Raw genomic sequence first — 57,671 nt, 5'->3', positions numbered from 1 at the left:
ATCGAATCGAAATTGGGCGAAACCCGTGAGCCCTCGACCACCCCGCTATCCACACGCACGCCAGGTCCGGAGGGCGGCTGGAAGCGGGTGATGGCGCCGGGTGTTGGCAAAAAGCCGTTGCCGGCATCTTCGGCGTTGATGCGAAACTCAAAGCTGTGGCCGCGCGGAACTGGCGTATCGCTGAACGACAGCGCCAGCCCTTGGGCAACGCGTAGCTGCTCGATGACCAGGTCGATACCACTGGTTTCTTCGCTGACCGGGTGCTCCACCTGCAAACGCGTGTTGACCTCCAGGAACGACAGCGTGCCATCGCCGCTGAGCAGGAATTCCACCGTACCGGCGCCGACATAACCGGCCTCGGCGCAGATGTCGCGCGCCGAGGCATGGATGCGCTGGCGCAGCTCATCTGTCAGATACGGCGCAGGCGCCTCTTCGATCAGTTTCTGGTTACGTCGCTGCAGCGAGCAGTCCCGGGTGCCGACCACCACCACCCGGCCGTGGCGATCGGCGATGATCTGCGCCTCGATGTGCCGAGGGCGATCGAGGAAGCGCTCGACGAAGCACTCGCCACGACCGAAGGCGGCAACCGCTTCGCGCACCGCCGACTCATACAGCTCGCTGACTTCTTCGAGCTTCCACGCCACCTTGAGGCCACGCCCACCACCGCCGAACGCGGCCTTGATGGCAATCGGCAGGCCGTGCTGCTGGGCGAACGCGACAACTTCGCTGGCATCCTTGACCGGGTCTTCAGTGCCGGCCACCAGGGGCGCGCCGACTTTCAGGGCAATGCGCCGAGCCTGCACCTTGTCGCCCAGTGCATCGATGGTGCTGGGGTCTGGGCCGATCCAGGTCAGGCCTGCGGCGATCACCGCACGGGCGAAGTCGGCGCGTTCAGAGAGAAACCCATAACCGGGATGCACGGCGTCGGCGCCGGCACGTGCCGCCACCGCCAGCAGCTTGTCGATGTTCAGGTAGCTGTCGGCGGGCCGTTGGCCCTCCAGCGCATAAGCCTCGTCGGCCTGACGGACATGCAGCGCATCGATATCGGCATCGGCGTACACCGCCACCGATGCCACCCCATAGTCGCGGCAAGCGCGGGCGATACGGACGGCGATTTCGCCGCGGTTGGCAATCAGAACCTTTTTCATCGCTGTTGGATCTCGTCAGAAAGGGCAGGGCACACGGGCTCGAACGCGCCCAGCGGGTTGAAGCGAATACGTGCGTTGACTGGAATTTGCCCGGCCAGGTCCAGGTGATAGGGCGCAACCACGCCGATTACCGGGTAGCCGCCGGTCAACGGATGGTCAGCCAAGAACAGCACCGGCTGGCCACTGGGCGGCACCTGGATGGCGCCGACGCTGGTGCCTTCGCTGGGCAGTTCGCCATCGATGGCACGCGCCAAGGGCTGCGCGCCGGCCAGGCGGATACCGATCCGGTTCGATTGCGGCGTGACCTGCCACAGCTGTTCGGCCAGCAGCGTCTGCGCGTGGGGCGTGAACCAATCGCTGCGCGGACCCATCAGTACATCCAGGGTGATGACCTGGTCGGCGCGCGGCATCGCGAACGGCGCTTGCTCGCTGAGCGACACGGCGGCGCCGCCACTGCGCTGCCGGAAGCCCAGGCGAGTTCCCGCCGCCAGTGGCGCGGGGCCAACCTGGGCGAGGGTGTCGGTAGACAGGCTGCCTAGCACTGGCGGGTGATCGAAACCGCCGCGAATGGCCAGGTAATTGCGCAGGCCAGCCGTAGGCGCGTCGATGCTCAGTTGATCGCCATCGTGCAAGGCAAAGGGCATGTACAGCTGCGGTTGCAGCAGTTGGCCGTCAGCTGTGCGCACTTGCAGCGCCGCTGTAGCGCCGGTAACGGCGACCACTGCCTGGCCATGGCAAATGAGCTTCAGGCCGCCCATGAGGATTTCCAGGCAGGCGCTTGCCGCAGCGTTGCCCACGGCCTGGTTGGCGGCGCGCAAGGCGCCCCTGTCCATCGCCCCCGAAGCCGATACGCCTTGTCCGGCGAGGCCTGGGCGGCCAAGGTCTTGCAACAGCGTTTGCAGCCCAGGCGAGACAATCTCCAAGGCCTGGCCAACGGCGGGCGCTGTCACTTGAGGGGTGGCTACGGCAACCGAGACCCGCGCCGCTGGCCGCGGTCCGGCATCGTGAAAGCGCACGCGATAGCCCGGCTGGAGCAAAGCCGGCTGCTCGCGCTGCAAATCCCACATCTTCTGCTCGGTGATGCCGATGATCTGCCAGCCACCGGGGCTGGCTTGCGGATAAACACCACTGAAACCGCCGGCCAGGGCTACGGCTCCGGCAGGAATGCGGGTACGTGGGGTGCTGCGCCGCGGCACGACGAATTCGGCGCCGCCGCTGAGGTAGGCAAAGCCTGGGGCGAAGCCGCAGAAGGCGACGTTGTAATCGCTGCCGGTATGGCGGCGGATCACCTCCTCGACACTGATATCCAGCGCCCGCGCCACCTCTTCGAGGTCTTCGCCATTGTAGTGCACGGCAATCTCAACCAGCTTGCCGGCCGCGCGCGTTTGGCCGTGCAGCTGGCGCGAGGCAATTCGTGCGGCCAGCGCCTCGCGGCTGAGGCTCAAGGGGCAAAAGTGCACGAGCAGCGTGCGCGCTGCCGGAATGATCTCGCTCACGCCGACGATGGGCTCATGCTGGAGCGAGTCGAACAAGACCAGGGTCTCGTCCAGGTTCGCCAATTCAACCAAGAGCGCGTCCAGGCTGACCGGATAGAAACGCATGCTCCACTCCTATACGTGGTAGTAGCTGTCGGCAATGTCGGTAATGAACATGTGCCCGGGTGCATGGGAGATGGCAAACGGCACCTTGGAGGCCATCACCACCGCCTGCGGTGTTACCCCACACGCCCAGAACACCGGGATCTCGCCGGGTTTGAGGGTGACCGCGTCGCCAAAGTCGGGACGCGTCAGATCGTCGATGCCGAGCAGAGCCGGTTCGCCCACATGTACCGGCGCGCCATGCACGCCGGGATAGCGCGCGGTGATCCTGGCCGCATCCGCCACGCGCTCGGCAGCGATCGGACGCATCGATACCACCATTTCGCCATGCAGGCGCCCGGCGGGGCGGCACAGCTTGTTGGTGCGGTACATCGGCACGTTGCAGCCTTGGCTGATGTGGCGCACGTCGATGCCGGCGTTGATCAGGTCGGCCTCGAAGGTGAAGCTGCAACCGATCAGGAAGCTGACCAGATCGTCGTGTTGCGCCCACTGCTCGCGGACATCGCTGACTTCCTCGGCCAGTTGGCCGTCGCGCCAGACCCGGTAGGCGGGCAGGTCGGTCCGCAGGTCGGCGCCCTCGGCCAGAAACGTGCTGTAGCTGCCAGGCTCGGTGACATCGAGCACCGGACAGGCTTGCGGGTTGCGTTGGGCAAACAGTAGAAAGTCGTAGGCCCATTCGCGGGGCAGGGTAATCATGTTGGCCTGGGTCAACCCAGGCGCCTGGCCGGCGCTCGGTGCTACCAGCCCTGCGCGATAACGGGCGCGGGCGTCGACGGCGGCTTGGCGGGCCTGCTGCAATGGCGTCATGGTCAACCTCAGGAAAATGCGCGGAGTGTGACGCCTGCTTCGAGCAGGCGGGTTTTCAGGTCGCGGGCGATGTTCACGGCATCGGGGCTGTCGCCATGCACACAGATCGACTCGGCTTGCAGGCTGATCACCTGGCCGTCCTCGGCTTCGATCACACCTTCACGCACCAGGCGCAGCATGCGCTGGGCGATCAGTTCAGGGTCGTGCAGCACAGCGCCCGGTCGCGAGCGTGACACCAGCGTGCCCTGGGCGGTGTAGGCGCGGTCGGCGAAGGCCTCGGCGACACACGCAAGGCCCGCCTCGCCGGCCCAGTCCAGTAGCGGCGAGTTGGCCAGGCACACCAGTTTCAGTTGCGGATCGATCCGCAGTACGGCCTGGATCACCGCGTCTGCCTGGGTGCGGTCATGGGCGATGGTGTTGTACAGCGCACCATGCGGTTTGACATAGCTGACCCGGGTGCCGGCGCTGCGCGCCAGGCCCATGAGCGCGCCAATCTGGTAGATGACATCGGCGCGCAGTTGCTCGGCAGGGATATCCATGTTGCGCCGGCCAAAACCGACCAGGTCCGGGTAGGCCACGTGGGCGCCGATGGCTACGCCGCGCGCTGCGGCGGTCTCCAGCGTGTGCAGGATGCCCAGCGGGTCGCCGGCATGAAAGCCACAGGCGACGTTGGCGCTGCTGACCACTTCGAGGATCGCCGCATCGTCGCCCATGCTCCAGGCGCCGAAGCTCTCCCCCAAGTCGCTGTTCAGATCAATGGAACGCATGTTGAAGTCTCCGCGGTAATCAGGCTGCGTTGATAAAGGCAAAGATGGCACCTGCCGACTTGAATGCCATGAACCACGACAACAGGCAGGTCACCACGCCCAGCACCAGCAGCCAGCGAGGGTAGTGATAGCCTTCCATCAGGTCGGCGCGACGCCAGCCAACGTACATGAAAATGCTCAGGCCCAGCGGCAGGATCAAGCCATTGAAGCCGCCGGCGAACACCAGCAGCGCCGCAGGTGGCTTGCCCAGCATCATGTACAGGACCAAGGCGATCAGGATGAACGCCACCGTGCTCAGGTTGCGTACGCGTTCATCTATACGCTTGGAGAACACCGTGATGAACGACATCGAGGTGTATGAGGCGCCGATCACGCTGCTGATCCCGGCCGCCCACAGCACCAAGCCGAAGGCCATCATGCCGATGTCGCCGGCAGCGGCTTTGAACGCTTGCGCAGCCGGGTTGGCGCCTTGGCCGGAAACGTCGATGACCACGCCGCTGGCGACCACCCCAAGCACGGCCAGGAACAGTACGTAACGGGCAATGCCGGTGACCAGAATGCCGGTCAGCGCAGCCTTGGACACCACCTCGATGTTCTGCACCCCGACCACGCCGCGATCGAGCAGGCGGTGCGCACCGGCATAGGTGATGTAGCCACCGACGGTGCCACCGACGATGGTGGTGATCGAGGCGAAGTCGATGAAGTCAGGCCAGACCGCCTGGCGCAGTGCCTCGCCCAACGGCGGGTGGGTGGCGAAGGCGGCGAACACGATCAGGCCGACTTTCAGCGTGCCGAGCACCATCATGATGCGGTCCATGGCAATCCCTGCGCGGTGCGAGGAGAAGATCGCAATGGCCACCAGCGCACTGAACGCGCCACCCCATTTGGGATCGAGACCCGTCAGGGCGTTCAGGCCCAGGCCGGCGCCGGCGATGTTGCCCAGGCTGAACACCAGGCCACCGAACACCACCAGTACCGTGAGCAGATAACCGCTGCCGGGAATGGCGGTATTGGCCAGTTCCGCGGCGCGCATGCGGGTCAGGGTAACGATGCGCCAGACGTTCAGCTGCACGACGAAATCGATCAGGATCGAGGCCAGGATACCAAAGGCAAACGCAGCACCCAGGGTGGCGGTAAAGGTGGTGGTCTGGGTGAGGAAGCCTGGCCCGATGGCGGAAGTCGCCATCATGAAGATCGCGGCAATCAGCGAAGACCGTCGCGCCTTGGTGAAGTCATGAGCGAGCTGTGTCACGGCATCATTCCTACAATGAGAGGTGCTTGGGTAGAGCAATGTGCATGCCAAGCTCAAATAAAACCGCTGAAATGTAGGTGTGCCAAGACCAAATTGTTCAACAATGTCATGATGATGGCTGATCAATATGCACCGGATTGTAACAATTTCCGCTGGCGGTGTTACCTAATGGAGCAGCCGTGACGCTGCGTCTTGCCAAGCACAAGGTGCTGATGGAACATCTGCACGGTTATCTCCTTCTGGATTGCTTATGAACGACGCTGCTTGTTCCCTGCCACGCACGCTGGGCGAGTCCATCACCCAGGAAGTCCGCAGAATGCTGGTGGAAGGCGAGCTGGTGCCCGGCCAGCGCCTGTCCGAAGCAGCGCTGGCCGAGAGCCTGCAGATTTCCCGCAATACCTTGCGTGAGGCCTTCCGTGTGCTGACCCGCGAGGGCCTGCTCAAGCACGAGCCCAACCGTGGCGTAACTGTGGCCGAGCCAGACATGGCGTCGATCATCGACATCTATCGGGTGCGCCGTTTCATCGAGTGCAAGGCCATTGCCCAGGGCTTTCCCATGCACCCAGGCACCCTGCAGATGCGCGAGGCGGTCGAGGCCGGCATGCGTGCACGCGAGGCCAAGGACTGGGTAGCGGTCGGCACCGCCAACATGATGTTCCACAAGGGCATCGTCGAGCTGGCTGACAGCCCGCGGATGGTGGTGTTCTACGGGCAGATCGCGGCTGAGTTGCGCCTGGCCTTCGGCGTGCTCAACGATCCGGAGTTTCTCCACCTGCCTTATGTCGATATGAATGCGTCGATCTTGCGTTGTGTCGAGGAAGGCCGGCCCGATGAGGCCACGGCAATGCTCGATGCCTACCTGGTGCAGTCGGAACGCATCGTGCTGGCGGCTTACGAGCGCAGTCGAAATCGCTAGCCCCTGGCCCGGATAATCTGCGCCACTCGTCGGCTGTTGCCAGTGCCAGTCGACGAGTAGCAAAGGCATGCAGCACAGGCAGGGCGGGCCTTTGCCGCTGCTCGCTGGCGTTAGGTGGCCGGGCGCAGCGCTTGCCAGACACGGATATCTGTATGTATAACCAGTGTTCGTTGCCGCTGCCCGACCTCGTACCGTGATCGCTCATTCTGTCGATGACCCCCTCTATTATCTGCATAACTTCCGTCAGGTCCTGGCGTGGGTAGCTTTGCGCTATGCCGATCTGCTCGACGACCACGAGCAGGCGTTCATCAGCGCGTTCGAGCAGTTGCAGCAGCCTGCCCAGGCGCTGTTGGTGCGCATGGTCATGCGCAAGGGCGAGCTGTTTCGCAGCGACAAACTCGACTATGTCGAGATCGGTGACAGTCACTGCGCCTTGCAGCCGTTGACGGCGTTGGGCTGGGTCAGCACGCAGGCGCCCTTGTCGCTGGAGCAACTGTTCAGCGTGCTGCGCAAGGAGGAGCTGGTGCAGTGCTTCGCTGGGCAACTGAGCCGCCCGCGTGCGGCCAAGCCGGATCTGCTGGCGCAGTTGCAGGCCTTGTCATTACCCCCCAGGCCTTTCGCGCAGTGGTTTGCCGACAGCCCCGTGCAGATTATTCACTGGCGCCTGCAACCCTTGTGCGACCGCTTGCGCTTGTTGTTCTTCGGCAATCTCTACCAGGACTGGTCGGATTTCGTCCTGGCCGACCTGGGCATGCTGCGTTTTGAAAAGGTCCCGTTCAGCGATGACAGCCGAGCGCTGCGCCAACGCGCCGAGATCGACCTGGCCATGGCCTTGCACCAGTGTGCCGAGCGGTTGGAGCAGGGCGAGGCGCCCGCTCTGCTGCTGGCCACGCTTGAGGGCCTGCACAGCGACAACCCCTGGCTGGCGCGGCGCCGCTCGCGGGTGCTGTTCAGCATCGGCCAGCAGTGCGAACGCCTGGCCGAGTGGGACTTGGCGCTGAAGGTCTATGGCCAAAGCCGCCACCCTGAGGCGCGGATTCGCCAGGTGCGGGTATTGGAGCGCAGCGAACAGTGGGCGCAGGCCAAGAGACTGGCCGAGCAGATGGCCGCAGCGCCCGACAACGCCCATGAGGTGCAGGCGCTGGCGCGCATGCTGCCGCGCCTGACGCGCAAGTTGGGCGGGCCACCCGCCGCCAGGCGCCGCGCGTCCGTGGTCACGCCGATCGAGCTGCAACTACCCGTAGAGATGGCCGAACTTGGGGTCGAAGAGGCCGTGCGCGTGCATTTGGCGCAGCAAGGTGGACAGGTTCATTACGTGGAGAACACGCTGCTCAACAGCTTGTTCGGCCTGCTCTGCTGGGAGGCGATCTTCGCCCCGGTGCCGGGGGCATTCTTTCACCCGTTTCAAATGGCCCCTCAGGACCTGCACGACGAAGATTTTCAGCAGCGGCGCAGTGCCCTGTTCGAGGCCTGCCTGGCGCGCCTGGATGATGGCAGCCATGCCCAGGCCATCCTGGCCTGCTTTGCCGCCAAGCAGGGGCTGCAGTCACCGTTCGTGTTCTGGCAGATGCTCACCCCGCAGTTGCTCGAGCAGGCGCTGGCCTGTGTGCCTGCCGCGCACCTCAAGCAGTGCTTCATGCGCTTGTTGCAGGACATCCGCAGCAACCGCGCCGGCATGCCGGATCTGATTCAGTTCTGGCCTGAGCAGGGGCGTTACCTGATGGTCGAGGTCAAGGGGCCGGGGGATCGCTTGCAGGACAACCAGCTGCGCTGGCTTGAGTTCTGTCGTGAGCACGGTCTGCCGGTCGCCGTCTGCCACGTGCGTTGGCGTGAGGCGCTGGCATGAGCTACAGCGTGGCGGTGCGTGCGTTGTGCGAGTTCAGCGCCAAGGTCGGTGATCTGGACTTGCGCTTCACCCCGTCGCCCACCGCCCAGGAAGGCATCGCCGGGCATCGGCGAGTGGTGGCGCGGCGCGCTGACGATTACCAGGCGGAAGTCGCCCTCGAAGGTCACTATGAAAGCTTGCGCGTGCGCGGGCGTGCCGACGGCTATGACCCGCAGCTCAATCGCCTGGAAGAGATCAAGACCCACCGCGGTGAGCTGGCCCGGCAACCCGACAACCACCGCCAACTGCACTGGGCCCAGGCCAAGGTCTACGCCTGGCTGCTGTGTCAGGCGCGGCAACTCGCAGAGGTCGAGGTGGCGCTGGTCTACCTGGATGTCGACAGCGATCGGCAAACCGTGATCAGCGAGCAGCACACGGCGGCAGAGTTGCAGCGCTTCTTTGCGCTTCAGTGCCAACGTTTTCTGGCCTGGGCGCAGATGCAGGAACAGCGCCTCGCCGAGCGTGACCAGGGCTTGCAGGCGTTGAGCTTCCCCTATCCGCAGTTTCGCCAGGGCCAACGCCAATTGGCCGAGACCCTGTACAAGGCGGTGAGTACCGGCCGCTGCCTGATGGCCCAGGCCAGTACCGGCATCGGCAAGACCCTTGGCACGCTGTTCCCGCTCCTCAAAGCGATGGCGCCGCAGCGCCTCGACAAGCTGTATTTTCTGACGGCCAAGACGCCCGGCCGGGCGCTGGCACTCGATGCCCTGCGCCAGATCGACCAGGCCACGCCCCAGCCAGCTTTGCGTACGTTGGAACTGATCGCCCGCGACAAGGCCTGCGAGCACCCCGGCAGCGCCTGCCATGGCGAGTCCTGCCCATTGGCTAAGGGGTTCTACGACCGCCTGCCTGGCGCACGCGAGGCGGCTGGGGCGCGGCCATTGCTCGATCGCCAGGCGCTGCGTGAGGTGGCCCTGGAACATCACGTGTGCCCTTACTACCTGGGCCAGGAGATGGCGCGCTGGGCTGATGTGCTGATCGCCGACTACAACTACTACTTCGATGCTCACGCCTTGCTGTTTGGCCTGGCCCAAGCCAACCAGTGGCGGGTATCGGTGCTGGTGGACGAGGCGCATAACCTGGTCGAGCGGGGGCGAGGCATGTACAGCGCCAGCCTGGATCAAGGCCAGCTGCAGGCGTTGCGCCAGAGCAAGCCTGAAGGGTTGGTCAGCGCGCTGGATCGGCTGAACCGCCAGTGGAACGCCCTGTACAAAGACCAGCATGCGCCGTACCAGGCCAGCGAGCGGTTGCCCGATGGCTTGCTCAGCGCGTTGCAGCAGTGCATTGGCTTGATTCAAGAGCGCCTGAACCAGGCGCCTGCGCAAGTCGACCCGCTGCTGTTGCAGTTCTTCTATCAGGCCTTGCAGTTCAGCCGCGTGGCGGAGCTGTTCGATGAGCATTTCATCTTCGACATCAGCCTGCGCAATGGCCCGCGCAAGCGGCGCCTGGCCACCTTGTGCCTGCGCAATGTGGTGCCGGCACGCTTGCTTGGCCCGCGCATGAGTGCCGCGCGCAGTGTCACGTTGTTTTCCGCCACCCTCAGCCCACGGCATTTCTATGCCGACCTGCTGGGCATGCCCGGTGACACTGCTTGGCTTGAGGTCGCGGCGCCGTTCAAGGCAGAGCAACTGGATGTACGCATTGTCAGCCAAGTGTCGACCCGCTATCAGCACAGGCAGGCTTCGCTGGCGCCGATCGTCGAATTGATCGCCGAGCAGTATCGCAACCGGCCGGGTAACTACCTGGCATTTTTCAGCAGCTTTGAATACCTGCAGCAGGTCGCCGGGCTGCTGGCCGAACGTTACCCTGAGCTGCCGCGCTGGGAGCAGGCGGCGGGTATGGATGAAGCCGCGCGCGAGGCATTTCTCGCGCGTTTTGTGCCAGACGGGCAGGGCATCGGTTTTGCCGTGCTGGGCGGGGCGTTCGGCGAAGGGGTGGATTTACCGGGCACGCGCCTGATCGGCGCCTTTGTCGCTACCCTCGGCCTACCTCAGGTCAACCCGATCAATGAGCAGTTCAAACAACGCCTGGGTCGTCAGTTTGGCGCGGGGTTCGACTACGCCTACCTGTACCCGGGCGTGCGCAAGGTGATCCAGGCCGCCGGGCGGGTTATCCGCGGTGATGACGACCGTGGCGTGCTGCTGCTGATCGACGAGCGCTTCGCCGAGCCACGGGTGCAGCAGATGTTTCCCGCCTGGTGGCAGACGGCCAGTCAATAATCCCCGCTCGGCCCATCGCACGGCGTTGCAACTCCCAGTACACTGCGCGTTCAAACACCTACATTCGTTGAACTCGAGGTTCTTGCATGACGCTCAGTCCTTTGGCAGGCAAGTTGGCTCCGGCCAGCGTACTGGTTGATATTCCCCGCCTGCTGACCGCCTACTACACCGGCCGCCCTGATGCGTCCGTGGTTGCCCAGCGGGTTGCCTTCGGCACCTCCGGGCACCGGGGGACCTCCCTTGAGCTGAGCTTCAACGAGGACCACGTGCTGGCCATCACCCAGGCGATCTGCCTGTATCGCCAGGCCCAGGGCATCGATGGTCCGCTGTTCATTGGCGCCGACACCCATGCACTGTCCGCACCGGCTGCGGCCAGTGCCCTGCAAGTGCTGGCGGCCAATGGTGTGCAGGTGATGCTGTCCAAGGACGACGAGTACACCCCGACCCCGGCGGTGTCCCACGCCATTCTCTGCTACAACCGTGGCCGCCAGGCTGGCCTGGCCGACGGCATCGTCATCACCCCATCGCACAACCCACCACAAAGCGGCGGCTTCAAGTACAACCCGCCCAACGGCGGCCCTGCGGACAGCGACGTGACCAAGTGGGTCGAGGCCAAGGCCAACGAACTGCTGGCTGCAGGCCTGGCCGGGGTCAAGCGCATGGACTACGCCCAGGCCCTCAAGGCGCCGACCACCCAGCGTCATGACTATGTCGGCAACTATGTCGCGGACCTGGCCAACGTCATCGACTTCGACGTCATCCGCGCCGCCAACCTGCGCCTGGGCGTCGACCCGCTGGGTGGTGCCGGGGTGCGTTACTGGCAGGCGATCGCCGAGCACTACCAGCTGAATCTGGAAGTGGTCAACACCGAGGTCGACCCGACCTTCCGCTTCATGACCGTCGACTGGGACGGGCAGATTCGCATGGACCCATCCTCGCCTTACGCCATGCAGGGCCTGATCGGCCTGCGTGAGCGCTTCGACGTGGCCTTCGCCTGTGACCCGGACCACGACCGCCATGGCATCGTCACCGCCGATGGCTTGTTGGCGCCGAACAACTACCTGGCGGTGACCATCGACTACCTGTTCCGTAACCGCCCGCAGTGGCGCAGTGATGCGGCAGTGGGCAAGACCGTGGTCAGCAGCGGCTTGATCGACCGCGTCACCGCGCAGCTGGGGCGCACCCTGTACGAAGTGCCAGTGGGCTTCAAGTATTTCGCCCAGGGGCTGTTCGACGGCTCGCTGGGCTTCGGCGGCGAGGAGAGTGCCGGCGCGTCGTTCTTGCGTCGGGATGGCTCGGTGTGGGCTACCGACAAGGACGGGCTGATCCCTGCGTTGCTGGCGGCGGAGATGACCGCGCGCACTGGGCGTAACCCGAGCCAGGCCTACGCTGACCTGACCGAGGCACTGGGCAAGCCCTTTGCCACGCGGGTCGAGGCCAAGGCCGATGCGCGGCAGAAAGCCCTGCTGAGCAAGTTGGCGCCGGAGCAGGTCAAGTCAACCGAGCTTGCCGGTGAGCCGATCGAGCAGGTCTTGAGCCATGCGCCGGGCAATGGCCAGGCCATCGGTGGGCTGAAGGTGATGACCCGCAATGGCTGGTTTGCGGCGCGGCCATCGGGCACCGAGGACATCTACAAAATCTACGCCGAGAGTTTTGTCGACGAGGCGCACCTGCAGCGGCTGGTTGAAGAAGCTCAGGCGTTGGTGGATGCGGCCATTGCCTGATTGAGCGGTTTGTCGATTCCGGCCCTATCGCTGCGACGTGTCGCGCGATAAGGCCGGATGATTCAACCTAGAACTGGCCTGCCTCCATCCCATACAAACTCGAACTCCCCGCCCGCACACTGGCCTCCAGCGCCAACCCCCGCGGCAAGATTCGTTCGAAGAAGAACGCCGCACAGGCAAGCTTGGCCCCGCAGAACTCGGCATCTTCAGCCAATTTGGCCTGCGCTACCGCGGCCATCCGCGCCCACATGTAGGCATAGGCCGTCAGCCCAAACAGGTGCAGGTATTCCACCGCCGTGGCACTGATCAGGTTGGCGTCGCTGGCCACCCCGGCCAGCAACCAGCGGGTGGTGTTCTCCAGTCGCACCAAGGCCTCGAGCAACGCTTCGCGATGCACGGGCGCATCGACCGCGAACGCGCGAATTTCGGCGGCAAAGGCTGCTAGCCCCTGGCCGCCATCGGCCACCACCTTGCGCCCCAGCAGATCCAGCGCCTGGATACCATTGGTGCCTTCATAGATCTGGGCAATGCGCACATCGCGCACCAACTGCTCCTGACCCCACTCGCGAATGTAGCCATGGCCGCCGAACACCTGCTGGCCGAGCACGCAGCTCTCCAGGCCGTTGTCGGTGAAGAAGGCCTTGGCCACTGGCGTCAGCAGGGCGACCAGGCGCTGGGCATGCTCACGCTCACCGGCATCCTCGGCATAACGCGCCAGGTCCAGCTGCTGGCCCACGTAAGTGGCAAAGGCGCGACCGCCTTCGGTGAGGCTGCGCATGGTCAACAGCATGCGCCGCACATCGCCATGGGCGATGATCGGGTCGGCGATCCGCTGCTGGGCTTGCGCGCCGCTGGCGGCGCGGCTTTGCAGGCGCTCGTTGGCGTAGCGTGCGGCGTTCTGGTAGGACGCCTCGGCGCAGCCAATGCCCTGGATGCCAATCGACAGGCGCTCGTAGTTCATCATGGTGAACATCGCCGCCAGGCCCTTGTTCGGCTCGCCTACCAGAAAGCCGGTGGCGGCATCGAAGTTCATCACGCAGGTGGCCGAGGCCTTGATGCCCATCTTGTGCTCGATCGAGCCGCAGTGAGCGCCATTGCGTGCGCCTAGGCTGCCATCGGCCTCGGGCAAGAACTTGGGCACCAGAAACAGTGAAATACCTTTGGCGCCTGCGGGGGCGTCGGGCAATTTCGCCAGGACCAGGTGGACGATGTTTTCAGTCAGGTCCTGCTCGCCGCCGGTGATGAAGATCTTGCTGCCGCTGATCTGGTAGCTGCCATCGGCCTGCGGTTCGGCGCGGGTGCGGATCAGCCCCAGGTCGGTGCCGGCGTGGGGTTCGGTCAGGCACATGGTGCCGGCCCATTGGCCGCTGTACAGCTTTGGCAGGTAAGCGGCCTTGAGCGCTTCGCTGGCATGCGCATCGATCGCCAGGCAGCTCCCGGCACTCAAGGCCGAATACAGGCTGAAGCTGCTGTCGGCGGCGTACATCATCTCTTCGAACAGCACCCCGAGCATCTTCGGCATGCCCATGCCGTCATAGTCAGGATTACCGCCCAAGCCGACCCAGCCGCCTTCGCGGTAGGTGTGCCAACTCTCGCGAAAGCCGTCTGGGGTGCTGACCTGGCCCGCATCGAAGCGCACCCCTTGCTCATCGCCGTTGCGGCTGAGCGGGGCGATCAATTGGCCGGTGATCTTCGCCGCCTCTTCGAGGATGGCGTCGGCGGTGTCGGCATCGACCCGCTCGGCCAGGGCCGGCAGGCGCGCCCACAGGGCAGGGCCATGGAACACGTCATGAAGCACGAAGCGCATGTCGCGCAGTGGAGCGTTGTAGTCGGTCATATCGAAGCTCGTCGGTTCAGAGGGCCTTGGCCCGGTCGCGCAGCAGGTATTTCTGGATCTTGCCGGTGGAGGTCTTCGGCAGCTCGCCGAACAGCACGGTCTTGGGCACCTTGAAGGCCGCCAGGTGCTCGCGGCACCAGGCGATGATCTCTGCTTCGCGGGTGGCGCCATGGCCTTGCTTGAGGGCGACGAAGGCGCACGGGGTCTCGCCCCATTTCTCATCCGGGCGGGCGACCACTGCGGCTTCGAGCACGGCGGGGTGCTTGTACAGGGTGTCTTCGACTTCGATGGTGGAGATGTTCTCGCCACCGGAGATGATGATGTCCTTGAGGCGGTCTTTGATCTCGACGTAACCGTCGGCATGCCACACCGCCAGGTCGCCGGTGTGGAACCAGCCGCCGCGGAAGGCCTCGGCGGTGGCTTCGGGGTTTTTCAGGTAGCCCTTCATCACCGTGTTGCCGCGCATGAAGATCTCGCCCAGGGTGTTGCCGTCACGCGGTACTGGCTGCAGGGTCTGCGAGTCGGCCACCATCAAGCCTTCCAGGGTGGGGTAACGCACGCCCTGGCGCGACTTGATGCGTGCACGCTCCGCCAGCGGCTGCTGGTCCCATTCGGCGTGCCAGGCGCACACCGTGACCGGGCCATAGACCTCGGTCAGGCCGTAGACGTGGGTGACCGCGATGCCCATTTCCTCGACCGCGCCGATCACCTTGGCCGGTGGTGCCGCACCGGCCACCATCGCCTGCACCGGGTGCTCGATGGCGGCCTTGGCGGTATCCGGCATATTCACCAGCGCGTTGAGCACGATCGGCGCACCGCACAGGTGGCTGACGCGGTGTTCGCGGATCAGGGTGAGGATCTTTTGCGGATCGACCCGACGCAGGAACACATGGGTGCCGGCCAAGGCAGTGACGGTCCACGGGTAGCACCAGCCGTTGCAGTGGAACATCGGCAAGGTCCACAGGTACACCGGATGGTTGCCCATCGCCCAGGTCATCTGGTTGCCGATAGCGTTGAGGTAGGCGCCGCGGTGGTGGTAGACCACGCCTTTGGGGTTGCCGGTGGTACCGGAGGTGTAGTTCAGCGAAATGGCCTGCCATTCGTCCTCAGGCCACTGCCAGGCGAACTCAGGGTCACCCTCGGCCAGCAGCGCTTCATAGTCCAGGTCACTGACCGGTTGGCCTTCGCCGTATTCCGGATCGTCGACGTCGACCACCAGGGGGGGCTGGGCCAGCAGCGCCAGGGCGCCGTGGATCACCGCGTGAAACTCGCGGTCAGCGATCAGCACCTTGGCTTCGCCATGTTCCAGCATGAAGGCAATGGCTTCGGCGTCCAGGCGCACGTTGAGGGTGTTGAGCACCGCGCCGAGCATGGGCACGGCAAAATGCGCTTCAAGCATCGCCGGGATGTTCGGCAGCATCACCGCAACGGTGTCGCCCTGGCCGATGCCGCGCTCGGCCAGGGCACTGGCCAGGCGTCGGCAGCGCTGATAGGTCTGCTGCCAGTTGCGCCGGATAGCGCCGTGGATCACGGCCGGGTATTGGCCGTAGACCGAGGCGGTGCGCTCGATGAAGCTCAGCGGGGTGAGGGGAACATGATTGACAGCAGCGGGCATCAGGCCCTGGGAGAATATCGACATGCGGTGGTCCTGTGTGGGAGGTAGGCGCAGCCTGTGCGCTGGGCTCCCGGTGGCTGATTGTTAGCTCTGATCAGGGAAGGGGCAGCGAAAAATGGCTCGCTAGCCCTGTCGCATTTTTACGCGAACCGCTATGTTAGCTGGAAGATCGACTATAGCAATATGGTAGAAATACTATAAAAAGCGAGCCCAAGCCGTGGACCACACCTCATCACCGTTGCTGGCCAAAGACCCGCAGCCCAGCGCGCTGCTAGCGGCCAACGCTCAATTGATCAGTGCCAATCGCGCCTTGCAGGCGATGATTGCCCAAGGGCCGGCGCTGGCGCAGTGGCTGCCGGCCAATTGTGCAGCGCTGGTTCGCGCTTGCCTGCGCCAAGACCGGGCGATTGCCGAGGTCGAGGCGCAGGTTGGCCAGCGGATCTTGCTCTGGACCTTCATCCCCGATGCCCGTGGCCAGCAGGTCTTGGCGCGCTGTCGCGATGCCAGCGAGGAGCGCCACGCCGCGCGCGAAGCCAATCAATCGCGCCGGCTGTACCGCCTGATTACCGAGAACACCACCGACCTGATCTCCCGGCACAGCCCGGACGGGCGCTTTCTCGATGCCACGCCAGCGGCCTTTCGCCTGCTTGGGGTGTGGCCAGAGCAGTTGCGCGGCACTCCGGTGCGCAACCTGCTGCACCCGCACGAGCGCCGCCAGGCGCTGCGTCAGGCGGCTGCGGCGTTGGACGCGGATGGCTATCACCTCATGACCTGCCGCGTGCGTCACGCCGATGGCGGCTATCGCTGGTTCGAGATCGCCAGCCGGGCGATTCGCGAAACCTATACCGGGGCGGTGGTGGAGATCGTCAGTGTCTCTCGCGACATCAGCCTGCGCATCGAGGCCCAGCAGAACCTGGCGCACAGTGCCCGGCTGGCGACCCTGGGCGAGCTAGCCTCAGGCATTGCCCACGAAATCAATCAGCCGCTCGCCGCAGTGGTCAATTACGCCAACGCCAGCCAGCGTTACCTGCACGCGGTGGAGCATGACCTACAGGCTCGGGATCGGGTCGGCCAGGGCTTGCAACGCATCGTTGCGCAGGCGACCCACGCCGCCGAGGTGATCCGCCGCTTGCGCGCTTTTCTGCGCAAGGGGCCACGTCGCCTGCAGGCGCTGGCGATCGCCGATATCGCCGGCGAAGCGGTGCGTCTATGCGCGTGGGAGGCGGACCGCGATCAGGTCGAGATCGAGCTGCGCCTGCCCAGCACCTTGCCCCAGGTATACGCCGACCGGGTGCTGCTGGAGCAGGTACTGCTCAACCTGCTGCGCAACGCCATCGACGCCAACCGTGAGCAGCGTCGGGGCCAGCCGTCGCGTATCGTCCTGGCGGCGCGCCGCGAGGGCGACTGGCTGCAGGTCGAGGTCAGCGATCAAGGGCCGGGCGTGGCCTGCGAGCGCCTGGATGATATTTTTACCCCGTTCACCACCAGCAAGGCTGACGGTCTGGGCCTGGGCCTGAGTATGAGCCGCAGCCTTATTGAAGGCTTTGGCGGCAGCCTGCAGGCGCGCTTGGGGGAGGCGGGCGGCTTGGTGCTGTGCTGCCGCTTGGCGGCGATCAAACTTTGAAGGGCAGGGCAGTGATGCAGGCGAAGGTTTATGTGGTCGATGATGATCTGGGCATGCTCGATTCGACCGTCTGGTTGCTCGAGTCGGTGGGGTTGCAGGCGTTGCCATTCAGCAGTGGCCAGGCGTTTCTGGATGCCTGTGCAGGCGATGAGCCGGCCTGCGTCCTGCTCGATGTGCGGATGCCTGGCCCGGGCGGCCTGGCGGTCCAGCAGGCGTTGCGTGATCGCGGGGTACTGATGCCGGTGATCTTTGTCAGCGGCCATGCCGATGTACCGATCGTGGTACGGGGGTTCAAGGCTGGTGCCTGCGACTTCATCGAAAAGCCCTACAACGAGCAGCTGTTGCTCGACAGCGTCCAAGCGGCATTGAGCCACGCGCGTCAGGCGCAGCAGGGCAGTCTTGAGTTGGCCGCCATTCAGGCCCGTATCGACGGCATGACGCCACGTGAGCGCGACGTGTTCATCCCGCTGGTGCAAGGCCTGAGCAATCGGCAAGTCGCCGAGCAATTGGGGGTTAGCGTGAAAACCGTCGATCTGTATCGAGGACGGGTGATGAAGCGCATGCAGGCCAGCAGTCTGGCGCAGCTGGTGGGGATGGCGATTGCCTGTGGCCAGGTGCAGGCGCTGGGGCTGGGCGCAATTGAAGTGAACTAACTGGCAGACATGAAGGCTAATTTACATAGCCCGCTAATCAAAGCTTTGACATTCACTGCCTAGGCAGTAATATTTTCACACAATTGTCCGAGCGGCTGCCGATGTCTCATTTCAACCCGGAAAACTTCCAGACCTGCGCCATCGGCATGCTGCTGGGCCGCGCCGCGATCCTCAAGGACCGCATCCTCGACTGGCACCTGGAGAGCGAGGGGGTCACCGCCGCGCAATTCAAGGTGCTGATCATCGTCACCCAGTATCAGGTCGACACCCCAGCCGAGCTGTGTCGCTACCTGGGCCTGGATAGCGGTTCGATGACGCGCATGCTCGATCGCCTCGAACACAAAGGCCTGATCCTGCGCAACCGCTGCCCGGATGATCGGCGCCAAGTGCGCCTGGCCTTGACCGCTGATGGTCAACGGCTGGCCGACCGCCTGCCTGAGATCGGCGCGGCGGCGATGAACGAGCTGGTCGGTGTGCTGCAGCCCGAAGAGCTCAAGACCCTTGAAGGCCTACTGGCCAAGGTGCTGCTCAGCGCTGGCGACCCCCTGACGATCCGCCGCTTTGGCGATCGTTGATCCCTGTTACGCATTATCCAAGGTATTGTCATGGCCACTCCCACGGACACCTCTCCATCCACCTCGCCAGCCCAGGGCTCAGGCAAGCGCAAGGCGTGGCTGCTCGCTTTGCTGCTGTTGGTGATCCTTGCCGGTGCTGGCACCTGGGCCTGGTACAGCCTGGTCGGGCGCTGGCACGAAAGCACCGACGACGCCTATGTCAACGGCAACGTGGTGGAAATCACCCCACTGGTCACCGGCACGGTGACCAGCATCGGCGCCGATGACGGCGACCTGGTGCATGCCGGCCAGGTACTGCTGCAGTTCGACCCGGCCGACAGCGAGGTGGCCTTGCAGGCCGCTGAAGCCAAACTGGCGCGCACCGTGCGCGAGGTGCGTGGGCTGTACAGCAATGTCGATGCGCTCAAGGCCCAGTTGCAGAGCCGTACGGCCGAGCTGAAAAAGGCCCGTGACAATTACAATCGACGCAAGGTACTGGCTGACAGCGGGGCGATTGCTGCCGAAGAAATCTCCCATGCCCACGATGACCTGACCTCGGCGCAAAGCGCGCTGGACAACGCCCGTCAGCAGCTCAATACCAGCACTGCGCTGATCGACGACACGGTGGTCTCCTCGCACCCTGAGGTGATGGCGGCGGCGGCTGACCTGCGCCAGGCCTATCTGGACCACGCCCGCACCATCCTGGTGGCGCCGGTCACTGGCTACGTGGCCAAGCGCACCGTGCAATTGGGCCAGCGCCTGCAACCGGGCACGGCGACCATGGCCGTGATTCCCCTGGATCAGGTGTGGATCGATGCCAACTTCAAGGAAACCCAACTGCGCCAGATGCGCATTGGCCAGCCGGTGGAAATCAGCGCCGACTTGTACGGCAGCGAGGTCAAGTACACCGGCACCATCGACAGCCTCGGCGCCGGTACCGGCAGCGCCTTTGCCTTGTTGCCTGCGCAGAACGCCACCGGCAACTGGATCAAGATCGTCCAGCGGGTGCCAGTGCGTATTCACCTCAATCCCGAGCAGCTCAAGGAGCATCCGCTGCGCATCGGCCTGTCCACCCTGGTCGAGGTCGACCTGCACGACCAGAGCGGCCCGGCCCTGGCCCAGCAGCCACCGCAGCAGGCCAGCTACACCACCCAGGTGTACGACCGCCAGCTGGTCGAGGCCGACCACCTGATCGCCCGGCTGATCCATGACAACAGCGCCAGCGGCAAGACGGCCCAGCGATGAGCAACCCAGCGCCCGCGCAGTTCACCCCGCCGAGCCTGCTGTTGACCACCATCGGCCTGTCGCTGGCGACCTTCATGCAGGTGCTCGACACCACCATCGCCAACGTTGCCTTGCCGACCATCTCGGGCAACCTGGGGGTCAGTTACGAGCAGGGCACCTGGGTCATCACCTCGTTTGCCGTGAGCAACGCCATCGCCTTGCCGCTGACTGGCTGGCTGAGCCGGCGTTTCGGTGAAGTGAAGCTGTTCATCTGGGCCACGCTGCTGTTCGTGGTGGCGTCGTTCCTGTGTGGCATTGCCCAGTCGATGCCGGAGTTGGTGGGCTTTCGCGTGCTCCAGGGGGTGGTCGCCGGCCCCCTGTACCCGATGACCCAGACCCTGCTGATTGCGGTTTATCCGCCTGCCAAACGAGGGATGGCCTTGGCGTTATTGGCCATGGTCACGGTGGTAGCGCCGATTGCCGGGCCGATTCTCGGCGGCTGGATCACCGACAGTTATAGCTGGCCGTGGATCTTCTTCATCAACGTGCCGATCGGCCTGTTCGCCGCCGCCGTGGTGCGTCAGCAGATGCGTAGTCGGCCCGTGGTGACCAGCCGCCAGCCGATGGACTACATCGGCCTGATCACCTTGATCATCGGCGTTGGTGCATTGCAGGTTGTGCTGGACAAGGGCAACGACCTGGACTGGTTCGAGTCGTCGTTCATCATCGTCGGCAGCCTGATTTCGCTGGTCTTCCTGGCGATCTTCATCATCTGGGAGCTGACCGACCGCCATCCGGTGGTCAACCTGCGGCTGTTCGCGCACCGCAATTTCCGCATCGGCACCCTGGTGCTGGTCGGCGGTTATGCAGGCTTTTTCGGCATCAACCTCATTTTGCCGCAGTGGCTACAGACGCAGATGGGTTACACCGCCACCTGGGCTGGGCTGGCCGTGGCGCCGATTGGCTTGCTGCCGGTGGTGATGTCGCCGTTTGTCGGCAAGTACGCGCACCGCTTCGACTTGCGCGTGCTGGCTGGCCTGGCTTTCCTGGCCATCGGCACCAGCTGCTACATGCGCGCAGGCTTCACCAATGAGGTGGACTTCCAGCATATCGCCCTGGTGCAGCTGTTCATGGGTATTGGTGTGGCGCTGTTCTTCATGCCGACCTTGAGCATCCTGTTGTCGGACCTGCCGCCCCATCAAATTGCCGATGGTTCGGGCCTGGCCACCTTCCTGCGGACCTTGGGCGGCAGCTTTGCCGCGTCCTTGACCACCTGGATCTGGATTCGCCGCGCCGACCAGCACCATGCCTACTTGAGCGAGCACATCAGCCAGTACGACCCGGCCACCCGGCACGCCCTGGAACAGCTGGGCGGCGCCAGCCCGCAGAGCTATGCGCAGCTTGAGCAGATCCTCAATGGCCAGGCCTACATGATGTCGACGGTCGACTACTTCACCCTGATGACTTGGATATTTGCCGGGTTGATCCTGCTGGTGTGGTTCGCCAAACCGCCGTTCACCGCCAAGGCGGCGCCGGCTTCGGCAGGGCACTAGTTGTCAATCCAGTGAGGCAGGCGTTAGCCTTGTGCCATCAATTTCCAAGGGGGAATGGATGGACAAGGTAATCGTCATCACCGGTGCCAGCCGTGGCATCGGTGCCGCCACAGCACTGCTGGCTGCGCAACAGGGCTATCGCATCTGCATCAACTACCACGCGGACGACCAGGCTGCCGAGCGCATCCTGGCCCAGGTCCGCGAGCTGGGCGCCGAGGCGATTGCCGTGCGCGCCGATGCCAGCGTCGAGGACGAGGTGGTGCAGCTGTTCCACCGCGTCGATCAGGAGCTGGGGCCAGTCAGCGCATTGGTCAACAATGCCGGCACTATTGGTCAACAGAGCCGGGTCGAGGAAATGTCCGAGTTTCGTCTGCTCAAAGTGATGAAGACCAACGTAGTCGGGCCGATACTGTGCACCAAGCATGCGCTGCTGCGCATGGCCCGCAGGCATGGCGGTCAGGGTGGGGCGATCGTCAACGTGTCATCGATGGCCGCGCGCCTGGGCTCGCCTAACGAGTACGTTGACTACGCCGCCTCCAAGGGCGCCTTGGACAGTTTCACCATTGGCCTGGCCAAGGAAGTGGCGGGCGAGGGCGTGCGGGTCAATGGCGTGCGCCCGGGCTACATCCACACCGGCTTTCATGCCCTGAGCGGCGATCCTGAGCGGGTCAGCAAGCTCGAACCTGGGCTGCCGATGGGCCGCGGTGGCCAACCGCAAGAGGTGGCTGAGGCGATCCTTTGGCTGCTGTCGGACAAAGCTTCCTATTCCACTGGCAGCTTTATCGACCTCAGCGGCGGACGCTGAGCGCACGCTATCTCACTGCTCAAGCATCTGGCCGACCCGTTCGGCCAGGGCTTGGAGGGTGAATGGCTTGGTCAGTACGCTCATGCCTGGCTCCAGCTCGCCATTGCTCAACACGGCGGTTTCGTCGTAGCCGGTGACGAACAGCACTTTCAGCCCTGGATAGCGCGCCCGCAGTGCGTCAGCTACCTGGCGGCCGTTGAGCCCACCCGGCAGGCCAACGTCAGTGACCAACAGATCAGGGCGCGATGTGTCTTGCAGGCCACTGAGTGCAATTGGCCCATCCTCGAACATCTCAACTTGATGCCCCAGGTCTTCCAGCATTTCGGCCATGACCAGGCGCATCGCCGCTTCGTCCTCTACCACAACCACCCGGCAACCTGCGGCAGGTGGCTTTGTCGTGCACAAGACAAGCTCAGGCTGCACTGCAAGCGACCCTGCCGTCGGCACATGACGCGGTATGAACAGCTTCACCACGGTACCCTGGCCAAGCGTGGAGTCGATGTGGATTTGACCGCCTGATTGACGTACGAAGCCATACACCATCGATAAGCCCAGCCCGGTTCCGCGCCCCAGCGGCTTGGTGGTGAAAAAGGGTTCGACAGCGCGGGCCACGACCTGAGCCGACATCCCTCGGCCGCTGTCTTCCACGCTTAGGCAAAGATAAGCCCCGGCAGCTAGATCGAGTGATTTGGCCTGGGCCTCGAGCAGCTCGATATTGTTGCAGCGAATGACGATGTCGCCGCCATCGGGCATGGCATCGCGGGCATTGATACAGAGGTTGAGCAGGGCGCTTTCCAGTTGCGGTGGATCGATGCGTACCGGCCAGAGGTCAGCGGCGCAGCAGTTTTGCAGACGGATGTGCGGGCCCACGCTACGGCCAATCAGCTCGTGCATGCCGGCGACCAATTCAGCGACGCACGTCAGGCTCGGTAGCAGCGTCTGCCGTCGGGAGAAGGCAAGCAGTCGATGGACCAGGGCGGCTGCACGATGGGCCGCGCCGTGGGCGCTGTGCAATAGCTCAGGCAGGGCATCAGGGCGCTCGTCCGCCAGCCGCGCTTGGGCCAGCTCCAGTGCGCCGAGGATGCCGCCAAGCAGGTTGTTGAAGTCATGGGCGACGCCTCCGGTGAGTTGGCCGACCGCCTCCATTTTTTGTGCCTGGCGCAGGGCCTCTTCAGCTTTTATACGCTCGGCCATCGCTTGGTTGACGCGTTGCTCAAGCTGCTCGTTGAGCTTCTGCAGGGCGTTTTCGGCACGTTTACGCGCAGTCGCGTCGCGAAAGATCACTGCAACCAGCCGTTGCTCGGCGGGTTCAAGGCGCAGCGCGCTGAGGGCCAGGCAGCGATCAGTGGCGTACAGGTCATGCTCGAAGTAGACCGGCTCACCAGTACGCGCTACCTCACCGAAGTGCTTGAGCCAAACCTCGGCTTCGTCCGGGATGACCTGGCGCAAGGTTCGCCCCACCACGTCAGGCAGGCCAGCGTGACGCGAATAGGCCGGGTTGGCCATCAGGTGCACATAGTCGCTCATCGGCCCATTGGGGCCGTCGATGAACTGGATGACGCAAAAGCCTTCTTCCATGGTCTCGAACAAGAAGCGGTATCGTTCGGCTTCCTGCATGCGCTCGCGAAACAACCCAGCTTCGCGGGTGAGGCGGGCATTGTCGCGCTGCAAGGTCATCAGCTGTTGGCGCAGGTGGTTCAGTTCGCTAGACGTCTGTGTCGACATCCGTGTCTCCATCCCTATGTTGGTCGAGCTAGGCAGGTCTGAATCAGCCCTGCAACAGTTGGCTTACCCGTTCGGCTAGTGTGGCAAGCTCGAAAGGTTTGAGCAGCATTTGCGCGTCAGCTGGCGGCTTGCCGCCGGTCAATGTGCTCGGCTCATACCCTGTGATGAACAGAATCGCGGTATCCGGGAGCGTGTCCCTGCAGGCGTTCGCCACCTGGTAACCGTTGATTCCACCGGGCAGGCCTATGTCACTGATCAGCAGATCTGGGCGGATACCCTGGGCAAGTGCTTCGATAGCGGCCGCGCCTGACTCGAACACATACACCTGATGACCAAGTTCCTCAAGCACATCGCACAGCAACATGCGCATGGCGGCCTGGTCTTCGACCAGCATGATCTGCTGCGAAACCTGCGCCGGGGCAGGGCGTGTGCCAGTGCTGACGGTTGAGGGCAAGGGTGGTATCTGGGCGACATGTCGGGGCAGGAACAGGCGTACACAGGTGCCTTGTTCAGCATGCGAGTCGATCCGCAACTGGCCACCCGATTGGCGCACGAAACCGTAGACCATCGACAGCCCAAGGCCCGAACCCTGGCCCAGCGGTTTGGTGGTGAAAAACGGGTCGATGGCCCGTTGCGCTACTTCGGTTGACATCCCGTGGCCGTTGTCTTCGACTGCCAGGCACAGATAATCACCCGCATACAGATCAAGCGGGCGGGCTCGATCATGATCAAGCGCGATGTTCTCACCTCGTACAGTGATCAGCCCACCCATGGGCAGGGCGTCGCGGGCATTGATGCAGAGATTGAGCAAGGCGCTTTCCAGCTGTGGCGGATCAATGAAGGTTGGCCACAGCTCTTGACTGAAACAGCTGCGCAATTCGATGCCTGGACCGATGCTGCGGCGCAGTAATTCCTCGATGCCATCGATCAACCGGCCCACGTCGGTAGGCTGGGGTTGCAAGGTTTGCTTGCGTGAGAAGGCCAGCAAGCGATGGACCAGGGCACATGCGCGGTGGGCAGAGCCGTTGGCGGTCTCCAGCAAACGGGCCAAATCATCGTAGCTGCCCTTTTCAAGGCGTTGTTGAATCAGTTCGTGAGCGCCGAGAATGCCTCCCAGCAGATTGTTGAAGTCATGGGCAATACCGCCACTGAGTTGGCCCACAGCTTCCATCTTTTGCGCTTGGCGCAGGGCTTGCTCGGCCTGCAGCAAGCGTTGCTGGTCTTCCATGCGTTCACTGATGTCGTAGGCAAACAGATAGGCACCTTGCACAGCGCCGGCCTGATCGCGCAGGGCATGGAAATGCAGTTCGAAATGGCGTCGGTGCGCTCCCTCGCCGAAGGCCTCGATCGCAGTGAAGCGCTCACCCGCCAACGCCCGTTGCCACATCGGTAGGATCAATTGACTATCGATGGCGTGCTCGCGCATGACATCCGGCATGTAGTCGCCAACCTGCGGAACGCGGCCGTACAGCTGGAGAATCTCGAGCCTGGCTGTTCGGTTGATGGCCAGCCAGCGTAGGCCCATATCGATTACATGCACATTGGCGATACTGTGATCGACCAGCTCGGCGAATAGCCGCCGTTCAGCCAGCGCTGTGCTGGAGCGATGCTCAAGCTGTGCATTCAATGCTTGCAGCGCGTGTTCGGCGCGGTGACGCTCGGTAATATCCTTGAACAGCACGGCCACTTGGCGCTTGTGCGCAGGCTCGATACGAAACGTGGTAATCGATAGCACGCGCCCGGTGGCGATCAACTCCTGTTCGAAGTGCAGCTGTTTTCCGCTGTAGAGCACTGGCCGATAGCGTGCAATCCAGTCATCAGCCTCATCAGGCACCATTTCACGCAACTTCTGCCCGACCACGTTGGCAATCCCGGCATGTTTGGCATAGGCGGCGTTCGCCATGATGTGCACGTAGTCGCTCAATGGCCCGTGGGGGCCATCGAAGAACTCGATGATGCAAAAGCCTTCGTCCATGGTGTCGAACAAAAAGCGGTACAGGCCATCGTCGAGGTTCTGGCTGAGCGCCAGTTGTGCTTCGAGTTCGCTGTTGCGGCGTTCAAGCGCTTGTAGCTGCTGACGCAAGGCGTGCAGTTCGGCGTCGGGCATGCGGGCATCCTGCGCAAGGCATCACGGCGCAACTGTAGCCTGCTCGACCCCCTTAAGCTAGAACGACCTTACGATACGCCCCAGGGTTTCCATGGCCTGTTCCGAGCTGTCCGCCCATGGGCTGCCATAGTTCAGGCGGATGCAGTTGGCGAAGCGCCCGGTTGGCGAGAAGATCGGCCCGGGGGCGATGCTGATGCCTTGGGCCAGGGCCAGGTGGAACAGTTTCAGCGCGTCCATCTGTTCGGGCAGTTCCAGCCATAGGAAATAACCCCCTGAGGGCTGACTGACGCGCGTCTGCGCCGGAAAGTGCCGGGCGATTGCCGCCAGCATGCTGGCCTGCTGGCCTTCCAGGGCGTAGCGCAGTTTGCGCAGATGGCGATCATAGCCGCCATGTTGCAAGTAGTCGGCAATGGCCGCCTGGGCCGGCATCGAGGCGCACAGCGACGTCATCAGCTTGAGCCGTTCGATCTTCTGCGCAAAGCGCCCGGCCGCGACCCAGCCGATGCGGTAGCCCGGGGCCAGGCTTTTGGCGAACGAGCCGCAGTGCATCACCAGCCCCTCGGTATCGTAGGCCTTGGCAGGTTTTGGTGCTTGCTGCGCGTAGTACAGCTCGGCGTAGACATCGTCCTCGATCAGCGGCACCTGGTGGCGGCGCAGCAGTTCGACCAGCTCCTGTTTCTTGGCATCAGGCATGCTCGCGCCCACCGGGTTCTGGAAGTTGGTCATGCACCACACGGCCTTGACCGGGTGCTTGTCCAAGGTTTGCGCCAGCACGCCCAGGTCCATGCCTTCGCGTGGGTGTACCGGGATCTCCACCGCCTTGAGCTTGAGCCGTTCCAGCACCTGCAAGCAGGCATAGAAAGCGGGCGCCTCGATTGCGACCAGGTCGCCGGGTTCGGTCACCGCCTGCAAGCACAGGTTCAGCGCCTCCAGGGCGCCATTGGTGATCAGCAGCTCGTCCATCGGTAGCATCAGGCCGCCGACCATGTAGCGCAGGGCAATCTGTCGGCGCAGCTGCGGGTTGCCCGGCGACAGGTCGGTGACCACCATGCGTGGGTCCATGGCGCGGCTGGCACTGGCCAGCGAGCGCGCCAGGCGTTGTAGCGGAAACAGGGTGGGGCTGGGGAAAGCCGAGCCGAACGGGATGGTGTGCGGATCCTTGATCGAATCGAGAATGGAAAACACCAGGCCGCTGACGTCGACATCAGTCGATTCGCTGACCGGCTGCAACGCTTGCGGCTCGCTGAACTGGCGTGGGGCATGGGCGTTGACGAAATACCCTGAGCGCGGCCGGGCGCGGATCAGCCCGCGGCGCTCCAGCAGGTAGTAGGCCTGGAACACCGTGGAGGGGCTGACGCCGTGGGTCTGGCTGGCGTAGCGCACCGAGGGTACCCGTTGGCCGGGGCCGAGCACCCCGGAGCGGATCAGTTCGGCAATGTCATCGGCGAATCGTTCGTAACGTTTCATTATGTTTTGGCAGGCAAGGTAATGGGTCAGTGTAAGGGATCAGCGGTTCAACGGCGCGACGAAACGGCTGCGCGCAGTGCTGCTGACCTCGGCTTGGTCGCTGTCCTGGACCTGGAATACCAGGTCTTGTGAGCTGCTGGTCGGGCGCTCGGCAAGCAGGGCCACCGACACTGGCATCTCACTCATTTCGCCAGCAGCGATGGTGAACTCGGTCTTGCCGTGCAGCTCGAAGCCGTCGGCATCCACCAGGCGCAGGTGGTAGCGTTGGGCTTGTTGGGTCTTGTTGATGACCTTGAGCAGGTAGATGTTCTCGATCTGCCCCTGGGCGTTTTCGCGGAACAGGCCGCGGTCCTTGATCACGTCCAACGAGACCATCGGTCGCCACTGCAAGGCCAGTCCCAGCGCGCCGATCATCACCACCAGCGCGCAGGCATAGCCGAGCAGGCGCGGGCGCAGCCAATGGGTGACACCCCCTTGCAGGGTGTGCTCGGACTTGTAGCCGATCAGTCCGCGGGCGTAGCCCATCTTGTCCATCACCTCGTCACAGGCATCGATGCAGGCGGCGCAGCCAATGCAGGCCATCTGCAGGCCTTCGCGGATATCGATGCCGGTAGGGCAGACTTGCACGCACAGGGTGCAGTCGATGCAGTCACCGAGGTTCTGTGCGCGAGGGTCGCTGCCTTTCTTGCGCGGGCCGCGCGACTCGCCCCGGGCCGGATCGTAGGCTACGGCCAAGGTGTCTTTATCGAACATCACCGCCTGGAAGCGGGCGTACGGGCACATGTGCATGCACACCGCTTCGCGCAGAAAACCTGCGTTGAGGTAGGTAGCCCCGGTGAAAAACAGCACCCAGAACAGCGCGACGCCGCCCAACTGCAAGGTGAACAGCTCTGCGGCCAATGGCCGGATCGGTGTGAAGTAGCCGACGAAGGTCAACCCGGTCATCACCGCAATAGCCAGCCACAGCGTGTGTTTGAGCGTGCGTCGGCCGATTTTCTCCAGGCTCCACGGCGCGGCTGCCAACTTGATCCGTTGGTTGCGATCGCCCTCGCTGATCTTTTCACACCACATGTACAGCCAGGTCCAGGTGCTTTGCGGGCAGCTGTAGCCGCACCAAACGCGCCCGGCGAACACGGTGATGGCGAACAGGCCAAAGGCGCAGATGATCAGCAGCGCCGACAGCAGGATGAAGTCCTGCGGCCAGAAGGTGGTGCCAAAGATGTGGAACTTGCTTTCAGCCAAGTCCCACAGCACCGCCTGACGACCGTTCCAGTTCAGCCAGGCTGTGCCGAAGAACAGGGCGAACAGCAAGCCGGCAAAACCGATGCGCAAGTTGCGGTACAGGCCGGTGAAGCTGCGGGTGTGGATAGCGCCGTCGCTGTGGCTTTTGCTCTTGTTGACGGCGGGCGGGGTCACTTCGATAACTCGGTAGGCAATTTTCTCGCTCATGTCGCGTTGCTCATCAGGCTTCATCGGACCCGGGCACTATGGCCCTCGGTCTGTTTTCAGCACAGACTCAGCTAGCGTGATAAAAACCGTATCAGATTATCGGCAGTGGCCCTCCAGCCCTCAGATTACCGAGCCTGGCTCGCTGGCTTTCAGATGCCTGCGGCTATCCACCGCACCTACCACCGTCAACGCATCGGCCTCCGCTTCGGTGATTGGCACGCGCTCTCCGGCGAGCACCGCGACCGACATGCGCAACTGCTCATCGGTGAAGATCTCGACTTCGGGCCCTGTGCCCTCAATGCGCACATGATCGCCAATCAGGGTGCAATGGCCGGTACTTTCGTTCACTTCGACAGGCATGATGAGTTCCTCCAGGTGGGGTCATTGGTTGTGACCTCAGCGGCGCGCCGGTTGCTGCATCGTTCCGCCCAGCGGAGCGCATTGCACTTAGTCAGGTGCGCGCAGGTCAATCTTCTAGTGGATTGGCAGCGGAGAGTCTCGATGGACAGTGGCTGGGAAAAGATCTGGCAAACCGTGCAGGCCGAGTTCGCCGATGTCACCAACGAAGAAGAAGTGACGCGGATCCTCCTGCGCTTGCTGATGGCAGCGATGCTCGGCGCGGTGCTGGGTTTCGAGCGCGAGCACAAGGGCAAGTCGGCAGGGGTGCGTACACACATGCTGGTGTCGATGGGCGCGGCGTTGTTCGTGCTGGCACCGAGCATGGCCGGGGCTGATGAGCAGGCCTTGAGCCGGGTGATTCAGGGCATCGTTGCGGGGATCGGTTTTCTTGGCGCGGGGACTATTCTCAAGGGCAATGGCAAGGACACCAGCCATGTCAAAGGGCTGACCACCGCAGCGGGTTTATGGATGACCGCAGCGATTGGCACGGCGGCCGGGATGGGGCGTGAAGCGACGGCGCTGATTAGCACGGTGCTGGCGCTGCTGGTGTTGGCGACGATGCCGATGTTGGTAGACAAGGTCGAGGGCGAGAACGACGAGAAGCAGCAGGAGGAGGGCAGTGAGAAGCACTGAGGGGAGCCGAAGCTCCCCTCAAATCGTTGCTGCCTGCTCTTTTTTTATTATTGAAGACTGGCTTTTTGTTGTTTTTGTAAGCCTGTCTTGGTGTTGCGAGCCGACCCCCATCCGGGGTCAAGAGCAAACGTATTTTTTTGAGCGCTGACCTGCTTTCATCATGACTGATCCGATCCTGACCGTTGCTACCTGAAGGTAGTTTTATTGTTCTGTGTCAGGCCGCGGGGCAAACCCCCTGGAAGGCACGTCTACTCCAAAAAAATCTGCTTGCTACGCCTCTGCCGTGTTGTTCTTGTTATGTCAGAGCCGTTACCTGTTGTTTTTATTGGGTGTCTCGTTTTTGTTCTTGTTATGCCAGAGATAAAGCAGGTGCCGTGCCAACTTTGTAAAACCCTTTAAAATCAAAGGCTTGATGTTTTTCGTGATGAGCGGCGCTCGGGAAAATCTGTCGAAATGTTTCCCTGTTACCCGATTTATTGCTGGCAAGTGTGGGGGCGGTAACACCAGGCCCACACATTGATGACATTAGTGTGACTCATTGTGCGCTGCGTGCCCGGGCCACCCGCGAGCCGTTGGCACGGCCCAGCACCTGGCTGATGCGTTGACCGGCGGCGATCAGCTTGTCCAGGTCGATACCGGTTTCGATGCCCAGGCCCTGCAACAGGTACAACACGTCTTCAGTGGCGATGTTGCCGGTCGCACCCTTGGCATAAGGGCAGCCGCCAAGGCCGGCCACAGAGCTGTCGAACACCTGGATGCCTTCGAGCAGGCTGGCGTAGACGTTGGCCAGGGCCTGACCGTAGGTGTCATGGAAGTGTCCAGCCAGTTGCTCACGCGGCACCTGTGCGGCGACCACTTCGAACAGACGCCGAGTGTCACCGGCGGTGCCGGTACCGATAGTGTCCCCCAGCGACACCTCATAGCAGCCCATGTCATGCAGCGCCTTGGCCACCGGCGCGACCTGTTCGGCGCTGACCTTGCCTTCATAAGGGCAGCCGAGTACGCAGGAAACATAGCCGCGCACGCGCACGCCGTGGCTGCGCGCCGCGTCCATGATGGGTTCGAAACGCTGCAGGCTTGCGCTGATCGAGCAGTTGATATTGCGTTGGGAGAAGGCCTCGGAAGCAGCAGCAAACACCGCTACCTCTTTTACCCCAGCTGCCAGCGCATCTTCAAAACCGCGCAAGTTCGGCGCCAGGGCCGCGTAGGTAACACCTGGATGCTGGCGGATGGCGGCGAACACCTCGGCCGAGCCTGCCATTTGCGGCACCCATTTGGGCGAGACGAAACTGCCGACTTCAATGTAGCGAAGGCCAGCCTCGGTCAAGTCATCGACCAGGCGCACCTTGTCGGCGACGCTGATCGGCTGGGCTTCGTTTTGCAGGCCGTCACGCGGGCCGACTTCGACCAGGCGGACGTTCTTGGGCAATGACATGGCAAGGTTCCTGTGGCGGATCAACGGTTGGCGTTGTGCGGGGTATTGAGCGTGGCGGCCAGGGCCTGTTCGCAGCGCTCTTGAGCGGTGTCCAGCTCCAGGTGCATCTGCTGGATGTCGAGCATCTGCTGCTCAAGCTGGGCGCGGCGTTCGGCGATCTTGGCAAGCATACTATTGAGCTGCTTGAAGTTGCCGCCGCTGGGGTCGTACAGCTCGATCAGTTCGCGACACTCGGCCAGCGAGAAGCCGATACGCTTGCCGCGCAGGATGAGCTTGAGGGTGACCTTGTCGCGCGCCGTGTAGATGCGCTCAAGGCCACGACGCTCGGGGCTGAGCAAACCCTGCTCCTCGTAGAAGCGGATGGCGCGGGTGGTGATGTCCAGCTCGCGGGACAGGTCGGAGATACTGTAGGTCTGGCTGCTCATGCTCGGGCTCGGAAGATGAATAGCAGTAAGCTAAAGGCAGGTTGACGTTTACGTCAAGCCATCACCCATTCAGTGGCCCTGCAGCGAGCGCCTGTAGCCATTGGGCGTTTCCCCACTCAAGCGCTTGAAGAACCGCGCAAAGTAGGTCGGGTCACTGAACCCCAGGCTGTCCGACAGCTGGCCAATGCTCATGCGCGTGTACACCAGGCTGCGCCGCGCCTCGAGCAGCAGGCGTTGATGAATCACTTGCAAGGCGCTCTGGCCAGTAAGCTCGCGACACAGCTGATTGAGCTGCAGGCTGGTAATGCCCAAGCGCGTGGCGAACGTCTCTACCGACAAATGCTCGCGATAATGCGCCTCGACCAGGCGCAGATACTGGCCGAGCAACTGCTGATCACGCTCGTCACGATTGCGTGGTGCCTGGCCCAGTTGCTGGCGGCGGCCGATCCACACCATCAGCGCGGTGACCAGCGCCTGCAACATCGCCCCACGGGCCGGCGCATTGCCCTGGTACTCCTGTTGCAGCGTGGCGATCAGTGCGTGCACGTGGTGACGGTCCCTGCCCAGCGGGTAGCACCCGGCCGCGGTCAGCACAGCCAGTGGCGCCCCCAGGCGCTGTTCCACATCTGCCACCAGGGCCGGGCCAAAGGTCAGCACGTGGCCTTGGATGTCGGCACTGAATCGAAAGCCATGCACGGTGAGTGGCGGCACCACTTGCAGCGCCGCCTCGCTGATCTGGCGGCGCTGGCCTTCGATCTCGACCTGCGCCTGACCGCGCTGGACGTACAGCAACTGGAACAGGTCGGCATGCTGGTGTGGCTTGATTTCCCAGTGGTGCAGGCGGCTACGCGCGGGAATCGACTCGCAGTGCAACAGGTCGGTGCCGGGCCAGGCCTGGTTTTCGCCATAAAGCTGAAACAGCGGCACGCCGCCAAGGCTGGTTTTCATCGAAACGCCTGTCCGTTAATCGAACTAATTTTGTAAAAGTGCAGGTTATCCATTGGATAGCACACTTTTTACCGGTTTTTAGCGAGTAAAAATGCAGGGGCATACCCTAACAGCAGATGCGCGATCCCTGCCACTAGCGGGTCGGCATCGATATCACGAGATAAAAACAATGAAAACTCAGGTTGCAATCATCGGCGCAGGTCCGTCTGGCTTGCTGCTCGGTCAGTTGCTGCACAACGCCGGCATCGACACCCTGATCGTCGAGCGCCATACCCCGCACTACGTGCTCGGCCGGATTCGCGCCGGCGTGCTCGAACAGGGCACCGTCGACTTGCTGCGCGAGGCCGGGGTCGCCGAGCGCATGGATCGCGAGGGGCTGGTGCACGATGGCGTCGAACTGCTGGTGGGCGGTCGCCGCCAGCGCCTGGACCTCAAGGCGCTGACCGGCGGCAAGACGGTTATGGTCTATGGCCAGACCGAAGTCACCCGTGACCTGATGCAAGCGCGGCAAGACTGCGGCGCGCCGATCATCTATTGCGCCAACAATGTGCAACCCCATGAGCTCAAGGGCGAAAAGCCTTACCTGACATTCGAGAAGGATGGCCAGGTGCAGCGCATCGACTGCGACTACATTGCCGGGTGCGACGGTTTTCACGGCGTCTCGCGCCAGAGCATTCCGCAGGAGGTCATCAAACAGTACGAGCGGGTCTATCCGTTCGGCTGGTTGGGGCTGTTGTCAGATACCCCGCCGGTCAATCATGAACTGATCTACGCCCATCACGAACGGGGCTTCGCCCTGTGCAGCCAGCGCTCGGCAACCCGCAGCCGCTATTACCTGCAAGTGCCGCTGGATGAGCGTGTCGAAGCGTGGAGCGATGAGCGTTTCTGGAGCGAACTCAAGGCGCGCCTGCCGCAGGATGTGGCAGATCGGCTAGTCACGGGGCCTGCCCTGGAAAAAAGCATCGCACCGCTGCGCAGCCTGGTGGTTGAGCCCATGCAGTATGGTCACTTGTTTCTGGTCGGTGATGCCGCGCACATCGTCCCGCCGACTGGCGCCAAAGGCCTCAACCTGGCCGCCTCGGACGTCAATTACCTGTACCGGATTCTGCTCAAGGTCTACCGCGAGGGGCGTACCGATCTGCTGGAGCAATACTCGCCGCTGGCCTTGCGCCGGGTGTGGAAGGGCGAGCGCTTCAGCTGGTTCATGACCCAACTGCTGCATGATTTTGGCGAGCACAAGGATGACTGGGACCGCAAGATGCAGGAGGCGGATCGCGAGTACTTCCTCAATTCGCCGGCGGGGTTGGTGAACATTGCCGAAAACTATGTGGGGTTGCCGTTTGAGGCGGTGGAGTAATACTTCTGCCTGAACTGTCAGTGTTGGGGCCGCTTTGCGGTCCTTCACGGCGATTCGGCGTCCCGGGCAGGTCCACTTCCACATCTCTAATGGATCATTCGTTGTCAGCTGCGCTGCGTCGATGACGCCAACATCCGGATAAAACACTGCATTACAAAATTGTAATGCTGCCGCCACCGCGCCGATAACCGTGCCTCCCTACAGTCCCTCGCCACTTGCCGACGAGGACCTGTACCGTGCCGTGGATCCGTGCCACCCCCCACAAGCGCCTTTTGCTCTGCCTGCTGCTTAGCGGCTTTGCCGCCACAGCGGTGCAGGCGCAGAGCCTGAGCCTGTCGCAGGCGCTCGATGCTGCCTTTGCGCAGAACCCGGATTTAGCTGCCGCTGGGCGCGAGATCGGCATCGCCGAGGGCGAGCGCCGTCAGGCCGGATTGCTGCCCAACCCGGAGCTGTCCTGGGAAGTCGAGGACACCCGTCGCGACACCAGCACTACCACCGTCACCCTTAGCCAACCCCTGGAATTGGGCGGCAAGCGCGGCGCGCGTATCGATGTCGCCAGCGTCGGGCAACACCTTGCCCAACTGGAGCTCGAACGCCAGCGCAACGGCTTGCGCGCCGATGTGGTGCAGGCGTTTCATGCCGCCCTGCGGGCGCAGACGGCGCTGGAGTTGGCGCAGCAATCGCAGCGCCTGACCGAGCGTGGCCTGCGGGTAGTGGAGGGGCGGGTCAAGGCGGGCCAGTCATCGCCGGTCGAGGCCACCCGCGCACAGGTTCAGCTCGCCCAGGCGCAGGCCCAGGCACGCCGCGCCGAGTCCGAGCAGCGGGTGGCCTACCAGTCGCTGGCACGTTTGATCGGCAGTCCACTGGCTGATTTCGACACGCTCGATGCCGCGAGCCTATCGCCGGGGCCGGCACCCCAGGCCGAAGCCTTGCTCGCAAAAGTCGAGCAAACCGCCGAATGGCGCCAGGCCCAGGCCCAGATCAGTCGCGGTGATGCCGCGCTCGGCTCGGAAAAGGCCCAGCGCATCCCCAACCTCACCGTCAGCGTCGGCAGCCAATACAGCCGCGAGGACCGCGAGCGGGTCAATGTGGTGGGGCTGTCGATGCCGCTGCCATTGTTCGACCGCAACCAAGGCAATGTCCTCGCTGCGGCACGCCGTGCCGACCAAGCCCGCGACCTACGCAACGCCACCGAGCTGCGCCTGCGCAGCGACACGCGCAATGCGCTGAGCCAGTGGGCCACCGCCATGCACGAAGTGCAGGCCTACGACCGCACCATCCTGCCCTCGGCCCAACAAGCGGTAGACACCGCGACCCGTGGCTTTGAGATGGGCAAGTTCGCCTTCCTCGATGTGCTCGATGCCCAGCGCACGCTGATCGAAGCGCGCGGGTTGTACCTGGATGCGCTGGCGGCGGCGACCGATGCGCGGGCCCAGGTCGAGCGCATCTATGGCGACCTCGATGCGCTTGGCGGATCGGCACAGCCCTGAACGATTGAATCAATGCCTTGGGAGTGACAATGGACAATACACGCAAGATCGCCATCCTGGTCGCCACCGTCGCTGTGCTCGGCATCGGCGGCCTGGCCTGGACCGGGAACCTCAGCCCGGCAGCCAGCAGCCAGGCTGGCCACGATGAGCATGGCCAGCAGGGCCATGGCCACGAGGAAGAGGCGGGCCATGCCCACGGCGAGGAAGGCGGCAAAGGGCATGAAGAGGAGGGCACGTTGCACCTCAGCGCGGCGCAGATCAGCGCAGCCGGCGTGCAATTGGTTGACGCTGGCCCACGCGCGCTGGGCACGGCGATCAGCTTCCCCGGAGAGATTCGCTTCGATGAAGATCGTACTGCCCACGTGGTACCCAGGGTGGCGGGGGTGGTGCAGTCGGTGCATGCCAATCTGGGCCAGGCAGTCAAGCGTGGCCAGGTCTTGGCGGTGATCGCCAGCCAGCAGATTTCCGAGCTACGTAGCGAACAGCAGGCCGCACAGCGCCGACTGGAGCTGGCGCAGCTGACCTTCAAGCGTGAGCAGCAGCTGTGGCAGGAACGCATCAGCGCCGAGCAGGACTACCTGCAAGCGCGTCAAGCGCTGCAAGAGGCGCAGATTGCCCTGGCCAATGCCCGGCAGAAAGTCGCCGCAGTGGCCCCGGCCGGCGCCGGTAATCGCTACGAACTGCGCGCACCTTTCGATGCCATGGTGGTGGAAAAGCACCTGACCATGGGCGAGGTGGTCGACGAGACCAGCAATGCCTTCACCCTGTCTGACCTGAGCCGCGTCTGGGCCACCTTTGCCGTGGCGCCGCGTGATCTGGACAAGGTCGTCAGCGGCCGTACGGTCACGGTCAGCGCGCCCGACCTGGGCGCCCAGGTCGAAGGCACGGTCAATTACGTGGGCAGCCTGCTCGGCGAGCAGAACCGCGCCGCCACTGTCCGCGCCACCCTGGCCAATCCCAATGGCGCCTGGCGCCCAGGGTTGTTCGTCAACATCGCGGTCAACGTCGAGCGCTTCGACGCACCCGTGGTGGTTCCGGACAGCGCTCTGCAAACCTGGGAGGAGCAAACCGTGGTGTTTGCCCGCACTGAAGAAGGCTTCGAGGCCCGCCCGGTGAAGACCGGCCGACGTGACGCCGGCCAGGTGGAAATCACCGAGGGGCTGAGCGCAGGGACCCAAGTGGCCGCCGCTGGCAGCTTCGTTCTGAAGTCCGAACTCGGCAAGGGTTCGGCCGAGCACAGCCATTGATTCGGGGACGCCAGCATGTTTGAACGCATCATCCAATTCGCCATCGAGCAGCGCTTGGTGGTGATGCTCGCTGTGCTGCTGATGGCGGCGGTGGGCATCCACAGCTACCAGAAGCTGCCGATCGACGCAGTACCCGATATCACCAACGTCCAGGTGCAGATCAATACCGCTGCCCCCGGTTATTCGCCGCTGGAAACCGAGCAGCGCATCACCTTTGCCATCGAGACGGCCATGGCCGGCTTGCCTGGGCTCAAGCAGACCCGTTCGCTGTCGCGCTCGGGCCTGTCGCAGGTGACGGTGATTTTCGCTGACAACACCGATATCTTCTTCGCCCGGCAATTGGTCAACGAGCGCCTGCAAGTGGCTCGCGCACAGTTGCCCGAGGGCATCGAGGCAGCCATGGGGCCAATCTCCACCGGCTTAGGTGAGATCTTCCTGTGGACGGTCGAGGCCCAGGAGGGCGCGCTCAAGGACGACGGTACGCCGTACAGCGCCACCGACCTGCGGGTGATCCAGGACTGGATCATCAAGCCGCAACTGCGCAACGTGCCAGGGGTGGCCGAGGTCAACAGCATTGGCGGGCATGCCAAGCAGTACCTGATTGCCCCGGACCTCAAGCGCCTGGCCACCTACAAGCTGACCCTCAATGACCTGATCGGCGCCCTGGAGCGCAACAATGCCAACGTCGGCGCAGGCTACATCGAGCGCAACGGCGAGCAACTGCTGATTCGTGCGCCGGGGCAAGTGGCCTCGGCCGAGGACATTGCCAATGTGGTGATCTCCAGCGCCGATGGCGCGCCCATCCGGGTCAGTCACGTCGCCGAAGTCGGCTTGGGCCAGGAGCTGCGCTCAGGCGCGGCTACCGAGAATGGCCGCGAAGTGGTGCTGGGCACGGTGTTCATGCTGATCGGCGAAAACAGCCGGGCGGTGTCCCAGGCCGTGGCAGCCAAGCTGGTCGAGATCAACCGTAGCCTGCCCAAGGGCGTGGTCGCAGTGACGGTCTATGACCGCACCAACCTGGTCGAGAAGGCGATTGCCACGGTCAAGAAGAACCTGGTCGAAGGCGCGATCCTGGTGATCGCCGTGCTGTTCCTGTTCCTGGGCAACATCCGCGCCGCGCTGATCACCGCCATGGTCATCCCGCTGTCGATGCTGTTCACCTTCACCGGCATGTTCAGCAACAAGGTCAGTGCCAACCTGATGAGCCTGGGCGCGCTGGACTTCGGCATCATCGTCGATGGCGCGGTGGTGATCGTCGAGAACGCCATTCGCCGCCTGGCCCATGCCCAGCAGCGCCATGGCCGCATGCTGAGCCGCAGCGAGCGCTTCCATGAAGTGTTCGCCGCCGCCCGCGAGGCGCGTCGGCCGCTGATCTTCGGCCAGTTGATCATCATGGTGGTGTACCTGCCGATCTTTGCCCTGACCGGGGTCGAGGGCAAGATGTTCCACCCCATGGCGTTCACCGTGGTATTGGCGCTGCTCGGGGCGATGATCCTCTCGGTGACCTTCGTGCCGGCGGCCATCGCGCTGTTCGTCACCGGCAAGGTCAAGGAAGAAGAGGGCGTGCTGATGCGCACTGCGCGCTTGCGCTATGCCCCGGTGCTGAGTTGGGTACTGGGCCATCGCAACCTGGCGTTTGCTGGCGCTGCGACCTTGGTGCTGCTGTCGGGGGTGATGGCTGGCCGCATGGGCAGCGAGTTCATCCCCAGCCTTAGCGAGGGCGACTTCGCCCTGCAAGCCCTGCGCGTGCCGGGGACCAGCTTGAGCGAGTCAGTGCAGATGCAGCAGCGTCTGGAACAAGCCATCATCCAGCAGGTGCCGGAGGTTGAGCGCGTGTTCGCCCGTACCGGTACCGCCGAAATTGCCTCCGACCCGATGCCGCCGAACATCTCCGATGCCTATGTGATGCTCAAGCCGCGTGAGCAGTGGGCCGACCCTGGCAAGCCGCGAGATGAACTGATCGCCCAGGTACAACGCGCCGCTGCCGGTATCCCGGGGAGTAACTACGAGCTGTCCCAGCCCATCCAGCTGCGCTTCAACGAGCTGATCTCCGGGGTGCGCAGCGATGTCGCGGTCAAGGTCTACGGCGACGACATGGACACCCTCAACCGCACCGCCGCGCAGATCGCCGCGACCCTGCAACAGGTGCCCGGCGCATCGGAAGTGAAGACCGAGCAGACCACCGGCCTGCCGGTGCTGACCATCGCTATCGAGCGCGACAAGGCCGCACGTTATGGCTTGAACGTCGGCGATGTGCAGGACGCCATCGCCATCGCCGTGGGTGGGCGCACGGCCGGCACGTTGTATGAAGGCGACCGCCGTTTCGACATGGTGGTGCGCTTATCGGAAACATTGCGCACCGATGTCGATGGCCTGCAGGACCTGCTCATTCCAGTGCCGGCGAACGCTGCGGCGGGGCAGATTGGCTTCATTGCACTGTCGCAGGTGGCGAGCCTGAACCTGGAACTGGGACCGAACCAGATCAGCCGCGAAGACGGCAAGCGGGTGGTGGTGGTCAGCGCCAACGTGCGTGGGCGTGACCTGGGCTCGTTCGTCGAGCAAGCCCAGCAGACCCTGATCGACAAGGTGCAGATCCCGCCCGGCTACTGGACCCGCTGGGGCGGGCAGTTCGAGCAGCTGCAGTCGGCTGCCGAGCGGTTGCAAGTGGTGGTACCGGTGGCGCTGCTGCTGGTGATGGCACTGCTGCTGATGATGTTCAGCAACCTCAAGGACGGCCTGATCGTGTTCACCGGGATTCCGTTTGCCTTGACTGGTGGGGTGTTGGCGCTGTGGCTTAGGGATATCCCGCTGTCGATCTCGGCTGGGGTGGGTTTTATCGCCCTGTCTGGGGTGGCAGTGCTCAATGGCCTGGTGATGATTGCCTTCATCCGCAGCCTGCGCGAGGAAGGCCGACCCCTGCGCGTGGCCATCGAAGAGGGCGCGCTGACCCGCTTGCGGCCAGTCTTGATGACCGCGCTGGTGGCGTCGTTGGGGTTCATTCCGATGGCCTTGGCGACCGGCACGGGTGCCGAAGTGCAGCGACCGCTGGCGACCGTGGTGATCGGCGGGATCCTGTCGTCCACCGCGTTGACCCTGCTGGTGTTGCCAGCGCTGTATCAGTGGGTGCATCGACGCGAAGAGTAAGACTGTCTGTTTGTGCTGTTTGATCTGGCCTCATCGCGGGACACGTCGCTGCTACTTGTCCTGCGATGAGGCCAAAGCATTTTGCAACTACAGCGCAGGGCTGGGCTGTGCGCACGGCACTTCATCATGCAACGAGATGCGTGATGTTTCCGGCAATGCCAACCCGCCTAGCAACGCAATCAGGGCAATCACCACCAAGTAGAAGGCTGGCGCCAGGCTGCTGCCGGTCTGGCCGATCAGCCAGGTTGCCACCAGGGGTGCGGTCCCGCCGAACAAGGTGTAGGCCACGTTGTAGGTGATCGCCGAGGCGGTATAGCGCGTGCGCGTCGGGAAACTCTCCGACAGCAGTGCGGCGGTCACCACGCCACTCATCAGCGCGCCGATGGCCAGCAGAATCACCCCAAGCAACGCCCCGGTCATCGACCCGGAACTGGCCAGCCAGTAGGCCGGGAACACCGCAATCATTACCCACAGGCAGGTAAAGCCGATGGTCTTGCGCCGCCCCACGCGGTCGGAGAAGGCCCCGGCCAACGGGCACCCGGCTGCGGCGAACAGCAACGCGACGGTGGACACCAGCAGCGACTGGGCGCGAGTCAGGTTGCCAACCATCTGCAGGTAGGTGGCGAAGTAGGTGGTGAACATGTAGAACGACAACGCCGTCAGCGAAATGAACGCGCCGAGGTTGCGAATGGCCCGGCCATGATTGCGCAGCGTCTGTTTGAGTGGCGAATGGGCGTGCTCCTTGCCCTCGGCCATGGCCGCGCGAAAGGCTGGGGTTTCTTCCATGCGCCAGCGCAGGTAGAGGCCGACCAGGCCCAGCGGCGCTGCGACCAGAAACGGCACACGCCAACCCCAGGCATTCATCGCTTCTGCGCTCAGGCTGGCTTCCAGGGAGTAGGCGATCACGGCGGCGCAAGCAAATGCAGAGAAGGTCGAGACTGGCACGAAGCTGCCATAGAAGGCGCGTTTGTCGTTGGGTGCGTGCTCCATCAGGTAGGCGCAGGCACCAGCGTATTCACCGCCAGCGGAGAAGCCCTGCAGGCAGCGCGCCAGGGTCAGCAAGATCGGCGCCGCCAGGCCAATGCTGGCGTAGGTGGGTAACAGGCCGATCAGCGTGGTGGAGCCTGCCATCAGCAAAATGGTCATCGACAATACGCGCTTGCGGCCTAGTCGGTCACCCAGTGCGCCGAACACGATGCCGCCTAATGGCCGCAGGGCAAATGCCACGGCGAACACGGCAAAGGTCTTGAGTAGGCCGGCGCTGGGGTCGGAGCTGTCGAAGAACTGGCTGGCGATGAGGGTGGCGAGAAAGCCATAGACGGCGAAGTCGAACCACTCGACGAAATTGCCGACGGCCGATGCGGCGATTACTCGGCGCAAAGTGGCGGGGGAGACCTCATGGGGTGTGGACATACCGATACGCTCCGGTTTCCATTGGCAGCCTGGATGAGAGTGCCGCGGTCGCGCCGCGTCATCGTTGTTGTGGCTGCCAGTAGACCGAGAGGTGGCCCGGTGCGCTTGGTTGTGGGCGACATTGAGATATCTATTTCAACCATTGCTGCTGTGGCGACAGCACCGGCCTCTTCGCGGGCAAGCCCGCTCCCACAGGGTTGGCGGATCTTAGGCATTTGTGTATTCAGAGGCTTGCGCCATATGCCTTGGCATAGCAAAGCTCTACCTGTCCACGCGGCCCCCTGTGGGAGATATCTATTTCAACCATTGCTGCTGTGGCGACAGCACCGGCCTCTTCGCGGGCAAGCCCGCTCCTACAGGGTTGGCGGTGATCTTAGGCATTTGTGTATTCAGGGCCATGCGCCATGCGCCTAGGCATAGCAAAGCTCTACCTGTCTACGCGGGCCACTGTGGGAGCGGGCTTGCCCGCGAAGAGGCCGGGACAGGCTCACCGCTGTCCTAAACGCAAAACACCACCCCAGTGCGTGATGCAGCATTGCGTATGTGCTCCTGCATCGCTCGCTGTGCCCCCACCTGCGAGCGGCGCGCCAGGGCGCGCAGGATCTTGCTGTGCTCCTGCCAGGTCTCCATCGCCCGCTCAGGCCGTATGAACGGCAGCTTCTGGCTTTCCAGGAAAATATCCTGGCTGGCGGTGATCACATGCAGCATCGCGCGGTTGCCGCTGGCCTGCAGCAGCGCCTGGTGAAAGGCGAAATCAAGCCGCGCCGCTGCTTCGAAATTGCCTGCGCGTAACTCCTGGCGCATGGCGTCGACATTGTCTTGCAGGCGGTCGATGTCAGCGGCGGTCAGGTTGAGCGCTGCCTGCCCGGCAGCGAAGCCTTCCAGGGCATAGCGCAGCTGGAAGGTGTCGGCCGCCGAGACCTGCTCGGCATAGGGCCAGCTAAAACCCGCTGGCGTCTGGGCAGCAGGCTCTTGGACGAACACGCCCTTACCTGGCTGGACACTGACCACGCCCAAGGCACTCAGCGATGACAACGCCTCGCGCAAGGAGGCGCGGCTCACCCCCAGCTGTTCGGAGAGATCGCGCTGCGAGGGCAGGGCATCGCCAGGCAGGTAGCCACCGTCCTCGATCAGTTTGCGGATCGCCTGCAGGGCGATCTCCGGGACGGCGCGGGGGAGGGTGTCGAGCATGCTGTTCAGACCGGTAGGGGCGATGTCCGATCCTTTTACGGGCTCTGAGGCGCGCTGGCAAGCCTTGCCCTGGCCTGGCGCAGAGGGTGTGTCGGTTGCACGAATGCGGGGCGCCCGCTGACGATGACAGGGCGTATGAAGGTGCAACTGTTCAGACCAGTAAGACCGTGTAGCGCCGCGCCTTGTGCGTGTTTCAACAGGTTTTTCTTCACTCTGGCATGCCCCGTGCACTGGTCACCAGGACTGATCACCCCGGACCCACGCGAGGCTATTGCATGACTACCTTCCGCTCCCTGTTCCTGGCTTCCCTGTTCTGCGCCGGTGCCCTGGCTGTGACCCAGGCCCAGGCCGACGCCCTCGCCGACATCACTGCCCGTGGCGTGTTGAAAGTGGCCGTGCCGCAAGACTTTCCGCCATTCGGCTCGGTAGGCCCAGACCTCAAGCCGCGCGGCCTGGACATCGACACCGCGCAGCTGCTGGCCGACAAACTGGGCGTCAAGCTGGCGCTGACCCCGGTCAACAGCACCAACCGTATTCCGTTTCTCACCACCGGCAAGGTCGACCTGGTCATCTCAAGCCTGGGCAAGAACCCCGAGCGCGCTGCAGTGATCGATTTCTCCCGGCCGTACGCGCCGTTCTACCTGGCCGTGTTCGGTCCGGCTGAAGCGAGCATCGATACCATTGAAGCCATCGCTGGCAAGACCATCAGCGTCACCCGTGGCTCGATCGAAGACATGGAACTCTCCGCCGTGGCCCCCAAGGGCGCCACCATCAAGCGCTTTGAAGACAATAACTCGACCATTGCCGCTTACCTGGCCGGCCAGGTCGAGCTGATCGCCAGCGGCAGCGTGGTGATGTCGGCGATCGCTGAGAAGAACCCGGCCAAAGTGCCGGTGATGAAGGTCAAGCTCAAGGACTCGCCGGTGTATGTCGGCCTGGCCAAACAAGAGCCGGCGCTGCTGGACAAGGTCAACGCCACCCTGGATGCGGCCAAGGCCGATGGCAGCCTCAATCGCAATGCCGAGAAATGGCTCAAGCAGCCACTGCCGGCCGATCTTTGAGCGGCGCCTGGAGTTGTTGATCGATGGCTTACCAATTTGATTTCGCCCCGGTCTTGGCCCAGGCCGACCTGTTGCTCAAAGGGGCGCTGTTCACCCTGCAACTGACCGTGGTCGGCACCGTGCTCGGGCTGGCCATCGGGGTGCTTGGCGCGGTGGTGCGCGCCTGGCGGCTGCGGCCGTTCGATGCACTGTTTGGGGTGTATGTGGAGCTGATCCGCAACACACCGTTCATTGTGCAATTGTTCTTCATCTTTTTCGGTCTGCCGGCGCTGGGGGTGCGCCTGACGGAATGGCAGGCAGCGGTGCTGGCGATGGTGATCAACCTGGGTGCTTACTCCACCGAGATCATCCGCGCAGGTATCGTGGCAATCCCCAAGGGGCAGTTGGAGGCGGCCGCGGCACTGGCCATGAGCCGCTTCGAAGCGTTCCGCCATGTGGTGCTGCAGCCTGCGCTGGCCAAGGTTTGGCCGGCGCTGAGCAGCCAGATCGTGATCGTCATGCTCGGCTCGGCGGTATGTTCGCAGATCGCCACCGAAGAGCTGTCGTTTGCCGCCAACTTCATTCAGTCGCGCAACTTTCGCGCCTTCGAGACTTACCTGCTGACCACGCTGCTGTACCTGGTCATGGCGATTGTCGTGCGCCAGTTGCTGGCTTGGCTCGGTCAGCGCTTGCTGATGGGGAGACGCTGAATGGATTTCACCTTGTGGGACATCGTGCGCAACCTGCTGATCGGCTTGCAGTGGACAGTGCTGCTGTCGCTGGTGGCGTTTGTCTGCGGCGGGATCGCCGGGCTGTTGCTGCTGGTGGCGCGGATCTCCGATAGCGGCCTGTGGCGCGCTCTGGCCAGGGGCTATATCGAATTGTTCCAGGGCACGCCACTGCTGATGCAGCTGTTCATGGTGTTCTTTGGCATCGCCCTGTTCGGTATCGACGTTTCGGCCTGGATGGCGGCAGCCATTGCCCTGACCTTGTTCACCAGTGCGTTTCTGGCCGAGATCTGGCGCGGCTGCGTCGAGTCGATCCCGCGCGGGCAGTGGGAAGCTTCCGGCAGCCTGGCGTTGAGCCGGCTTGAGCAGTTACGTCATGTGATTCTGCCGCAGGCCCTGCGCATTGCCATTGCGCCGACGGTGGGCTTCTCGGTGCAGGTGGTCAAGGGCACGGCGGTGACCTCGATCATTGGCTTCACCGAGCTGACCAAGACGGGCGGCATGCTGGCCAACGCCACCTTCGAACCGTTCCTGACCTACGGCTTGGTGGCCTTGGGTTACTTCATCCTGTGTTATCCGCTCTCGCTGAGCGCCCGTTATCTGGAAAGGAGGCTGCATGCCCCTGCTTAGAGTGTCCGCGCTGCACAAGTACTACGGCGATAACCATGTGCTCAAGGGCGTCGACCTGAGCATCGAGGAAGGTGAGGTGGTCGCCATCATCGGCCGCAGCGGCTCTGGCAAGAGCACCTTCCTGCGCACCCTCAATGGCCTGGAGTCAATCAGTGACGGGGTGATCGAGGTTGATGGCGAGTACCTCGACGCTGCCCGCGCCGACCTGCGCTCGCTGCGCCAGAAGGTCGGCATGGTGTTCCAGCAGTTCAACCTGTTCCCGCACTTGACGGTTGGCGAGAACGTTATGCTGGCGCCGCAAGTGGTGAAAAAGACCAGCAAGGCCGAGGCCCGGCAACTGGCTCACCAGATGCTCGAACGAGTCGGACTGGGCGAGAAGTTCGATGCCTATCCGGATCGTTTGTCAGGCGGCCAGCAGCAGCGCGTGGCGATCGCCCGCGCCTTGGCGATGTCGCCCAAAGTGCTGCTGTGCGACGAGATCACTTCGGCGCTCGACCCGGAATTGGTCAACGAAGTGCTCGGCGTAGTGCGCCAGCTGGCCAAGGAGGGCATGACCTTGATCATGGTCACCCACGAGATGCGCTTTGCCCGCGAGGTAGGGGACAAACTGGTGTTCATGCACCAGGGCAAGGTGCATGAAATGGGCAATCCACGCGAGGTGTTCGCCGCGCCGCAGACGCCGGAGTTGGCCAACTTCATTGGTGCGGTGGCGCAGGTGGGTTAGCAGGGGGTTCGCTATGATTGGGGCTGCGCAGCAGCCCCAATATCTCCCGGCTTAGGGCCGGCCCACCTTCCAAGGCGCGTATTCGACCAACGCATACCCTTCCACCCGGCCGTGTGGATCAGGCGCAAAGCCAGGCATCGCTTGCAGATCAAGCCCCAGGCACGCGCTGTTCAAGCGCGCCTGCAAGGCGCTGTCGAGGCGAAAAGCATCAGTGCGCAAGCGCGTAGGCTGCAAGTCGATCAGGCAGCCCTGGACCTTGCCCTGGGCATTGGCCTGATAACGGATCACCGCGGTGCCGATGCTGTCGACCGGTTGCGTGCGCATCAGCTGGTGCCAGAAGTACTGGCGTTGCTGCTGGCGCAAGTCCCAGCTGGCGTGGGCATTCTTCCAGTGCGCCGGCAGCATGACGATCACCGGGGCGACCATTTCGACGCTGTCGTCCTCGCCAAACAACGGTTCAGGCACCTGTGGGTACACGGTCATCCAGCACTGCGCCTTGATGACCTTGGCCAGGGTGGCGAAGTCCGAGCGCACCACATCGGCTGGCAACATGGCCGAATGCTTGGGTGCGGCAGCGGTGACTTTACAGGCTACCGGCTCGGAGCGTTTGTTCAAGGTCACATGCAGCCTGGCCGCGCCGACCAGTTTGCCGCGGGAGGCGCTGAGGATGTTGAGCTGTAGATTGTGTTGCACGTCGGCGGTGAACTGCTGCATGACCTTGTCATCGACTTTGTCGACATTGTTGCCGACCACGCCAGAGGTCTTGCAGGCGCTCAAGGCAAGAACGCCGAGCAGGATGACAGGCAGACGAGCGATGCAGTGGTGCTTTGACACGAAGACTTCCTTGAATGAGCGCACTGGGACTTTCATGTGCCAGTAGTGAGGGCGCGACAGGATAATGCAATTCATTCCTGTTTAGCAGGGTGATCGTTCGGGAGTGTTTTTCAGCCGATGTCGCCGATGCTTACGTTTAACTGCTGTGGGCCTGCGCGAATACGCTAGAGTTCGCCTTCCAGGCGAGCACGGAGCAGGAACATGGCCCAGAACATCTACGACAACAGCGATTTCTTCGCAGGTTACAGTCAATTGCCGCGTCAGGTGCTCGGCCTGGACGGTGCGCCTGAGTGGCCGGCAATCCGCGCTTTGTTACCTGAGCTTGGCGGCAAGCGGGTGGTCGACCTGGGCTGCGGCTTCGGCTGGGCCTCGCGCTGGCTGCGTGAGCAGGGTGCAGCCTCGGTGCTGGGCTTGGACATTTCAAACAATATGATCGAGCGAGCCCGTCGTGACACCCAGGATCAAGCTATTGAATACCGCATTGCCGATCTGGAGACGCTGCAACTGCCGCCTGCCGCATTCGAGCTGGCCTACAGCGCGTTGACCTTCCACTACATCGAGGACTTCGCCCGCTTGCTGCGCACCCTTCACCAGTCCCTCACCCCGGGTGGGCACCTGGTGTTTACCTGTGAACACCCGATCTACATGGCTGCCGCGCATCCGCACTTCAGCCTCGACCAAGACGGGCGCAAGACCTGGCCGGTCAATGGCTACGCGCAAGAGGGCGAGCGGCGTACCGACTGGTTCGCCAAAGGCGTGCTGAAGTACCACAGGACCCTGGCCAGCACCCTCAATGCCCTGATCGAAACGGGGTTCCAGATCAGCCGGATAGAGGAATTCGCCCCCAGCAGTGAACAGGTCCTGGCCATGCCGGTGCTGGCCGAAGAGCTGGAGCGGCCGATGATGTTGCTGGTTGCAGCCCAGCGCGGATGACGGGCAGCAGGTGTGGTGGTGGCAACACGGGCCTCTTCGCGGGCAAGCCCGCTCCTACAGGCACCCCGTTGACCTCGAAGCCACTGCGGTACCTGTGGGAGCGGGCTGGTCGGGGCGCCGAACCGCCGCGAAGGGCTGCACAGCAGCCCCATAACAGCTGGTCCCGCGATGAGGGCAGATGAAACCCTACCAACAACCAGCAATCAGAAACGCATATCCATCGCCACCTCGAATGTGCGCGGCGCACCCATGTAGTACTGCAAGCCATAGGCCTGCTTGGCATACACCTCATCGGTCATGTTGCGCACCCGCGCGGTGATCGCCGTGTGCTCATCCAGGCGGTAGCGGGCAAACGCGCCGAACAAGGTGTAGGCCGGCGCCTTGAGGGTGTTGGCGTTGTCGGCATACACCGAGTCGACATAGCGGCCATCCACCCCGGCCGACCACGCCGGGCTGAAGCTGTAGGTCAGCCACAGGTTGGCAACGTTGGCCGGCACGTTCACTGGCGCGTTGCCTTTGCGCGAGACCGACACGCCGTTGACCGCTTCGTTGAACTCATCGTACTGCGCATCGACATAGGCATAGTTGGCCTCGGCGAGCAGCTTGGGCGTGACCTGAAAACGGCCGGACAACTCGATGCCACGCGAGGTCTGTTGGCCAGCTTGCACGGTCAGGTTGGGGTTGCTCGAGTCGCGTACGGCAAAGTCCTTGCGCACGATCTGGTACAGCGCCACGGTTGCCGCACCGCGGCCATCGAGGAAGTCGAACTTGCTCCCCGCTTCCCACTGCTCGCCTTTGGACAGGTCGAACAGGCCGACGTTGGAGTAGGTCGCCCCGGCCAGTGAACCGGCCGGCAGGTCGGCGGCGGTGCTGTACTGCACGTAGACGCTGGCGCTTGGGGTCAGTTCGTAGGTCAGGCCAATGCGCCCGCTCAGTGGCTCCCAGCGGCGTTCGAAGTAGGCCGGGCTGGTTGGCGTGACGGCGCCATAGTTGGTCACCTGCATATCCAGGTAGTCGTAACGCAGGCCAGTCAGCAGGGCCAGGCGATCGGTCAGCTGCAGACGGTTCTCGGCGAACAGGGCGCGGTTGGTGACCTGGTGGTGACGCTGCTTGGTCAAGCCGGCGTTGACCCCAGGAATATCCTCGAAGCTGCCAGGGTCGAAGTGGTCCGGGTCGACCACATCATTCCAGCTGCCGGAGGTTGGGTAGAGGTCCTGGCGCATGCGTGAGTAGTCCAGGCCAACTGCCCATTGACTGGCCAGGCCGAACAGGCTGTTGTTGTGCCGCAGTTCGATACGATCGCCCAGCACGGTTTGTTCGTGGCGCTGCAGGTAAGGGCTTGAGCGCAGTACGTTGCCGTCTGCGTTGTAGCTGTAGCGCTCGAGGTTGCGGTAGTCGCGTTGGGCGTCGTAGTGATAGAGGGTGTTCTGCACGCTGGTGCTGTCGCTGATCTGATAGTCGAGGATCGAACGCAGCCAGCGCACCCGCTGCTCATAGCGCCCGTCGGCGACGTTGTAGTTCTCGAAGCGGCGGCTGTTGTCGATCTTCATCGTGCTGCGACCTGGCAGAATCGGCGAGCCCCAGTAAGGGCTGCGTTCCTTGTCCTGCTGGTACTCGAAGGCGAGGGTGTGGGTCAGGTTAGGGTTCAGGTCGCTGAGCAGGGATATCGCCAGGCTGTCGGTGTCGCGTTCATTGCGGTCGATGTAGCCGTTGCTGTGGCCACGGCTGAAATCCAGGCGCAGGAAGTGATGGGCATCTGCCGGGTTGCTGGCCAGCGCCTGGTTGATGCCAAAAGCGACTTCCGAGTCATCGAAGCTGCCATAGCGAATCCGCCCATCGATGATCTGCTCATCGCGGCTGGCCAGCTTGGTGATGTAGTTGATCGAGCCGCCCACGGCGCCTGCGCCATGCAGGAACGATGACGGCCCGCCGATCAGCTCGACCCGGTCGATCACCCAGGCGTCCACCGGCCGGGTGGCGCTGCTGTAGCCCAGGTTGATGCCGTTGTAGAGCTGGGTGACCTGGTTTTGGGTAAAGCCGCGGTAGGCGACGAAACCGCCGTAACCGGGGTTGGCCGAGGCGTTCACGCCGGTCATGGCGTTGATCACGTCCTGGGTGTCCTTGGCACCACGCTCTTCGATCACGCGCCGGTCCGAGACACTCACCGAGGCCGGCGTTTGCCGGGCGGTCAGGCCCAGCTTGGAACCGGTGCGGATCGGTTCGTCCAGTTGCACCCCGGAAGGCGCGGCGCGCTCGGCATCGATGGTGGTGGCGCTGAGTTCAACGGGCGAGTGGTCCGCCCAGGCGACGGTGCAGGTGCTTGCCAGAAGCACCAGGGAGGTATTACGGATCATGTTGTTGTAGGTTCCACGCAAAGGTCATGGCTGACCGCACGCGCACGGGCAAGCGTACCCGAACGGGGTCAGACGAAGGTTGCAGCTGCGAGGAATACGGCGGGGGAGGCGCGGGGATTGATGGCAGGGCGTAGGTAGCGCGGTGGCGGTTGTGCCCAGCTGCGCACGACGATGGGTGAAGGGGCATTGCCCTGCACTCGGCTGAACGACCAGCCGCTGCTGGTCAGCGGCACGGCGAGGGCGAACGAGGAGCACACCGGGCAGTCGAGCTGGGCCATGTGCTGATCGCCGCCGGCATGATCCAGGTCGATGGCCGGGCCATGTTCGCTTGTGATCGAGCAGAAACCACCTTCCAGCCCAGCCAGGCGCAAGCCGCTCATCTGGCCGTGGTGCAGGCCGCACAGCAATAGGCTGAACAGAACGCTGGCATACAGCGCCCAGGCAGTCAGCGAACGCGTCTGGCGGGTGGTTTTCATGCCGAGGAATCTACCATTTGGGTGGATTCTATGGGCGCTGCAATGGGTGTGGTCGATTGTCGCAGTTGCTGTGCTGCCTGCGCTGGCCCAATCGCGGGACAAGCGCTGATCAATCCATCAGGCGGCCCGCTCCAGCACATCCAGCAAATCGACGAACTCGCGCGACAACTTGTGCCCCGGCGCCAGGTGCACCAACGGCACTGAGGCCTGGTGCGACTCACGCATCTTGATCGAAGTGCTCAAGTACACCGGCAGCACCGGCAGGCCTTCAGCGCGCAGCTGGTCGACCAGCGTCTGGTGCAACGCCGTGCGTGCGGCGAACTGGTTGACCACGATCCCTTCGACGTGCAGCGCGGCGTTGTGGTCCTGGCGCAGCTCCTCAACCTCGGCCATGACGCTGAGCAGCGCCTGGCGCGAGAAGCTGTCGCAGTCGAACGGGATCAGCAGCCGCTCGGCCGCCAGCATGGCGCTGAAGGTGTAGAAGTTAAGCGCAGGCGGGGTGTCGATGTAGATCCGCTCATAGTCGTCCGACAGCGCCACCAGCAACTTGCGCAGCTTGTTGATCTTGAACTTGCTTTCAAGCTTGCTCTGTAGCTCGGCAAGGTCAGGGCTAGCGGTGATCAGGTGCAGGTTGGGGTAGCGCGTCTCGGTGATGGCGACGCGGTTCTTCTTGCCTTCTGGCGTGGCGCACAGGGTTTGGCGGAAGAAGTCGGCAATGCCCGCTGGAATGTCGTCGTTGGCCAGCCCGGTCAGGTAGTAGGTGGCATTGGCCTGGGGGTCGAGATCGACCAGCAACGTTCGGTAACCCTCGCCAGCGCTGGCTGCGGCCAGGTTGCAGGCGATGCTGGACTTGCCGACGCCACCTTTCTGATTGAATACGACACGACGCATGGTGCAGTTCATCCCTGAGATGCGCCGCTCGGGCGGCGCGCTGAAATGTCAGATCAGAGACAATCCTATGAAGGAAACATGACAGTATTAAGACAAGCCTTGTTACATTGTGCCGCACGGCGGTCAATTGTCAGCTTGGCTTACGCTCACCTGATTGCGCCCAGCACGCTTGGCTGCGTACAGCGCCCGATCGGCCTTGCTTAGGGTAGTCGCCGGTTGCTCATCGCCACTGGCCTGCCACTGCGCCACACCCAGCGAAACGGTCACCGCGCCAACCGGAGCAATTGCGCTGTCTTGTACGCAGGTTCGCAGCCGCTGGGCGACGGTACTGGCGATTTCCAGCGGCGCGCCGGGCAGCAGTATCAGGAACTCCTCACCACCTGTACGGCACAGCACATCACCTTCGCGGCAGCAGCGGCGCATCAGCTCGGCCAAGCGGCGCAGCACCTGGTCGCCAACATCGTGGCCAAAACCATCGTTGATCCGTTTGAAGTGATCGACATCCATCACGATGACCGAGAAATCACGCCCCTCAGCCTCCAGCAGCGACAGGCTGAACTCCAGGCTACGGCGGTTGCCCAGCCCGGTCAGCGGGTCGGTCTGGGCGTCGCGGTTGAGCCGGCCGATGCGCTCTTGCAGCAGATTGAGACCAAACAATAAGGCGCGTTTGAGCTCGGCAGCTTCGAAGTACCAAGCCTTGACCCGGTGCAGCCGCTCTGCGGTTTCGGCGCGGTCCAGTGCCCGCGCGCCGGCGGCCAATTGCCAGAGCGGGCGGGTGATAGTCAGCGCCAGCCACCACAGCAACAGGCTGCCGACCAGCGCCAGCGGGACAGAGATGAAGATCACATTGAGGATCAGCTGGCGCAGCGGCGCTATGGTTTGCGCCAACGGCTGTTGCGCCACCACGCCCCAACCAGTGCTGGGCACCGTGGCAAAACCGGCTAGCATCTGCACGCCGACGCTGTTGGTCAGCTGACGGGTCCCGTCCTTGAGGGTGGCGAGTTGGTCGATCAGTTCATTGCCACTGACTACCGTACCCACCCGCTGCGCATCAGGGTGATAGAGCAGGCGCCGGTTGCGGTCGACCACATAAAGGTAGGAGCCATCCTGGTAATAGTGCTCGCCGAGCAAGCTATTGAGGATGTTGTGCTCGCGCAGGTACAGACTGCCGCCGACATAGCCCAGGTAAGTGCCTTGGCTGTCGAACATCGGCTGCGACAGCGCCACCACCAGATTGTTGGCTGATGACAGGAACGGCGTGGAGACCAGCGCCCGGCGCTCACGCAATGCCTCTTGCGAGCCTGGAGAATGAACCTTGGCGCCGAGCAAGTGGCGCAGTGAGGCGGGCGACACTGCGCGCAACACGCCTTGGGCGTCGATGACGAACGTTGAGTTGAAGGCGCTGCTTTGGCGCAGCAAACGTTCAGTTTCTGCCAGCAGCGCTGCGCTGTGGTTCAGTTGCAACGCTTGAACCCCGGCGCTGAAACTCAGCTGTTGTAGGCCATTGCCCAGGAAAGTGTCGGTAATCGCCGCAAGCTTTGCGGCATACACCCGGTTGGACTCCAGTGAGTGATCGATCAACAGCTGGCGTTGCACCCGGTAGCTGGCGAAGTAACTGGTCAGCAACATGAGCACGGCGGTAAGCGCCGAGAGCACGAGGATGAGTGTGCGCAGATCCAGGCGCAGTCCTTTTTTGGCGTGTGGCAATCCTGACCTCACTGACAGGCAGAGCGAGCGATAACCTTACTCGCTCTGCGCCATCGCAGCTATGTGGACGGTGAAACGGGAACAAACTGACGGGGCGCGTGAACAGCGGCTTTCAGAAAGCTCCCACGTCACTGGCTCTGGTTCAATTCATCTTCCACTTGCTGCATGCGCTCCTGCGCCAGTGCTTGGACCTTTTCATCCCGGGCACTTTCGCGCATCAGCCCGGTGAGCTTCTCGCTCAGCCGCTTGCCCTCGGCAGTTTCCCCCAGTGCCTTGGCCTTGGCTGGATCCTGGGTGGCCTGGACGATGGTGTCGAACTCGGCATCGCTGAAGTTCTGTTCGCTGTACAGCTTGAACAGGTCGTTGCGCTGGTCTTCGACGGTCAGGTGTTTGCGCAGCACGACCTTGATCTGCTCTTGCGGCACCTGCGGATGGGTCATGGCGAGCAACGCGGCCATGCGGCCGATGTTGTGCTCATAGGCATCCTGCAGGGGCAGGTTGGCAAGGATCTGCTCTTCACGAGTCGGTTTCTGGTCGCAAGCGGCGAGGGCGCCGAGCAGGAGCAGGGGCAGCAGCAGTTTGGGCAGGCGGATCATCGACAGGCAGGCCTTGGGCGCGGTAGAGGCGGCCAGTTTACCGGTTTTTCCCTCGCTAGCAGCACACGCCAGCCTGTCGGAATCAGGCCTTTTTCCCGGCTTGGATTAAACGCATGGTTTTTGACACGACCTGCCCGCATCCACCTGAATAGACCAGCAATCAGGGGCTTAGGCCCTTGTCTGGCAATCGGGGAGAAACGTTATGAAAAGGTGCATGGTGCAGGGCGACATGCTTGCAGATCGCACGTGCGAGCAGTATCCGACGGTTACGTTGTGCGAGGCGTGCATTCGCGAGGACGAGCAGTCAGGGCCAAACCGGCAAATTCTTGTAGTCGAAGGCGCCAGCGACGGCGCGCTCGATGACACCTGTGAATGGTGCGGCCACCCAGCATGAGCCCAACCATTTTCGGTGGCGCTGACGGTGCGCGGCTGATCGCCAGGCAGGGCCGCCAGCGCTCGGTGCTGTTCGTTTCTGCAGGCCTGCTGCAGCCGAAAAAACGCGATCACCCGCTGGCGCGGCAGCAACTGTACTTGAACTACGGTGCCCTGGGCCTGGCCACGCTGTGTGAGGTCAATGGCCTGGATACGCTGATGGTGCATGGCGAGCATGAACACCCCTCGGCGCTGGTGCAGCGCCTGCACCAGCAGGGGCGGATCAGTGCCGATACCCAGGTGCTGCTGTCGATCCCAAGTTTCTATGCCCTGGAGTGGTCGCGTCTGTTCTGTGAGGCAGTCAAGCGTGCCGACCGGGGGGCACGGATTGTGGTCGGTGGGCGTTGGGTCACAGGTCCGGACAAGGCTTGGCTGCAGGGAGTGCTGCCGCACGCGGATCTGATCGTTCAGGGGGTAGGCGAGCAGCTCCTGCCCGGCCTGCTGGATTTCCAGGGGCAATGGCAGGCACCCGCTGATTGCGGTCTGAATCATCGCCTGGTCGAAGGCTTTGCACGCTATCAGCCAAGCATTGAAACCTCTCGCGGCTGTGGCCGCGGCTGTGCGTTCTGCGAAGAACGAGCGATACCACTGGAAGACCTCAAGGCGCCAACGCTGATCGTCAAGGAGCTGCAACGCATCATCGCCGACTATGGTGATCAAACGGTGCGTCCGTACTTTCAATCATCCTACCTGGTGCCGAAGCGACGCTGGGCCGAGCAGCTTGCCGATCAGGTCCAGCGCGCGGGCATCGACGTCGCCTGGCGCTGCGAAAGTCGGGTCGACAGCGTCAAGCCCAATGCGGTGGCTGCTCTGGCGGCGGCCGGCATGAAAGTGATCGACCTGGGGCTTGAGTCGGCCTCGCTGCAGCAGCTCAGGCACATGAACAAGGCGCCTGAGCCAAGGCGCTATCTCGACGCGGCCAGCGAGCTGCTCGAAACCTGCGCCAGCCACGGCATCTGGGTCAAGCTCAACGTGCTGCTGTATGCCGGGGAAACGACGCGCACGCTGGATGAAACCCGGCGCTGGCTGGATGCCCACGCCCAGTACTTCAAAGGCCTGTCGGTGGGGCCGGTGGTGGTCTATGGGCCGAACAGCCATTGCGCAGATTTTCTACAAGAGCTGCGTTCGCTCGGCGCATCGCCGGTTGACCCTGCCAGTGCCCAGGCCGGTGGCGTGACCCAGATGCACCTGAGCGCTGAGCTCAGTTCCGAGCAGGCCGAGCTTGAGAGCCTGGCATTGTCCAGGCGCTACATGACGCAAAGCGACTACTTTGATCTGAAGTGTTTTTCCTATTACCCACGCGATTACAGCCATGCGCAGTTCGAACGTGATGTGGCCGCTTGTGATGTATCGCGGCTGCCTTTTCGCCTGCCGGCGTGATTGGCACGCGACGGTTTGATTGATTAGCTAAGGATGAGCCCATGTACGAGAAAGATGTCAAAGACTATGCCCGCGAGCAGGAACAGCGAGTATCGCGGCTGGAATACCGCGTGGTTTCGCACAACGACGGCCGTTCTGGCGGCCGCCAGGGTTTGATGCGCGACTATGCAAGGATTCTCTATTCTTCGTCGTTCCGTCGCCTGCAAGGCAAAATGCAGCTGCTGTGGATCGATGCCGGGCGCTTCAATCGCAATCGCTTGACCCACAGCCTTGAAGTCGCGCAGATCGCCCGCTCGATCGCCAGCGACCTGGAGCTCAAGGACACGGTGGTCGCCGAAGCCGCAGCACTTGCCCACGATATCGGCAACCCGCCGTTTGGCCATCACGGTGAAACCGTGCTCAATGAGCTGTGCCAGAGCTGTGGCGGCTATGAAGGCAACGCCCAGGCGTTTCGCATTCTGCGCACGCTGGAGCGCAAGCACCATGCCTATGACGGGCTGAACCTCAATGTCCGCACCTTGATGGGGGTGACCAAGTACTTCCATCTGCGCCAAGACGACCCGAAGAAATTTCTCTATGACGACGATCATGCGTTTTTAACTGGCGAGCTGGCCAAGCACGATGTGCAGATCGTCAAAAGCATCGATGCCGAAATCATGGACCTGGCCGACGAGATCGCCTACGCCGCGCATGATCTGGAAGACGCCTTGAGTTTCGGGTTGATCAGCCTTGGCGAGATCCTGCACGAGTTCAAGATCAGTGAAAAGTTTTCCGACGCCTACGACACGATCGAGCGCCTGGCCAAGGAGGTCCAGAACGATGCCATGCAGGCTCGCCGTTCCGGGTCGTCAGAGGAATACGCCATGGTGTTGAAGAAGGAATTGACCTCCAAGATCGTCAATACCCTGTGTGAAGATATCGGACTGGTCGGCGGCAAACTTGGCTACAAGCAGCACGGTAAACTGGCCGAGGGCCTGAAGAAACTGCTGTTCAAGGCCATCTTGCGCAAGAAGGACGTGCAACTCTACGAAAAGCGCGGCGAGCAGGTTATTCGCAGGCTGTTCGAGGTCTATACCGATGAACGCTACAACAAGGACAACATGCTCCTGCCGCCAGAGCTGCGCTCGGTCGAAGGGGACCGCAAACGTCTGGTGACTGACTATATCGCCGGCATGATGGACCTTTACGCCATGCAGGAATACGAGCGGTATTTCGGCAAGGGCAGCCTTGATGGTTATTACTTCAAGTAGGCGCCAACCAGGGCCGCGGTGCTGCCTGGAATCAAGTGATTTGCCAAGGCCCTGCCAATCGCGTAGAAAACCGCCTTTGCCCACGGCCTAGAGTGCAATGAAAAGCTGGACGATCACCTCGGTAAACCCTGATGCCATCGATGAGGTAGTGTCCTTTGTCGATAGCGCCCGCCGTGCGCTTTTTCCCATGCTGGCGGGAGCACCACTGCCTGCTGACCTCGGGCGTTTTGCCGCAACTTACCTGGACGGCGACGGCCACTTTCTGATCGCTCGTGACCAAGCTCGCTTGGTCGCAGCCATTGGCTATCTGCCTTACGACCAGCGCTTTGCCCAACTCGATTATCGCGGGGTGAACACGGTTGAGATCGTCAGGTTGTTCGTCCTGCCGGACTATCGCCGCTGTGGTCTGGCTCAGGCGCTGTTCCAGGCGTTGCGCGAACGCGCGGTAAACGCCGGGGTCGAGCTACTGTACCTGCATACTCATCCGTTTTTGCCGGGGGCGATCAGCTTCTGGGAGCGCCAGGGGTTCGAGATAATCGATGTCGAACAGGATCCGCTTTGGCGTACCACCCATATGCAGTTGTCACTAAGCTAGCGCTGCGCTTCAGAACCCACCCGTCAAAGGGAACTCGACCGCCAAGCGAATCTGATCGGCATCCAGCTCGGCTTGCGCGGTATTGCCCCGATGCATGTTGTGACGCAGCGAGAAGGCAGTGCCTTTGACCTTGCCGCTTTGCACTACGTAGCGCGCTTCCAGATCACGCTCCCAGTGCTTGCCGCCCTTGCCATAGCCCAGGTACGCATAGCCGCCATGCTGATCGACATGGCTGCCATCGATATCGAAGCCGCGTACATACAGCGCGGTCAGGTTCAGCCCGGGCACGCCATAGGCGCCCATGTTCAGGTCATACCGCGCCTGCCACGACTTCTCGTTGGGGGCGTTGAAGTCGGACAGCTGCACGGCGTTGCTGATGAAGATCGCGCCGCGGGTGACATAGTCGAACGGGGTGTTGCCATCGACCTGCTGCCAACCGAGGCTGAAGCCGTGCGGCCCGTGGTTGTAGCGCGAGACCAGGCTCCAGGTG

Annotated in this window: 48 protein-coding genes (2 of these 48 running past the window's edge); 24 read left to right on the top strand and 24 right to left on the bottom strand. The window is 63.1% G+C overall.

Annotated features, from left to right (window positions below; genetic code table 11):
- The 5 genes in view from AAZU54_RS02435 to AAZU54_RS02415 are tightly spaced (at most 19 nt apart) and all read right to left on the bottom strand, a layout consistent with a single transcriptional unit that may run on beyond the window.
- A protein-coding gene (locus AAZU54_RS02435) for an acetyl/propionyl/methylcrotonyl-CoA carboxylase subunit alpha (protein WP_434726469.1) crosses the window boundary here: on the bottom strand, positions 1-1,148 show its 5' portion. 592 nt of this gene lie to the left of the window's left edge; the window shows 1,148 of its 1,740 coding nt (coding positions 1-1,148); it begins with the start codon at positions 1,146-1,148; its stop codon lies off the left edge, out of view.
- Positions 1,145-2,749 (bottom strand): 5-oxoprolinase/urea amidolyase family protein, encoded by a 1,605-nt coding sequence (locus AAZU54_RS02430; RefSeq protein WP_434726468.1) that lies wholly within the window; start codon positions 2,747-2,749, stop codon positions 1,145-1,147. The genes AAZU54_RS02435 and AAZU54_RS02430 overlap by 4 nt, the downstream gene beginning before the upstream one ends.
- A gap of 9 nt (positions 2,750-2,758) precedes the next feature.
- Positions 2,759-3,553, bottom strand: a complete 795-nt coding sequence (locus AAZU54_RS02425; protein ID WP_392468660.1) for a putative hydro-lyase — start codon at positions 3,551-3,553, stop codon at positions 2,759-2,761.
- Positions 3,554-3,561: 8 nt separating this feature from the next.
- A complete protein-coding gene (locus tag AAZU54_RS02420; RefSeq protein ID WP_186553429.1) occupies positions 3,562-4,320 on the bottom strand; it encodes a LamB/YcsF family protein in 759 nt (252 codons plus the stop codon).
- A 19-nt stretch (positions 4,321-4,339) separates the two neighbouring features.
- Positions 4,340-5,572: an NRAMP family divalent metal transporter gene (locus AAZU54_RS02415; protein ID WP_217838525.1), complete on the bottom strand. Its 1,233-nt coding sequence runs from the start codon at positions 5,570-5,572 to the stop codon at positions 4,340-4,342.
- Between the two features lie 250 nt (positions 5,573-5,822).
- On the opposite strand from AAZU54_RS02415, the gene AAZU54_RS02410 reads away from it, so the two are divergent.
- The 4 genes from AAZU54_RS02410 to pgm all read left to right on the top strand — a co-directional run bounded on the left by AAZU54_RS02410 (position 5,823) and on the right by pgm (position 12,316).
- Entirely contained in the window at positions 5,823-6,488 is a 666-nt protein-coding gene (locus tag AAZU54_RS02410; RefSeq protein ID WP_264234465.1) for a GntR family transcriptional regulator, read from the top strand.
- 193 nt (positions 6,489-6,681) lie between these two features.
- Positions 6,682-8,334 carry a VRR-NUC domain-containing protein gene (locus AAZU54_RS02405; protein WP_434726467.1) on the top strand — a complete coding sequence of 551 codons (1,653 nt, stop codon included), beginning with the start codon at positions 6,682-6,684 and terminating at the stop codon, positions 8,332-8,334.
- The gene (locus AAZU54_RS02400) at positions 8,331-10,592 is read left to right on the top strand and encodes an ATP-dependent DNA helicase (protein ID WP_434726466.1); all 2,262 of its coding nucleotides are present in this window, start codon (positions 8,331-8,333) and stop codon (positions 10,590-10,592) included. Before AAZU54_RS02405 ends, AAZU54_RS02400 begins: the two co-directional genes overlap by 4 nt.
- Before the next feature lie 86 nt (positions 10,593-10,678).
- Entirely contained in the window at positions 10,679-12,316 is a 1,638-nt protein-coding gene (gene pgm, locus AAZU54_RS02395; RefSeq protein WP_434726465.1) for a phosphoglucomutase (alpha-D-glucose-1,6-bisphosphate-dependent), read from the top strand.
- A gap of 67 nt (positions 12,317-12,383) precedes the next feature.
- Here pgm and AAZU54_RS02390 read toward each other — a convergent pair whose 3' ends face one another.
- A complete protein-coding gene (locus AAZU54_RS02390) occupies positions 12,384-14,153 on the bottom strand; it encodes an acyl-CoA dehydrogenase C-terminal domain-containing protein (RefSeq protein ID WP_434726464.1) in 1,770 nt (589 codons plus the stop codon).
- Between the two features lie 16 nt (positions 14,154-14,169).
- Positions 14,170-15,792 carry an acyl-CoA synthetase gene (locus AAZU54_RS02385; RefSeq protein WP_186553423.1) on the bottom strand — a complete coding sequence of 541 codons (1,623 nt, stop codon included), beginning with the start codon at positions 15,790-15,792 and terminating at the stop codon, positions 14,170-14,172.
- Positions 15,793-15,985: 193 nt separating this feature from the next.
- Between AAZU54_RS02385 and AAZU54_RS02380 the strand changes: the two genes are divergently transcribed.
- The 6 genes from AAZU54_RS02380 (at position 15,986) to AAZU54_RS02355 (ending at position 22,181) form a co-directional block, all read left to right on the top strand.
- A complete protein-coding gene (locus AAZU54_RS02380) occupies positions 15,986-17,392 on the top strand; it encodes a sensor histidine kinase (protein WP_434726463.1) in 1,407 nt (468 codons plus the stop codon).
- 14 nt (positions 17,393-17,406) lie between these two features.
- Positions 17,407-18,045 carry a response regulator transcription factor gene (locus AAZU54_RS02375; RefSeq protein WP_434726462.1) on the top strand — a complete coding sequence of 213 codons (639 nt, stop codon included), beginning with the start codon at positions 17,407-17,409 and terminating at the stop codon, positions 18,043-18,045.
- A gap of 101 nt (positions 18,046-18,146) precedes the next feature.
- A complete protein-coding gene (locus tag AAZU54_RS02370) occupies positions 18,147-18,620 on the top strand; it encodes a MarR family winged helix-turn-helix transcriptional regulator (RefSeq protein ID WP_186553420.1) in 474 nt (157 codons plus the stop codon).
- Positions 18,621-18,650: 30 nt separating this feature from the next.
- Positions 18,651-19,844 (top strand): HlyD family efflux transporter periplasmic adaptor subunit, encoded by a 1,194-nt coding sequence (locus tag AAZU54_RS02365; RefSeq protein ID WP_186553419.1) that lies wholly within the window; start codon positions 18,651-18,653, stop codon positions 19,842-19,844.
- A complete protein-coding gene (locus AAZU54_RS02360) occupies positions 19,841-21,376 on the top strand; it encodes a DHA2 family efflux MFS transporter permease subunit (RefSeq protein WP_186553418.1) in 1,536 nt (511 codons plus the stop codon). Before AAZU54_RS02365 ends, AAZU54_RS02360 begins: the two co-directional genes overlap by 4 nt.
- Positions 21,377-21,434: 58 nt before the next feature.
- Positions 21,435-22,181 carry an SDR family oxidoreductase gene (locus tag AAZU54_RS02355; protein WP_186553417.1) on the top strand — a complete coding sequence of 249 codons (747 nt, stop codon included), beginning with the start codon at positions 21,435-21,437 and terminating at the stop codon, positions 22,179-22,181.
- Positions 22,182-22,193: 12 nt separating this feature from the next.
- Here AAZU54_RS02355 and AAZU54_RS02350 read toward each other — a convergent pair whose 3' ends face one another.
- From AAZU54_RS02350 to AAZU54_RS02330, 5 genes are all read right to left on the bottom strand, one after another.
- Positions 22,194-23,906 (bottom strand): ATP-binding protein, encoded by a 1,713-nt coding sequence (locus AAZU54_RS02350; protein ID WP_186553416.1) that lies wholly within the window; start codon positions 23,904-23,906, stop codon positions 22,194-22,196.
- A 43-nt stretch (positions 23,907-23,949) separates the two neighbouring features.
- On the bottom strand, positions 23,950-26,013 hold the full coding sequence (locus tag AAZU54_RS02345; RefSeq protein WP_434726461.1) for a PAS domain-containing protein: 2,064 nt from the start codon (positions 26,011-26,013) through the stop codon (positions 23,950-23,952).
- A gap of 57 nt (positions 26,014-26,070) precedes the next feature.
- Complete coding sequence (gene mapR, locus AAZU54_RS02340) at positions 26,071-27,480, bottom strand: GntR family transcriptional regulator MpaR (RefSeq protein ID WP_428625731.1); 1,410 nt, start codon at positions 27,478-27,480, stop codon at positions 26,071-26,073.
- A gap of 39 nt (positions 27,481-27,519) precedes the next feature.
- Positions 27,520-28,929, bottom strand: coding sequence for a cytochrome c oxidase accessory protein CcoG (gene ccoG / locus AAZU54_RS02335; protein WP_434726460.1), 1,410 nt, complete (start codon positions 28,927-28,929; stop codon positions 27,520-27,522).
- A gap of 120 nt (positions 28,930-29,049) precedes the next feature.
- Positions 29,050-29,289: a DUF3203 family protein gene (locus AAZU54_RS02330; protein ID WP_264234481.1), complete on the bottom strand. Its 240-nt coding sequence runs from the start codon at positions 29,287-29,289 to the stop codon at positions 29,050-29,052.
- Positions 29,290-29,430: 141 nt separating this feature from the next.
- Between AAZU54_RS02330 and AAZU54_RS02325 the strand changes: the two genes are divergently transcribed.
- Positions 29,431-29,961, top strand: coding sequence for an MgtC/SapB family protein (locus tag AAZU54_RS02325; protein ID WP_186553411.1), 531 nt, complete (start codon positions 29,431-29,433; stop codon positions 29,959-29,961).
- 535 nt (positions 29,962-30,496) lie between these two features.
- Here the strand turns inward: AAZU54_RS02325 and AAZU54_RS02320 are convergent.
- The 3 genes from AAZU54_RS02320 to AAZU54_RS02310 all read right to left on the bottom strand — a co-directional run bounded on the left by AAZU54_RS02320 (position 30,497) and on the right by AAZU54_RS02310 (position 32,769).
- The gene (locus AAZU54_RS02320; protein ID WP_312154882.1) at positions 30,497-31,396 is read right to left on the bottom strand and encodes a hydroxymethylglutaryl-CoA lyase; all 900 of its coding nucleotides are present in this window, start codon (positions 31,394-31,396) and stop codon (positions 30,497-30,499) included.
- A 20-nt stretch (positions 31,397-31,416) separates the two neighbouring features.
- The gene (locus AAZU54_RS02315; RefSeq protein WP_186553409.1) at positions 31,417-31,821 is read right to left on the bottom strand and encodes a MerR family transcriptional regulator; all 405 of its coding nucleotides are present in this window, start codon (positions 31,819-31,821) and stop codon (positions 31,417-31,419) included.
- Positions 31,822-31,890: 69 nt separating this feature from the next.
- Entirely contained in the window at positions 31,891-32,769 is an 879-nt protein-coding gene (locus tag AAZU54_RS02310; RefSeq protein ID WP_434726459.1) for a helix-turn-helix domain-containing protein, read from the bottom strand.
- Positions 32,770-32,938: 169 nt separating this feature from the next.
- Here AAZU54_RS02310 and pobA point away from each other — a divergent pair, with 169 nt between their 5' ends.
- The 4 genes from pobA (at position 32,939) to AAZU54_RS02290 (ending at position 40,007) form a co-directional block, all read left to right on the top strand.
- Entirely contained in the window at positions 32,939-34,126 is a 1,188-nt protein-coding gene (gene pobA / locus AAZU54_RS02305) for a 4-hydroxybenzoate 3-monooxygenase (protein WP_186553407.1), read from the top strand.
- Between the two features lie 236 nt (positions 34,127-34,362).
- The gene (locus tag AAZU54_RS02300) at positions 34,363-35,616 is read left to right on the top strand and encodes a TolC family protein (protein ID WP_434726458.1); all 1,254 of its coding nucleotides are present in this window, start codon (positions 34,363-34,365) and stop codon (positions 35,614-35,616) included.
- Between the two features lie 29 nt (positions 35,617-35,645).
- Positions 35,646-36,863 (top strand): efflux RND transporter periplasmic adaptor subunit, encoded by a 1,218-nt coding sequence (locus AAZU54_RS02295; RefSeq protein ID WP_434726457.1) that lies wholly within the window; start codon positions 35,646-35,648, stop codon positions 36,861-36,863.
- Positions 36,864-36,878: 15 nt separating this feature from the next.
- Positions 36,879-40,007, top strand: coding sequence for an efflux RND transporter permease subunit (locus AAZU54_RS02290; protein WP_405128906.1), 3,129 nt, complete (start codon positions 36,879-36,881; stop codon positions 40,005-40,007).
- An 87-nt stretch (positions 40,008-40,094) separates the two neighbouring features.
- On the opposite strand, the gene AAZU54_RS02285 is transcribed toward AAZU54_RS02290, so the two are convergent.
- Entirely contained in the window at positions 40,095-41,420 is a 1,326-nt protein-coding gene (locus AAZU54_RS02285; RefSeq protein WP_186553404.1) for an MFS transporter, read from the bottom strand.
- Between the two features lie 498 nt (positions 41,421-41,918).
- Positions 41,919-42,611: a FadR/GntR family transcriptional regulator gene (locus AAZU54_RS02280; RefSeq protein ID WP_405128905.1), complete on the bottom strand. Its 693-nt coding sequence runs from the start codon at positions 42,609-42,611 to the stop codon at positions 41,919-41,921.
- 275 nt (positions 42,612-42,886) lie between these two features.
- Here AAZU54_RS02280 and AAZU54_RS02275 point away from each other — a divergent pair, with 275 nt between their 5' ends.
- Genes AAZU54_RS02275 through AAZU54_RS02260 form a run of 4 tightly spaced genes read left to right on the top strand, consistent with a single transcriptional unit; the run spans position 42,887 to position 45,733 of the window.
- Positions 42,887-43,672 (top strand): transporter substrate-binding domain-containing protein, encoded by a 786-nt coding sequence (locus tag AAZU54_RS02275; protein ID WP_186553402.1) that lies wholly within the window; start codon positions 42,887-42,889, stop codon positions 43,670-43,672.
- Positions 43,673-43,695: 23 nt separating this feature from the next.
- The gene (locus tag AAZU54_RS02270; protein WP_186553401.1) at positions 43,696-44,361 is read left to right on the top strand and encodes an amino acid ABC transporter permease; all 666 of its coding nucleotides are present in this window, start codon (positions 43,696-43,698) and stop codon (positions 44,359-44,361) included.
- Entirely contained in the window at positions 44,362-45,009 is a 648-nt protein-coding gene (locus AAZU54_RS02265) for an amino acid ABC transporter permease (RefSeq protein ID WP_186553400.1), read from the top strand.
- The gene (locus tag AAZU54_RS02260; protein WP_405128902.1) at positions 44,996-45,733 is read left to right on the top strand and encodes an amino acid ABC transporter ATP-binding protein; all 738 of its coding nucleotides are present in this window, start codon (positions 44,996-44,998) and stop codon (positions 45,731-45,733) included. Before AAZU54_RS02265 ends, AAZU54_RS02260 begins: the two co-directional genes overlap by 14 nt.
- A 51-nt stretch (positions 45,734-45,784) precedes the next feature.
- Here AAZU54_RS02260 and AAZU54_RS02255 read toward each other — a convergent pair whose 3' ends face one another.
- Positions 45,785-46,567, bottom strand: coding sequence for a hypothetical protein (locus tag AAZU54_RS02255; protein WP_186553398.1), 783 nt, complete (start codon positions 46,565-46,567; stop codon positions 45,785-45,787).
- 201 nt (positions 46,568-46,768) lie between these two features.
- On the opposite strand from AAZU54_RS02255, the gene AAZU54_RS02250 reads away from it, so the two are divergent.
- Positions 46,769-47,500: a class I SAM-dependent methyltransferase gene (locus tag AAZU54_RS02250; protein WP_186553397.1), complete on the top strand. Its 732-nt coding sequence runs from the start codon at positions 46,769-46,771 to the stop codon at positions 47,498-47,500.
- Between the two features lie 203 nt (positions 47,501-47,703).
- Here AAZU54_RS02250 and AAZU54_RS02245 read toward each other — a convergent pair whose 3' ends face one another.
- The 5 genes from AAZU54_RS02245 to AAZU54_RS02225 form a co-directional block, all read right to left on the bottom strand.
- Positions 47,704-49,854 (bottom strand): TonB-dependent receptor, encoded by a 2,151-nt coding sequence (locus tag AAZU54_RS02245; RefSeq protein ID WP_186553396.1) that lies wholly within the window; start codon positions 49,852-49,854, stop codon positions 47,704-47,706.
- Between the two features lie 68 nt (positions 49,855-49,922).
- Complete coding sequence (locus AAZU54_RS02240; protein WP_186553395.1) at positions 49,923-50,330, bottom strand: DUF2946 family protein; 408 nt, start codon at positions 50,328-50,330, stop codon at positions 49,923-49,925.
- 117 nt (positions 50,331-50,447) lie between these two features.
- Positions 50,448-51,221, bottom strand: coding sequence for a ParA family protein (locus AAZU54_RS02235; RefSeq protein ID WP_186553394.1), 774 nt, complete (start codon positions 51,219-51,221; stop codon positions 50,448-50,450).
- A gap of 123 nt (positions 51,222-51,344) precedes the next feature.
- On the bottom strand, positions 51,345-52,928 hold the full coding sequence (locus AAZU54_RS02230) for a sensor domain-containing diguanylate cyclase (RefSeq protein WP_434726456.1): 1,584 nt from the start codon (positions 52,926-52,928) through the stop codon (positions 51,345-51,347).
- A 128-nt stretch (positions 52,929-53,056) separates the two neighbouring features.
- Entirely contained in the window at positions 53,057-53,524 is a 468-nt protein-coding gene (locus AAZU54_RS02225) for a hypothetical protein (RefSeq protein ID WP_186553392.1), read from the bottom strand.
- Positions 53,525-53,753: 229 nt separating this feature from the next.
- On the opposite strand from AAZU54_RS02225, the gene AAZU54_RS02220 reads away from it, so the two are divergent.
- The 4 genes from AAZU54_RS02220 (at position 53,754) to AAZU54_RS02205 (ending at position 57,181) form a co-directional block, all read left to right on the top strand.
- Entirely contained in the window at positions 53,754-53,918 is a 165-nt protein-coding gene (locus AAZU54_RS02220) for a hypothetical protein (protein ID WP_312154135.1), read from the top strand.
- Complete coding sequence (locus AAZU54_RS02215; protein ID WP_434726455.1) at positions 53,915-55,336, top strand: B12-binding domain-containing radical SAM protein; 1,422 nt, start codon at positions 53,915-53,917, stop codon at positions 55,334-55,336. The genes AAZU54_RS02220 and AAZU54_RS02215 overlap by 4 nt, the downstream gene beginning before the upstream one ends.
- 41 nt (positions 55,337-55,377) lie before the next feature.
- Positions 55,378-56,586 carry a dGTP triphosphohydrolase gene (dgt, locus tag AAZU54_RS02210; RefSeq protein WP_434726454.1) on the top strand — a complete coding sequence of 403 codons (1,209 nt, stop codon included), beginning with the start codon at positions 55,378-55,380 and terminating at the stop codon, positions 56,584-56,586.
- A gap of 97 nt (positions 56,587-56,683) precedes the next feature.
- Positions 56,684-57,181 carry a GNAT family N-acetyltransferase gene (locus tag AAZU54_RS02205; protein ID WP_312154143.1) on the top strand — a complete coding sequence of 166 codons (498 nt, stop codon included), beginning with the start codon at positions 56,684-56,686 and terminating at the stop codon, positions 57,179-57,181.
- A gap of 9 nt (positions 57,182-57,190) precedes the next feature.
- Here AAZU54_RS02205 and AAZU54_RS02200 read toward each other — a convergent pair whose 3' ends face one another.
- Positions 57,191-57,671: the final stretch of an OprD family porin gene (locus AAZU54_RS02200; protein WP_434726453.1), read on the bottom strand. It continues 866 nt past the right edge of the window; the window shows 481 of its 1,347 coding nt (coding positions 867-1,347); the start codon falls outside the window, past its right edge; the stop codon is at positions 57,191-57,193.

The organism is Pseudomonas sp. Je.1.5.c, from assembly GCF_051129895.1.
Classification (GTDB): Bacteria; Pseudomonadota; Gammaproteobacteria; order Pseudomonadales; family Pseudomonadaceae; genus Aquipseudomonas; species Aquipseudomonas urmiensis.
This window is presented reverse-complemented; position numbering and strand designations above follow the sequence as displayed.

Coding starts and splice junctions, on each gene's coding strand:
- AAZU54_RS02385 (WP_186553423.1), bottom strand. CDS start 15,792: ATGTCGATATTCTCCCAGGGCCTGATGCCCGCTGCTGTCAATCATGTT.
- AAZU54_RS02350 (WP_186553416.1), bottom strand. CDS start 23,906: ATGTCGACACAGACGTCTAGCGAACTGAACCACCTGCGCCAACAGCTG.
- AAZU54_RS02370 (WP_186553420.1), top strand. CDS start 18,147: ATGTCTCATTTCAACCCGGAAAACTTCCAGACCTGCGCCATCGGCATG.
- AAZU54_RS02285 (WP_186553404.1), bottom strand. CDS start 41,420: ATGTCCACACCCCATGAGGTCTCCCCCGCCACTTTGCGCCGAGTAATC.
- AAZU54_RS02225 (WP_186553392.1), bottom strand. CDS start 53,524: ATGATCCGCCTGCCCAAACTGCTGCTGCCCCTGCTCCTGCTCGGCGCC.
- AAZU54_RS02390 (WP_434726464.1), bottom strand. CDS start 14,153: ATGACCGACTACAACGCTCCACTGCGCGACATGCGCTTCGTGCTTCAT.
- AAZU54_RS02430 (WP_434726468.1), bottom strand. CDS start 2,749: ATGCGTTTCTATCCGGTCAGCCTGGACGCGCTCTTGGTTGAATTGGCG.
- AAZU54_RS02265 (WP_186553400.1), top strand. CDS start 44,362: ATGGATTTCACCTTGTGGGACATCGTGCGCAACCTGCTGATCGGCTTG.
- AAZU54_RS02360 (WP_186553418.1), top strand. CDS start 19,841: ATGAGCAACCCAGCGCCCGCGCAGTTCACCCCGCCGAGCCTGCTGTTG.
- AAZU54_RS02235 (WP_186553394.1), bottom strand. CDS start 51,221: ATGCGTCGTGTCGTATTCAATCAGAAAGGTGGCGTCGGCAAGTCCAGC.
- AAZU54_RS02215 (WP_434726455.1), top strand. CDS start 53,915: ATGAGCCCAACCATTTTCGGTGGCGCTGACGGTGCGCGGCTGATCGCC.
- AAZU54_RS02220 (WP_312154135.1), top strand. CDS start 53,754: ATGCTTGCAGATCGCACGTGCGAGCAGTATCCGACGGTTACGTTGTGC.
- mapR (WP_428625731.1), bottom strand. CDS start 27,480: ATGAAACGTTACGAACGATTCGCCGATGACATTGCCGAACTGATCCGC.
- AAZU54_RS02240 (WP_186553395.1), bottom strand. CDS start 50,330: ATGAAAACCACCCGCCAGACGCGTTCGCTGACTGCCTGGGCGCTGTAT.
- AAZU54_RS02420 (WP_186553429.1), bottom strand. CDS start 4,320: ATGCGTTCCATTGATCTGAACAGCGACTTGGGGGAGAGCTTCGGCGCC.
- AAZU54_RS02330 (WP_264234481.1), bottom strand. CDS start 29,289: ATGCCTGTCGAAGTGAACGAAAGTACCGGCCATTGCACCCTGATTGGC.
- AAZU54_RS02320 (WP_312154882.1), bottom strand. CDS start 31,396: ATGTCATTGCCCAAGAACGTCCGCCTGGTCGAAGTCGGCCCGCGTGAC.
- AAZU54_RS02400 (WP_434726466.1), top strand. CDS start 8,331: ATGAGCTACAGCGTGGCGGTGCGTGCGTTGTGCGAGTTCAGCGCCAAG.
- AAZU54_RS02310 (WP_434726459.1), bottom strand. CDS start 32,769: ATGAAAACCAGCCTTGGCGGCGTGCCGCTGTTTCAGCTTTATGGCGAA.
- AAZU54_RS02270 (WP_186553401.1), top strand. CDS start 43,696: ATGGCTTACCAATTTGATTTCGCCCCGGTCTTGGCCCAGGCCGACCTG.
- AAZU54_RS02260 (WP_405128902.1), top strand. CDS start 44,996: ATGCCCCTGCTTAGAGTGTCCGCGCTGCACAAGTACTACGGCGATAAC.
- pgm (WP_434726465.1), top strand. CDS start 10,679: ATGACGCTCAGTCCTTTGGCAGGCAAGTTGGCTCCGGCCAGCGTACTG.
- AAZU54_RS02375 (WP_434726462.1), top strand. CDS start 17,407: ATGCAGGCGAAGGTTTATGTGGTCGATGATGATCTGGGCATGCTCGAT.
- AAZU54_RS02250 (WP_186553397.1), top strand. CDS start 46,769: ATGGCCCAGAACATCTACGACAACAGCGATTTCTTCGCAGGTTACAGT.
- AAZU54_RS02365 (WP_186553419.1), top strand. CDS start 18,651: ATGGCCACTCCCACGGACACCTCTCCATCCACCTCGCCAGCCCAGGGC.
- AAZU54_RS02355 (WP_186553417.1), top strand. CDS start 21,435: ATGGACAAGGTAATCGTCATCACCGGTGCCAGCCGTGGCATCGGTGCC.
- AAZU54_RS02290 (WP_405128906.1), top strand. CDS start 36,879: ATGTTTGAACGCATCATCCAATTCGCCATCGAGCAGCGCTTGGTGGTG.
- AAZU54_RS02325 (WP_186553411.1), top strand. CDS start 29,431: ATGGACAGTGGCTGGGAAAAGATCTGGCAAACCGTGCAGGCCGAGTTC.
- pobA (WP_186553407.1), top strand. CDS start 32,939: ATGAAAACTCAGGTTGCAATCATCGGCGCAGGTCCGTCTGGCTTGCTG.
- AAZU54_RS02410 (WP_264234465.1), top strand. CDS start 5,823: ATGAACGACGCTGCTTGTTCCCTGCCACGCACGCTGGGCGAGTCCATC.
- dgt (WP_434726454.1), top strand. CDS start 55,378: ATGTACGAGAAAGATGTCAAAGACTATGCCCGCGAGCAGGAACAGCGA.
- AAZU54_RS02345 (WP_434726461.1), bottom strand. CDS start 26,013: ATGCCCGACGCCGAACTGCACGCCTTGCGTCAGCAGCTACAAGCGCTT.
- AAZU54_RS02275 (WP_186553402.1), top strand. CDS start 42,887: ATGACTACCTTCCGCTCCCTGTTCCTGGCTTCCCTGTTCTGCGCCGGT.
- AAZU54_RS02205 (WP_312154143.1), top strand. CDS start 56,684: ATGAAAAGCTGGACGATCACCTCGGTAAACCCTGATGCCATCGATGAG.
- AAZU54_RS02425 (WP_392468660.1), bottom strand. CDS start 3,553: ATGACGCCATTGCAGCAGGCCCGCCAAGCCGCCGTCGACGCCCGCGCC.
- ccoG (WP_434726460.1), bottom strand. CDS start 28,929: ATGAGCGAGAAAATTGCCTACCGAGTTATCGAAGTGACCCCGCCCGCC.
- AAZU54_RS02280 (WP_405128905.1), bottom strand. CDS start 42,611: ATGCTCGACACCCTCCCCCGCGCCGTCCCGGAGATCGCCCTGCAGGCG.
- AAZU54_RS02295 (WP_434726457.1), top strand. CDS start 35,646: ATGGACAATACACGCAAGATCGCCATCCTGGTCGCCACCGTCGCTGTG.
- AAZU54_RS02245 (WP_186553396.1), bottom strand. CDS start 49,854: ATGATCCGTAATACCTCCCTGGTGCTTCTGGCAAGCACCTGCACCGTC.
- AAZU54_RS02315 (WP_186553409.1), bottom strand. CDS start 31,821: ATGAGCAGCCAGACCTACAGTATCTCCGACCTGTCCCGCGAGCTGGAC.